The sequence below is a fragment of the Rathayibacter sp. AY2B3 genome, from assembly GCF_002931755.1.
Classification (GTDB): domain Bacteria; phylum Actinomycetota; class Actinomycetes; order Actinomycetales; family Microbacteriaceae; genus Rathayibacter.
In genome coordinates this window covers 1-57,671 of the sequence record NZ_PSUG01000003.1, presented here as the reverse complement: position 1 = coordinate 57,671, position 57,671 = coordinate 1, and the positions used below count along the sequence as shown (strand labels likewise).

Here is a 57,671-nt window from a genome sequence, read left to right as displayed (position 1 = left end):
CGGGCAGGTCGTCTTCATCGACGGCGGCATGACCGTCGTCGTCTGAGACACCCCTCGACCCACGAAGGAACCCGCATGACCGCGCTCGTCCCCGACTCCACCACCCGCGTCGTCGTCCACGCCGCCGGCGACCTCCGCGTCGAGGAGGCGCCGCTCGAGCCGCGCGGCCCCGGCGAGGCCCTCGTCGCCGTCGCGTACGGCGGGATCTGCGGCTCCGATCTGCACTACTGGACGCACGGCGCCGCGGGGGAGTCGATCCTCCGCGAGCCGCTGACGCTCGGACACGAGGTGGTCGGCACGGTCGTCGAGTCCGCGGCGGACGGCTCCGGCCCCCCGGTCGGCGCGGCCGTCGCCGTGCACCCCGCGACCGCCCGCGGCGACTGGCCCGACGGGCGCCCGAACCTCGCGACCGAGGGCACCTACCTCGGCAGTGCCGCACGGATGCCGCACACCCAGGGCGCGTTCGCCCGCCACGCGGTGCTGCCGGCGCGCATGCTCCGCGAGCTGCCGGCCGGCCTCGGGCTCCGGGAGGCGGCGCTCGCGGAGCCGGCGAGCGTCGCCTGGCACGCCGTGTCGCGCGCCGGGGCGGTGGCGGGACGGCGTGCGCTGGTCATCGGCAGCGGCCCGATCGGAGCGCTGATCGTCGCGGTGCTGAAGCGGGCGGGGGCGGCCGAGATCGTCGCGGTCGACCTGGCCGAGGAGCCGCTCGCGATCGCCCGCGCGGTCGGCGCGACCCGGACGATCCGCGCGACCGACGCCGACGCGATCGCCGAGGTCGCCGCCGACGTCGTCTTCGAGTCCTCGGGCAGCCCGCGCGGCCTCGCCTCGGCCGTCCGGGGCGCCGCTCGCGGGGGCACCGTCGTGATGGTGGGACTCCTCCCCTCGGGAGAGCAGCCGGCCCTGATCTCGCTCGCGATCACCCGGGAGCTGCACCTGATCGGCTCCTTCCGCTTCGTCGACGAGCTCGACGAGGTGCTGGCGGCGCTCGCCGACGGCAGCCTCGTGGTGGCGCCCGTGGTCACGCAGGTGCTGCCGCTGGTGCGCGCGCTCGAGGCCTTCGAACTCGCCCGCGACGCCTCCCGCTCGAGCAAGGTGCTGCTCGACTTCACTCCGTGACGGGCGCTCGAGGCGCCTCCGGAGGGTCGGGATCGCCCGAGCGTTCGGGGTTCCCTCGGACGGCGGCGCCGCCGGAGCACTACCGTTGCACCATGGCGTCCACCGATACCCCCGATTCCGCCCCCGAAGCCGACACCGCTTCCGAGAGCGCCCCCACGCTCACCTTCTCCGACCTCGGTCTCTCCGACCCGGTCCTCAAGGCCCTCAAGGAGGTCGGCTACGAGACGCCCTCGGCCATCCAGGCCGCGACGATCCCGTCCCTCCTCTCCGGCCGCGACGTCCTCGGCGTCGCCCAGACCGGCACCGGCAAGACCGCGGCGTTCGCGCTGCCGATCCTCTCGCGCCTCGACGTCTCGCAGAAGACGCCGCAGGCCCTCGTGCTGGCCCCGACCCGCGAGCTCGCCCTGCAGGTCTGCGAGGCGTTCGAGCGCTACGCGTCCGGCCTCCGCGGCGTCCACGTCCTCCCCGTCTACGGCGGCCAGGGCTACGGCACCCAGCTCTCCGCGCTCCGCCGCGGCGTCCACGTCGTCGTCGGCACGCCCGGCCGCATCATGGACCACCTCGAGAAGGGCACCCTCGACCTCTCGCAGCTGAAGTTCCTGGTGCTCGACGAGGCCGACGAGATGCTCAAGATGGGCTTCGCGGAGGACGTCGAGACGATCCTCGCGGACACCCCCGTCGAGAAGCAGATCGCGCTGTTCTCGGCGACGATGCCCGCGCAGATCCGCCGCATCTCCGGCAAGTACCTGAAGGAGCCGGAGGAGATCACGGTCAAGAACAAGACCACGACCTCCGTCAACACCACCCAGCGCTACCTGATGGTGTCGTACCCGCAGAAGGTCGACGCCCTCACCCGCATCCTCGAGGTCGAGAACTTCGAGGGCATGATCGTGTTCGTCCGCACGAAGAGCGAGACGGAGACGCTGGCCGAGAAGCTGCGCGCCCGCGGCTACACCGCGGCGGCGATCAGCGGAGACGTCGCCCAGGCCCAGCGCGAGCGCACCGTCGAGCAGCTGAAGTCGGGAAAGCTCGACATCCTCGTCGCCACCGACGTCGCCGCCCGCGGCCTCGACGTCGAGCGCATCAGCCACGTCGTCAACTACGACATCCCGATCGACACCGAGTCGTACGTGCACCGCATCGGCCGCACCGGCCGCGCGGGGCGCAGCGGAGCGGCGATCAGCTTCGTCACGCCGCGCGAGCGCCGCCTCCTCGCCGCCATCGAGAAGGCCACCCGCCAGCCGCTCACGGAGATGCGGATGCCGAGCGTCGAGGACGTCAACGTCACCCGCCTCTCGCGCTTCGACGACGCCATCACCGCGGCGCTCGCCGACACCGAGCGCCTGCAGCGCTTCCGCGACATCATCGGCCACTACGTCGAGCACCACGACGTGGTCGAGTCGGACGTCGCCGCCGCGCTGGCCATCGTCGCGCAGGGCGAGGAGCCGCTGCTGCTCTCGCCCGACGACCCCCGCTTCGCCCGTCGCGAGCGCGAGGACCGCGACTCCCGGCCCGACCGCGGCGACCGCCCCGAGCGCGGCGACCGCTTCGACCGCGGCGGCGACCGGGGCGAGCGTCCCGAGCGCCGTCAGCGCCCGGCGAACAGCAACCTCGCCTCCTACCGGATCGAGGTCGGCCGCCGCCAGCGCGTCGAGCCCCGCCAGATCGTGGGCGCGCTCGCGAACGAGGGCGGCCTCAACCGCGGCGACTTCGGGCACATCGACATCCGCCCGGACTTCTCGATCGTCGAGCTGCCGGCCGACCTGCCCCAGGACGTCCTCGACCGCCTCGCCGACACCCGCATCAGCGGCCAGCTGATCGAGCTGAAGCCCGACCGCCGTCCGAGCCGAGCGGGCGCCGACCGCGGCGCACGCCCCAGCGGCCCGAGCCGCTCGAGCGAGCGCCCGGAGCGCAAGCCGCGCTACTGACGGCTCCGTCCCAGGCGGACGGCCCCCCCTCCGCGAGATGCCACTCCGGTACAGCGACACCCGCGTGTCGCGTACCGAAGTGGCATCTCGCGTTCGTGCGGGTGCGGGGGCGGCCTCAGCGGCGCAGGACGCGCCGTGCCAGCACGTTGCCGAGCAGCTGCACCAGCTGCACGATCACGATGATCACCAGCACCGCCGCCCAGGTGACGACCGGCTCGAACTGCCGGTAGCCGTACTGGATCGCGAAGTTGCCGAGCCCGCCGGCACCGATGTAGCCGGCCACCGCCGACATGTCGATGACGGCGACGAACACGAACGTGTAGCCGAGGATCAGCGGACCGAGCGCCTCCGGCAGCAGCACCGTGCGGACGATCCGGAACCGGCTCGCTCCGACCGAGCGCGCCGCCTCGATCACGCCGGGCTGCACGGTCAGCAGGTTCTGCTCCACGATCCGCCCGATGCCGAAGGCGGCGCCGAGCGAGAGGGTGAAGACGATCGCGTCCGTGCCGATGCCGGAGCCGACCACCAGCCGGGCCAGCGGCTGGGCAGCGGCGATGAAGATGATGAACGGGATCGGCCGGAACACGTTCACGATCACGTTCAGCAGTCCGTGGACCACCCGGTTCGCGTAGAGGGCGCCGCCGCGGGTGAGCGCGAGGCCCAGGCCGATCAGGAGTCCGCCGAGCCCGCCGAAGAGGAGGCTCAGCGCGACGATGTACAGCGTCTCGCCGGTCGCCTGGACGAGCTTGGGCAGGAGCGGGATCAGCTCGTTCATCGGGGCACCTCCGTGAGGGCGACGTGTCCGCCGAGGCGGGCGAGGAGGGGGTCGACGACGTCGTCCGGAGCGTCGAGGGCGACCGTGAGGTGGCCGAAGGCCCGTCCGCGGACGTCGGTGATACCGCCGTAGACGAGCTCGAGCGGCACGCCGGCGGCCGCGACCTCGGCGAAGACGTCGCCCTGCGAGGCGGAGTCGTCCGAGAACGAGAGCGTGACCAGGCGGCCGCGGTGGCGCGCGCGCAACACGGCCGCCTCCGCGGGCGAGGGCACCGATCGGACGACGGTGGAGACGAAGCGGCGGGTGACCGGCTCGCGCGGGTCCGAGAACACGTCGAAGACGGGCCCGCGCTCGACGATGCGGCCCGACTCCATCACCGCGACCTTCGTCGCGAGCTGCTGGACCACGTCCATCTCGTGCGTGATCACGACGATCGTGACGCCCAGCTCCTCGTTGATGCGGCGGAGGAGGGCCAGCACCTCGCCGGTGGTGTCCGGGTCGAGGGCGCTGGTGGCCTCGTCCGCCAGCAGGATGCGCGGGGAGGCGGCGAGGGCGCGGGCGATGCCGACGCGCTGCTTCTGCCCGCCCGAGAGCTGCTCCGGGTGGCTGCGGGCCTTGTCGCTCAGGCCGACGAAGCGGAGCATCTCGTCGACGCGGGCGCGCTGCTCCGCCCGCGGGACGCCCGCGACCTGCAGCGGGTAGGCGACGTTCTGCTGCACGGTCTTCGAGCCGAAGAGGTTGAACTGCTGGAAGATCATCCCGATCCCCAGGCGCAGCCGGCGCAGCTCGCGCTCGGGCAGGCCGACTGTCTCGCGGCCGTCGATCTCGATGCTGCCGCTGGTCGCGGGCTCGAGGGCGTTGACGAGGCGCGCGAGCGTGCTCTTGCCGGCGCCGGAGTAGCCGATCACGCCGTAGACGTCGCCCGCCTCGATCTCGAGGCTCACGCCGTCGACGGCCGCGGTCGGGGCGGCGCCGCGCCCCGCGCCGGGGTACACCTTGCGCACGTCGGTCATGCGGATGAGCGGCACGGGGCGCCCTTTCTGTCGCGGGGGAGGCGCGGGACCGCGCCGGTGGGGAGCTCCGCGGGCGGAGGACCCGACGGGCGCGGTCCCGCAGGTGCCGGGGTCAGGAGGCGGCGGAGATGTCGGTCTCGGCCGACTCGAGCGAGGTCTCGAGCTCGGAGGCGGGTGTCTTCAGGAAGACCGCGGTGCCGCCGGACTGCTCCGAGACGCCGTCGAGCACGTCCTGGCTGTCCTGGTAGATCGAGACGAGCTTCGTGTAGGTCTCGTTCGAGGCGTCGTCGGCGCGGGCGGCGAAGACGTTCGTGTAGAGCAGGGAGGCGGGGTCGCTCGGGTCGTCCTGGGCGATCGCGTCCTCGGCGTTCAGCCCGGCGTTCTCGATGAAGTCGTTGTTGATGACCGCGGCGGCCACGTCCGGGAGCGACGTCGGGGTGAGCGAGGCCTCGAGCGCGGTGACCTGGACCTTCGAGGAGGGCTCCACGTCGTCGACGTTCGAGAGCACTCCGCCGCCGTCCTTCAGCTCCACGAGCCCGGCCGACTGCAGCACCAGCAGCGCGCGCGCCTGGTTGGTCTCGTCGTTGGGGATCGCGATGGTGGAGCCGGCCGGGATGTCGGCGACGTCGTCGTACTTCGAGGAGTAGAGGCCGAGCGGGTAGATCGCGGTCGCGCCGATCGGGACGAGGTCGGCGTCGGCCGAGGTGTTGTACTGCGCCAGGTAGGCGATGTGCTGGAACTGGTTGAGGTCGATCTCGCCCTCGGTGAGAGCCGGATTGGGCTGGTTGTAGTCGCTGAAGTCGACGATCTCGATGTCGATCCCGGCGTCGGCGGCGGCCTTCTCGTAGGTGGCCCAGTAGGGATCGCTCGCGCCGACGACGCCGATGCGGACGGTGTCGTCGCCGCCGCCCGCGCCGGAGCAGCCGGCGAGGAGGAGGGCGGCGGAGGCGGCGATCGCGGAGGTCGCGAGGAGTCGGGTGCGCAGAGTCATGGCTGTGGGGATCCTTCCGTGGAGAGGATCCGGGCACTCGGCGCCGGCCGGGCGGTGCTGGTCACCGCCGGCGCTGCGACCGGCCTTCCGGTCGCTCGGCGCCGCGACTGCGCGGATCCCGGGGATCACCTTACGAAGGTGGCCGGACCCGCGCGAAGGCCGCGCGTAACACGGCGACTCGGAGCGGCGCCGCCGCGCGCTCAGCTCGCGAGTGCGCCGTCCTCGCCCGCCGACGCCTCGTGCGTGGCGATCCGCTTCGCGATCGCGTCGCGCTCGGCCCGGAGCGACGCGATGGTCGGCTTGTCCAGGCGGGGGTCGGCCAGGTCGGCGAAGGGGCTCGCGGCGCCGGTGCGCGCGGACACGAGCGCGGCGTACGTCTTCGTCGCGGCGCGGAGCTCGGCTCCGGCCCGTTCGACCTTCCGCGGCTTCGACTCCTTGTCCGACACGAGCCGGGCGTGCTTGTCGAGGGCCTCTACCAGTGCGCGGTGCGCAGCGTCAATCTTCTTGCTCATAGGCGCATTATGGCGCAGGATCGGCGCACAGCACCGAACGCGATCCCGCACCCGCCCTCCATCACCCTTCGCGAGATGCCGCCTGTGACGACGACACGCCGTGGCGGGGCGTCACAGGTGGCATCTCGCGGGGAGAGGACGGGTCAGCGGGCGACCGGCGTGGAGACGGACGACGCGCCCGCGCTGGTGGCGACCGCGTCGAGGACCCGCTGCACGTCGAGGGCGTCCGCGAACGTGGGCGTGACGGCGGTGCCGCCGGCGATCGCCTCGACGAGGTCGACGACCTGGTGCGTGAAGAGGTGCTCGTAGCCGATGCCGTGCCCGGTCGGCCACCAGGCCGACATGTACGGGTGCGCCGGCTCGGTGACCTGGATGCGCCGGAAGCCCTGCGCCTCCTCGGGGTCGCGGGCGTCGTAGTACTCGAGCTCGTTCATCCGCTCGAAGTCGAACGCGATCGAGCCGAGCTCGCCGTTCACCTCGATGCGGTTGGCGTTGCGGCGGCCGGTCGCGACGCGGGTGGCCTCGAAGACGCCCAGAGCGCCGCCCTCGAAGGAGGCGGTGAAGGCCGCGGCGTCGTCGACGGTCACGGCGCCGCGCGGGGCGTCGGCACCGGCGCGGCCGCCGAGGCCGACCTGCTCGCTGAGCACGGGGCGCTCGGTGGTGAAGGTGCGCATCGTCGCCGAGACGGAGGTGATGCCGCGGCCGGTCAGCCACTGGGCGGTGTCGATGCTGTGCGCGCCGATGTCGCCGAGGGCGCCCGAGCCGGCCCGCTCCTTCTGCAGGCGCCAGGTCAGCGGCGCCTCGGAGTCGGACAGCCAGTCCTGCAGGTACTGGGCGCGCACGTGGCGGATATCGCCGAGGCGGCCCTCCTCGATGAAGCGCTTGGCGAGGGCGAGGGCCGGGGTGCGGCGGTAGCTGAAGCCGCACATCGCGACCTTGCCGGAGGCGGCGGCCGCGGCGACCATCCGCTCCGCCTCCTCGACCGAGTTGGCGAGGGGCTTCTCGCACAGCACGTGCTTGCCGGCCTCGAGGGCCGCGACGGCGATCTCGGCGTGCGTGTCGCCCGGGGTGCAGATGTCGACGAGGTCGATGTCGTCGCGGGCGATGACGGCCCGCCAGTCGGTGGAGGCCTCGCTCCAGCCCAGCCGCTCGGCGCGCTCGGCGGTCGAGTCGGGGTTGCTCCCCACGAGCACGGCGAGCTCGGGGCGGAGGGGGAGGGGGAAGAAGCGGGAGGCGGTGCGCCAGGCGTGCGAGTGGGTGCGGCCCATGAAGGCGGTCCCCACCATCGCGACGCGCAGGGCTCGGTCGTTCGACATCGTCGTCCTTTCGTCGGCCGTACGACCCTGCCACGGGTCGGGGCGCGGGCGCTACCGCGCTCGGCGAGGCCGCCTCCACGGCGACGCGCCCGGGCTGCACGGACAGGAGCGTGTTCATAGGGTTCGGAGAGCGCTCTATCACGGACGGAATGTCTCAACCGCCGCCGTCAGATGTCGCGTAATCCCGCGGATCCCTGCCCTGACGCGGCAGCAGGGAGCCCTCCGGGCGACTGGGCGATCACCGCAACGGCCTTCGAATCGGTTCAGAACTTTTGCTTGACCCGCGACGTAAGTGGAAGTAGCTTCATCCGCATGGTCACCGCAGACCCCCGCAGCACTGCTGCACAGCCTCTTCCCCGCACCTCCGACGAGTCTCAGCAGCTGCTTCTGCAGATGCGCGGCATCGTGAAGGTCTTCCCCGGCGCCCGTGCTCTCGACGGCGTCGACCTCGATGTCCGACCCGGTGAGGTGCACTGCCTCCTCGGCCAGAACGGCGCCGGCAAGTCCACCCTCATCAAGACCCTCGCCGGGGCCCACCAGCCCACCGAGGGCGAGATCCTCGTCGACGGGAACGTCGTCACGATCCCGTCCCCGACGGCGGCCCTCGCCCTGGGCATCGCGACGATGTACCAGGAGCTCGACGTCGTCGACGGCCTCTCCGTCGCCGAGAACATCTTCCTCGGCCACGAGCTCTCCCGCGGCGGCTTCACCGCCCGGGCGAAGGCCACGAGGATCACCCGCGAGCTGATGGAGCGCCTCGGCCACTCCGAGATCTCGCCGAACCGCGAGGTCGGCACGCTCTCCGCCGCCGGCAAGCAGATCGTGCAGATGGCCCGCGCCCTCTCGCACGACGCGCGGGTCATCATCATGGACGAGCCCTCCGCGGTGCTCGACTCCGAGGAGGTGGAGAACCTCTTCCACGTGGTGCGCCAGCTCACCGCCTCCGGTGTCGCCATCGTCTACATCTCGCACCGCCTCGACGAGATCCGCGCCATCGGCGACCGGATCACCGTGATCAAGGACGGCGCCACCGTCGCGCAGAACCTCGCGGTCGCCGACACCCCCACCTCGAAGCTCATCACCCTGATGACCGGCCGCGCGGTCGAGTACGTCTTCCCGGACCGCCAGGAGCTCGACGTCGAGGCCGAGACGCTGCTGAAGGTCGAGAAGCTGGGCCTGCAGGGCTCCTTCTCGGACGTCTCCCTCGAGATCCGCGCCGGCGAGGTCGTCGGCCTCGCGGGGCTGGTCGGCTCCGGCCGCTCCGAGATCCTCGAGACCATCTACGGGGCGCGCCGCGCCAGCACCGGGACGGTCAGCGTGGCGGGCAAGCGCCTGCGCGCCGGGTCCGTCACCTCGGCGGTCGACGCCGGCATCGGCCTCTGCCCGGAGGAGCGCAAGAGCCAGGGCCTGCTCCTGGACGAGCCGGTCTACCGCAACATCACCCTCTCGACCTTCGACCGCTTCGCCAAGCGCGGCTTCCTCGACGAGCGCTCCGAGCGCGCGGCGGCGGCCGAGCAGGCGGTCTCCCTCGACCTGCGGCCCTCCGGGGTCGACCGCGACGCCCGCACCCTCTCCGGAGGCAACCAGCAGAAGGCGCTCCTCGCCCGCTGGCTGGTGCGCGGCTGCCGCGTCCTGCTGCTCGACGAGCCGACCCGCGGGGTCGACGTCGGCGCGCGGGCCGAGATCTACACCCTGATCAGGGACCTCGCGACCAACGGCGCCGCCGTGCTCGTGGTCTCCAGCGAGATCGGCGAGGTCCTCGGACTCTCCGACCGAGTGCTCGTGATCTCCGACGGCGCCGTGGTCCACGAGGGCCCGGCCGATTCGATCGACGAGCACCGCGTGCTCGATCTCGTCATGGAAGGAAGTGCAGCGTGAGCGGACAGCTCGACACCGCGTCGCCGTCGATCGGCGGTCCGCAGGAGGACGCCGCCCGTCACGCGTCGGCCGCGACCGGAGGCGCCTCCGGGGGCGTCCCGACCAAGGACTCCCGCTCCGGGGTCGCCCGCCTCATGCAGGGCTCCCTCGGCCGCAACGTCGGGCTGCTGCTCGCGCTGGTGATCCTCTGCATCGTCGGATTCGCGACCGCGGGGGAGCGCTTCGCCAGCGTCGACAACGTGCTCACGATCCTCCGCCTCGCCGCCGTCATCGGCGTGCTGAGCATCGGCATGACCTTCGTCATCACCTCCGGCGGCATCGACCTCTCGGTCGGCTCCGTGATGGGGCTCGCGACGGTCTGGGCGAGCACGGTCTCGACCCAGTACTACGCGGCCAACACCTCCTGGCTGGTGATCGTGCTCACCGCGGTCGTCGTCGGCCTCGTCTGCGGCCTGATCAACGGCGCGCTGATCGCCTACGGCCGGGTCGTCGCCTTCATGGCCACCCTGGCGATGCTCGTCGCCGCCCGCGGCTTCGCCGAGCTGATCTCGAACCGCCAGACGCAGGTCGTCACGGTCACGCCGTTCCTCGACTTCTTCCGCGCCGACGTGCTCGGCATCCCGGTGCTCGTGCTGATCTTCGTGGTCGTCGCCGTCGCCGGCTGGATCCTGCTCAACCGCACCACCTTCGGACGCCGCACCATCGCGGTCGGCGGCAACCCGGAGGCGGCCCGTCTCGCCGGCATCAAGGTCCGCCGCCACACCATGTACGTCTACGGCCTCGCCGGGCTCACCGCCGGCATCGCCGCCGTCATGATGCTCGCCCGCACCACCGCCGGCAGCTCGACCAACGGCCTCCTCTACGAGCTCGACGCCATCGCGGCGGTCGTCGTCGGAGGCACGCTGCTGGCCGGCGGCCGCGGCACCATCGTCGGCACCGTGTTCGGCGTCCTCATCTTCACGACCCTGACCAACGTGTTCACGCAGAACAACATGTCGACCTCGACTCAGGCCGTCGCGAAGGGCGCGATCATCGTCGCCGCCGTCCTGCTGCAGCAGCGGTTCGCCGCCCGCGGCAGGAAGTCCTGACCCCGGGGCTCCGGCCCCGCTCCTCCACACACAGCAACCCACCCGACCACTCAGGTCACCTCTCCGCAGGACACGTGTGCCCTCGGACCCCTCGGATCGATCGAAGGAGATCACTTCCATGCCCGCACGCCCCTCCACCCGCAGCCGCCTCTCCCGCACCGCCCGACTCGGCTCGGCCGGCGTCGCCTTCGGCGCGGTCGCGCTGATGCTCACCGGCTGCATCTCGAACGCCCCGGTCGAGACCGGCAACGCCGCCTCCGGCGGGACCGCCGCCGCCGTGGCCGCCTCGGACAACGACGCCTCCGGCGACAACGTCGTCATCGGCTTCACCGCTCCCGCCGCCGACCACGGCTGGATGGGCGCGGTCAGCCGCGCCGCCATCGCCGAGGCCGAGAAGTACGACGACGTGGAGCTCCGCACCGCGGAGGGGACGAACGACGTCAACCTCCAGATCAGCCAGGTCGAGACCTTCATCAACGACGGAGTCGACGCGATCGTGCTGCTGCCGATCGACGGGGCCGCGCTCACGCAGGTCGCCACCCAGGCGATGGACGCGGGCATCACGGTCATCAACGTCGACCGCGAGTTCTCCAGCCCCTTCGCCGCCCGGTCGACCATCCTCGGCGACAACTACGGCATGGGCGTCAGCGCCGGCACCTACATCTGCGAGGAGCTCGGCGACAACCCCGACGCCGTCGTCGCCGAGATCGCCGGCATCGACTCCCTCCCTCTGACGCAGGAGCGCAGCCAGGGCTTCGCCGACGCGCTCGACGGCTGCGGACTCGACGTCGACAACCGCGTCGCCGCCGACTTCACCGTCCAGGGCGGAGAGCAGGCCGCGGCCAACCTCCTCCAGGCCGCGCCGAAGATCGACGCCATCTGGAACCACGACGACGACCAGGGCGTCGGCGTCCTCGCGGCGATCGACACCGCCGGTCGCGACGAGTTCCTCTTCGTCGGCGGCGCCGGCTCGGCCAACGTGATGCGCGCGATCGAGGCCGACGACTCCGTCGTCAAGGCCACGGTCGTCTACCCCTCGACCCAGGCCGCGGACGGCATCAAGCTCGCCCGCCTCGTCGAGCAGAACAAGTCGATGGCGGACACCAGCTCGCTCGGCGTCCCGCGCCAGATCCAGCTCTTCGCGCCGGTCGTCACCAAGGACAACGTCTCCGAGTACCTCCCCTCGGCCTTCGAGTCCTGATCGACCCCACCAGCCCGGGTCGGCGCGGGAACCACCCCGCGCCGGCCCCCACCTCGGCGCCGCTCCGGGATCACTGACGACCCGCAGCGCAGCGCCACCGGCATCCGCGAGAGGAGGAGGAGTGCAAGACACCGGCCCCAGGGCCGGACAGGAGGAGACCGGATCCGCTCAGTCGTGCGGACAGCGACGGACCCGGCCTCTGCGATGAACACCTCATTGAAGGAATCACATCACGCATGAATGGTAAGCGATCCTCGAGAAGAAGCATCAGGCGTCTTCTCGCACTCGGCATCGCCGGGATGGTGACGGTCTCCGGACTCACCGCCCTCGGCCTGCCCGCCTCGGCCCACGACGGAGTGGACCACGGTTCCGAGGGCGGCGCAGCCGCACTCGACTGGACCAACTACGAGAAGGTCCTGCTGACGAAGAACGTCGGCGAGCCCCTCGACCTGGCTGTCCTCCCGGACAAGTCGGTGCTCCACACCGCTCGGAACGGCGAGATCCGCCACACCGACCCCAAGACCGGCACCACGCGCGTGGTCAACACGATCCCCGTGTACCAGAACTCGGAGGACGGGCTGCAGTCCGTCGGCATCGACCCCGACTTCGCGGAGAACAACTGGGTCTACCTGGTCTACGCACCCCCCGGGAACACGCCGACCGGTGCGGCCCCGAACATGCTGCCCGAGGGCGCGACCGACAGCTACTGGGACCAGTGGAAGGGCATCAACCGCCTCTCCCGGTTCAAGTGGACCGGGTCGGGCCTCGACCTCGCGAGCGAGCAGAAGATCATCGACATCGAGACCCAGCGCGGGCAGTGCTGCCACGTGGGCGCCGACTTCGACTGGGACGCCGACGGCAACCTGTACCTCTCCACCGGTGACAACACGCCGGCGAGCGCGCCGGGTGCCGCGGGTTTCGCGCCGAACAACGACGCGCCCCGCATGAACCCGGGCTTCGACTCGCGCCGCGGCGCCGGCAACACGAACGACCTCCGCGGCAAGATCCTCCGGATCACCGTGCAGGAGGACGGCTCGTACACGATCCCCGAGGGCAACCTCTTCCCGGTGGGAACCGAGAAGACCCGCCCCGAGATCTTCGTGATGGGCGTCCGGAACCCGTTCAAGATCGACGTGGACGCCGAGACGAACACCCTCTCCTGGGGCGACTACGGCCCCGACGCCACGAAGGCCGCTGCGGCCGACGGCGTCCGCGGCCCGATGGGCTTCGTGGAGTGGAACGCGACCGGACTGGACGAGCCGCACAACTCCGGCTGGCCCTACGTCCACGGACCCAACGCGCCGTACAACGAGTGGAACTTCGAGACGGCGACGCCCCGCGGCTTCTTCGACCCGGACAACCTGAAGAACAACTCGCGCTGGAACACCGGCCTCGTCGACATCCCGGACGCCGAGGCGGCGACCCTCTACTACGGCGACAACCCCGGCGACCAGCCGTTCGACGAGCTCGTCAACTTCGGCACCAGCACCGGCCAGGGCCCCATGGGCGGACCGGTCTACCACTACGACGCGGACAACACCTCCACGTCGAAGTTCCCGGAGTACTGGGACAAGAAGACCTTCTTCGGCGAGTTCTCGCAGGACTACATCGCGGCGTTCACGCTCGATGAGCAGCGCGCGGTCACGCACATCGAGGACTTCCTCCCCAACGCGGCGCTCAGCCAGGCCGCTCAGCCGATCCACGACAACCCGATGGACATGGAGTTCGGCCCCGACGGGTCGATGTACGTGATCGAGTACGGCGACGGATTCTTCCGCGCCAACCCCGACGCGGGCCTCTACCGGATCGACTACGCCGAGGGCAACAAGGCGCCGCAGGCCCGCTTCACCGCGACCCCCCTGTCCGCCTCGCAGACCCCGCTCGAGGTCACGTTCGACGCCAAGGGATCGACCGATCCCGAGGGCGACGCGCTGACCTACGACTGGGACTTCGACGGCAACGGCACCTTCGACGCCACCGGAGTGACCGTCAAGAAGACCTACACCGAGCTCGGACAGTTCACGGCCCGTCTGCGCGTCACCGACGCCAAGGGCAAGTTCAGCCTGACCTCGCGGGTCATCTCGGTCGGCAACCAGGCACCGCAGATCCAGATCCAGACGCCCGGCAACGGCGCGTTCTTCAACTGGGGCGACGCGATCCCCTACCAGGTGACCGGCAAGGACGCTGAGGACGGCGACCAGATCGTCAGCAGCCGCGTGGGCTGGACCTACGGCCTCGGCCACGACGAGCACGCCCACCCCGAGGTCACCGGCACCGGTGCCAAGGGAGCGTTCCCGACGTCCAAGGACTCGCCCGAGCACGGCCCCGGCGCGCTGCTGTACGGCACCGTCGTCGTGACCTACACGGACGGCGGCTTCAACGGCCTGCCCCCGGCTGCGGCCGAGGCGACCCTGCGGCTGAACCCGAAGACGCAGGAGGCGGAGCACGCCGCCCGTGAGGGCGTCCTGCCCTACGCGGACACCACCGCCAGCGGCGGCAACGCCGTCAGCGGACTCGGTGCGGGATCCTTCCTGCGCTGGGACCCGGTGAACTTCGCCAACCTGACCGGCGTCGTGGTCCGCGCCACCGGTGAGGGCACCGTCGACCTCCGCTGGAACGCTGCCGACGCAGCGCCCTTCGGAACGGCGACGATCCCCGCCGGAGCCGGCTGGAAGGACGTCCTCGTCCCCTTCGGCACGAACCTGCCCCGCGGCACCGGCTCGCTCTACGTGACCTCGCCCAGCGGCCTGTCGCTCGACTCCCTCACCTTCCAGGGTGCGGGTGCCGGTGACAAGACGGCTCCGACCGTCACCGCGACCCTCGACCCGGCAGCGCCTGCGGGCGTCGGCGGCGTCTACAACAAGCCCGTCACCCTCGGCCTCGCCGCCGCGGACAACGGTGCGATCTCGACCGTGCAGTACTCCGCCGACAACGGAACGACGTGGACCACCGTCCGCGCCGTCAACGGCGCGTACTCGGTTCCGTTCACCACGAACGGCGCCCGGACGATCCAGTACCGCGCCACCGACACGGGCGGCAACGTCTCGGCGGTCGGCACGGTGACGTTCACGATCGACCTGGCCGCGGCGAACGCCCCGACCGCCGCGTCGACCACCACCGTGGCGCTCTCGGCTCCCCGCGTGACCTTCGGGGCACCGGGCGAGGCGACCGTCACGGTCACCGGTCAGGGTGGGAACCCGGGCGGAGAGGTCGTCCTCTACGAGGGCGCCACCGAGCTGGGCCGCGCGACGCTGAAGGACGGCACGGCGACCTTCGCCCTGCCGAAGACCCTCGGCGCCGGCACCCACACCTTCCGTGCGGCGTACGGCTCGGACGCCACCTTCAAGGCCTCGGAGGGCACCGCCCGCCTGATCGTCTCGAAGGCCGCCTCGGAGCTCACCGCGACCGTCTCGCCCAACCCGGTCAAGCCGGGCGCCAGCGCGCAGGTCACGGTCGACGCGAAGTCCTCGACGGGTGTCGCCGGCACCGGTCAGGTGAGCGTGATGGTGAAGAGGAACCTCTCCACCGTCGCGATGCTCACCGGGACCCTCGACGAGAACGGGCACGTCGTGGTGACGCTCCCGAAGCTCGCGGCGGGCAGCTACAAGCTGACCGTCACCCACACCGCCACGGCGGACACCAACGCCGCGTCGGCACTGCTGAACCTCACCGTCCAGCAGTAGCCCTCGCGCACAGGGGCCGGCCGGCTCGACCGGGCCGGCCGGCCCCCCACCCCCCGCACCACCTGCCATTTCGAAGGAGAAATGATGCACCACCACCACGCATCCATCACGGCCAAGCCGATGAGCCGACGCTCGCTGATGACGGCCCTGGCCGCCTCGACGGTCGCGGTCGGCGTCGGAGCGGGAGCCCTCGCGGCACCCGCCGGGGCCGCACCCGCGCCCTCGTCCGGATCCACGCGCCTGGTCCCGATCAACCGCATCGGCATCCAGCTCTTCAGCGTCCGCGACAAGGTCTCCTCGCTCGGCTTCCGGGCCGTCTTCGAGGAGCTCGGCCGCATCGGCTACAGCGAGATCGAGTTCGCCGGGTACACCCAGGGCAACGTCGGAGCGATCACGCCGCAGCAGATCCGCCAGCTGCTGGACGACAACGGCCTCCGCGCCGTCGGCTCGCACGTCGGCACCAACCTCCTCCGCTCGGAGCTGGGCAAGCAGATCGAGATCGCGCAGATCCTCGGCACGCCGCACCTCGGCACCGGCAACGCGCCCACCAACGTCAACACCAAGGCGGGCTACCTCGCCGCGGCGGAGGAGTGGAACCGCTGGGGCCAGCAGGTCTCGGCCGCGGGCATGAAGCTCTACCAGCACAACCACGCGGGCGAGTTCGGCTTCGCCACGGACGACCCGTCGTCCCGCCTGTACGACCTGTTCTACGACAACACCGACCCGCGCCACGTGTACCTCGAGATGGACGTCTACTGGGCGTACGTCGGCAAGAAGCTCTACCCGGGCTTCGAGCCGCTCGATTACATCAAGCGCAACCCGCGCCGCTACCCGATCCTGCACCTCAAGGACGGCAAGACGAACAACGCCAACACCAACGGCTACGACATCGTCGAGTTCGGTGCGGGCAACCTGCCCTACCAGGCGTTCCTCTCGGAGCTGCGCGACCGCGGCCAGCGCTTCGGCGTCTGGGAGCAGGACACCGCTCCCACGCTGGCGACGCCGCCGAGCACGGGGAACTCCCTCGAGGCCGCTTCCCGCAGCTACTCCGCGATCGCTGCGCTCCGTGGCTGAGCGCACCCCGCGCCGCGCGCGCCGCACCGACAGCACCACCACCAGCACGACGCGCACGAGCGCACCGAGGAGAACCCCCATGAAGTGGAAGACGCCCACGGCGGTCCTCGCGGCCGCCTCCCTCGCGATGGTCGCCGCGCCGTCCGCCTTCGCGGCGACGACGGACTGCACCACCGAGCTCGGCAACCAGACGATCACCGGCGACCTCAACGTCGCCGCGGGTCAGACCTGCGTGCTGGGCAACGTGACCGTCACCGGCAACGTCATCGTCGGCGACGACGCCTGGCTGGACGCCACCTCGGCGACCATCGGCGGCGACGTCATCGGCACCGACGCCTACGGCATCTCGATCGACGGCACCAGCGTCGCCGGAGACGTCGTGTCGTTCTCGGAGGGCAGCCGCAACGGCTTCCTCTACCTGCGGGACCTCACGGTCGGCGGCATGGTGGAGGCCGGCGGGATCGACGTCGAGTTCAGCGACCTCTCGGTCGAGGGCGGCGTGAGCACCGCGGCGGCGAACTACGTCGACGTGGACCGCACGAGCGTGGGCGGCGACGCCGTCTTCGCCGACAGCGACTTCGGCGTGAACGTGCAGGGCGCGATCGTCGGCGGCTCGCTCTCGGTCACCGGCTCCTCGCGCGGCGTCCTCCTGGGCGCGAACGAGGACGGCTCGGCCGCGGCCCTCGGCAACACGGTGGGCGGGGACCTCACGCTCTCGGGCAACTCCGGCAACGTCCAGCTCGCGGGCTCGACGGTCGGCGGACGCATCGCGCTCGCCGACAACGCGCCGGCGGTCAACTTCGGCGCGGGCAACACCGCCGCCGGCGTCGACGGCACCTTCACGGGAACGGCGGCGGGCGCTGCGGCGGCCGGCGACCAGGCCGTGGCGGTCATCGTCCCCGAGCCCGGCAAGGGCGAGCTGACCTGGACGCTCGAGGGCACCAGCAACCTGGTGAACCTCGGGGTCGCCGAAGAGGTCGGCGACCACTTCGAGGCCTCCGGTGAGCTCGTGCCGGTCCGCGTGACCGACACCCGCCTCAACGGCCCGGCCTGGTCGGTCACCGGCCAGCTGAGCGACTTCCGCTCCGGCGAGAAGACGTTCTCGGGCAAGCACCTCGGCTGGACCCCCGAGGTCCTGGAGAACACGGGCGGTGCCGTCGCCGGCGCGGCCGTGCCCTCCGGGTTCGACTCGGGCAACGGTCTCGCCACGCCCCGCGTCCTCGGCTCCGCCGCGGCGCAGCACCCGACCGGATCCTCGGTCCTGGGCGCCGACCTCGACCTGAAGCTCCCGCTCTCGGTCGGAACCGGCACCTACACCGCGACGCTGACGCTCACCGCGCTCGGCTAGCACCGGTGGGGCGGCCTCCGGGCCGCCCCACCCTCCCCCGTCTCCCCGCGAGACGCCGCTCCGGTCCGCCCCGCTCGTCGGGCCGCGACCGCAGTGGCGTCTCGCGGGGAGGCATCCCCCCCTTGCAACGGAAGCCTGATCGATGCCGCTCATGCCACGCACCTCCCGCACCACCGCCGCCCTGCTGCTGATGACGCTCCTCGCAGCCGGCGGCCTCTCGGCTCAGGCGGGTGCCCAGGAGGCGGACCCCGCCTCCACGCCGGTCACCTGGGGGGTGCGCCCCGCCGACACCGAGCAGGGCAGCGACCGGCCGAACTACGCGTACGCCCTCGATCCCGGCGGCCGCCTCAGCGACGCCCTGATCGTCTCCAACTACGACGACGAGGAGCAGACCTTCCGCGTCTACGGCTCCGACGGCTTCATCACCGAGGCCGGCCAGCTCGACCTGCTCCCCGCCGCGGAGCCCTCGACGCAGCTCGGCAGCTGGATCGCGTTCCCCGAGCCCGAGGTCACCGTGCCCGCCGGCGAGAGCGTGCAGGTCCCGTTCGACGTCGTCGTCCCCGACGACGTGACCCCGGGCGACTACGCCGCGGGCGTCGTCTCCTCGATCCTGGTGCAGGGCGAGACCGGAGTCTCGGTCGACCGGCGCCTGGGCTCGCGCATGTACCTCCGCGTCGGCGGCGAGCTCGCCCCGCGCCTGTCGATCGACGGCCTCGCCGTCTCGTACGACGGCGGCTGGAACCCCTTCGCCCCCGGCTCCGCGACCGTCGACTACACCGTCACCAACGCGGGCAACACCCGCATCGCGCCGGGCGCCGAGATCAGCGTCGCCGGCCTCTTCGGCCTCGCGCCGGTGTCCGCCACCGACCCGGAGCCGCTGCCCGAGCTCCTCCCCGGCACCTCCGTCTCGCGCACCGTGACCGTCGCCGGCGTCTGGCCGCTCTTCGTCGCGACCGCCCGCGCCGCGCTCTCGGGCACCGTGGTCACCGCCGACCAGGCCGCCCAGGCCGACTCCGCCGTCGTCGTCCCCGACGTGCCGGTCGCCACCGCCGAGACCTCCGCCGCGGCCGTGCCGTGGAGCGCCGTGCTCCTCCTGGCCCTGCTCATCGGGCTCATCGTGCTGACCGTCGTCCGCCGCCGCCGCCGGGCCGCGGGGGAGCAGGCGCGCATCGACGCCGCCGTCGCCGCCGCTCTCGGCGCCCAGCCGGAGGACGCCGACCGCGCGGAGGTCCGCTCCTGACCGGGTGCGGCCGGTGCGCTCTGCAGGGGATCGCGCCGTCGTGGCCCTCTCCCGCCCGCCGCGCGCCCGCCGCACGCCGGATCCCCTGCGGATCGCACACCACTCCCGCTCGTCCAGCGCTAGCGGACCACCCGTCCCTCGGCGCGCAGCTGCTCGAGGAAGCCGTCCACCACGGCGGGACTGAGCAGGTGCCCGCGGAGCATCAGCGCCGCACCGCGCACGCCTCCGCTGCCGCCCAGCTCGGCGGTCACCACGTCGAGCCGCTGCGTCGCCAGAGGGAGGGAGCGCTCGTCGATCACCGAGCGCACGGCCGTCAGGATCTCCGGACTGGCGAGGGCGACCGCGCCGCCCAGCACGATGACGGACGGATTCAGCAGGCTCACGCAGGTGGCCAGCACCTCGCCGAGCTGGAGGCCCGCGATCCGCGCCGCCTCGACGGCCTCGGGATCGCGCGCCTTCAGCAGGTCGATCAGCTCGCGCACGGACTGCACGTCGCGGCCCGCCCGGGCCAGCCCGGCGGCCAGAGCGGAGCCGCCCGCGACCGCCTCGAGGTCCCCCTCCTGACCGCCCGCCGCGGCCGGGGCCGTCCGCGGCACCTGGACGTGGCCGAGGTCGCCGGCGGAGCCGAGGGCTCCGCGCTGGAGCAGCCCGGACGAGACGATGCCCGCGCCGATGCCGGTGCCGACCTTCACGAACAGCAGGTCGAGGGCGTGCGGGAAGCGCGAGGCCCGCTCGCCGAGCGCCAGCAGGTTCACGTCGTTGTCGACGAGCACCGTGGTGTCGTAGCGCCGGCGAACGAAGGCGGGGATGTCGAAGCCGTCCCAGCCGGGCATGATCGGCGGGCGCACCGGGCGGCCGCTCGCGTGCTCCACCGGGCCGGGCACGCCGACCCCGATGCCTGCGAGCGCGGAGCTGTCGACTCCGGCCGCGGCGAGGATCCCGTCGCAGACGTCGAGCGCGTGGCCGAGCACCGCCACGGGCCCCTGCGCGATGTCGAGCTCCTCGCGGCGCTCCGCGATGATGCGGCCGTCGAAGTCGGTCAGCGCGATGGTCGAGTGCGCCGCACCCAGGTCGATGGCCAGGAGCGAGCGGACGGCCGGGTCGAAGACGAGGCGGGCGGAGGGGCGTCCGCCGGTCGAGGGCGCGCGGTCGAGGTGCGCGATCAGGCCGAGCTCGAAGAAGAGGTCCAGTCGCGTCATCACCGCGGTCCGCGCGAGGCCGGTCTCCTCCACCAGCTCGGCGCGGGTGCGCGGTCGACCGTCGGCGAACAGCCTCAGCATGTCGCCGGTCGCGGTACCCGCGCGCTCGGCCACGCTCAGCTCCTTCTCTCGGCCCGGAAGACGGGTTCGGGGGACAGCACACCTGAGGAAACCAGGCGTCGCACGGTCGCGCAATCTCAGCGGGCCCCCCTTGCGGGTCGTGCGCAAGACGGCCATCCGGCGGCGCGCCCCGTGCCCCGCCGAGGCCCCTCCCCACTCCGATCGCCCGGGTGCGCCCCCGCGATCGCCGCCCAGCAAGCCCTTCCAGACAGGAGAGAACGATGACCTCGTCCGACACCACCACCATAGGCGCCCCCCGATCGAGCGGGCGCATCGGCCTCTGGCTGATCGGAGCCCGGGGCAGCGTCGCCACCACGGCCGCCGTGGGCCTGCACGCCATCGCCGCCGGAGCCGCGCCCAGCTCGGGCTGCGCCACCGCGACCCCCGCCTTCGAGGACGTCCCGCTCGCCGGGTTCGCCGACATCGTCGTCGGCGGCCACGACGTCTCGCCGACTCCGCTGCTCGAGAAGGCCACGGGCCTCGCGGCCGGCGGCATGTTCCCGACCTCGGTCGTCGCCGAGGTGGCCGACCGGATCGACGCGACCGACGCCGAGATCCGCCTCGCCCCCGCCGACGCCGCGTCGCAGCAGGAGGAGATCGACCGCAGGGCCGCCGACATCGTCGCCTTCCGCGAGCGCCACGGCCTGGCCCGGGTCGTCGTGATCGACGTCGCCTCGACCGAGGTGCTGCCGGCCGACCGACCGGAGTTCCACGACCTCGCCGCCCTGCGGGCCGCCCTCGCGCGCCCGGGCGAGCGCCTCCTGCCGCCGAGCTCGATCGCCGCCCTCTCGGCCGTCGTCGCGGGCGCGGCCTACGCCTGCTTCACCCCGTCGACCGCGCTGGCTCTGCCGGCCCTGGAGGAGTGGGCGGCCGAGGCCGGGATCCCGATCGCCGGCCAGGACGGCAAGACGGGGGAGACCCTGCTCCGCAGCGTGCTCGCTCCGATGTTCACGGCGCGCGGGATGCGCGTGCTCTCGTGGGCGGGAGCGAACCTCCTCGGCGGCGGCGACGGGCAGACCCTCGCCGACCCGGAGGCGGTGCGCTCGAAGCTCGTCTCGAAGAACCGCGGTCTCCGCAGCCTCCTCGGCGACGAGGTCGTCACTCCGCTGCACATCGACAACGTGCCGGACCTCGGCGACGTCAAGACGGCGTGGGACCACGTGCACGCCGAGGGCTTCCTCGGCTCGCGGATCACGGTGCAGACGATCTGGTCGGCGTACGACTCGGCCCTCGCGGCGCCGCTGATCCTCGACCTCGCCCGCCTGCTGGCGCTCGCGGACGAGGCCGGCGTCTCGGGCCCCGTCGGCGAGCTCGGCTTCTTCTTCAAGGACCCGTGGGGCAGCGACGTGCACGGCTTCGCCGAGCAGACCGCGGAGCTGGTGGCCTGGTCCGCCCGCACCGGCGTCCTCGTCGCCGAGCGCCGCACCCCGGTGACGAGCGGGACGCGGAGCGATGGCTGAGCTGCGCGACTACCTCGAGCTCGTCCGCGCGAAGGCCGCGCTGACCGTGATCGGCGACACCGTCGCGGGCGGAGCCTGGGCGGACCGCGGAGTCGGGGTGCGCACTCTCGCGCTCCCGCTGTCCTCGGCGCTGCTCTACTCGGCGGGCATGGCGCTCAACGACTACGCGGACGCCGAGCTCGACGCCCGGGAGCGGCCCGAGCGGCCCATCCCCTCGGGGCGCATCCGGCGCTCGGCAGCGCTGGGCACGGCGGCCGCGCTGACCGCGGCGGGGATCGCCGTCGCGGCCGTCGTGGACGGGCGGCGCTCGCTCGCGCTCTCGCTGCCGCTCGCGGCCGGGATCTGGTCGTACGATCTGCTCGCGAAGCCGACTCCGCTGGGCCCGGTCGTGATGGCGGCCTGCCGCGGTCTCGACGTGCTGCTCGGCGCGGGCGTCGACGGCGTGCGCGCGGCGGGCCCCGCCTCCGCCGCCGTGGCCGCGCACACGCTCGGCGTCACCGTGCTCTCGCGCGGCGAGGTGCACGGCACCACTCCGGTCGCGGCGGGAGCGGTCTCGACCGGCACCGCGGCGATCGCGCTGTCCACCGCGGCCGGCGCCCTGGCCGAGCGCCGGGCCGCCCCGGCCGCGGTCGTCGCTGCCGGCCTCGGGCGCTGGCTCCTGCTCGTGCTCACCGCGCAGCTGCAGGCCGTGCGGACGCCGACGGCAGCGGCCGCGCGGACGGCCACCCGCGCGGGCATCACGGGGATGATCCCGCTGCAGGCCGCGCTCGCCGGCCTGAAGCGGCCGGAGCTGGGGGCGGCGCTGCTCGCGCTCGACGCGCTCGGCTCCCTCCTGCTCCGCCGCCCGCGGACGGCGGACATCACATGAGCGCCACCGGACCCGTCCTCGGCTACGGCACCAACGGCTTCGCCGACCACGCGCTCGACGACGCGCTCACGGTGATCCACGCCGCGGGCTACCGCGCCGTCGCGCTCACCCTCGGGCACCCGCACCTGGATCCCTTCGCAGCCGACTGGCGCGAGCGGACGCTGGCGCTCCGGTCGCGGCTCGACGAGCTGGGCCTGCGCGTGGTCGTCGAGACGGGCGCGCGCTACCTGCTCGACCCGTTCGCGAAGCACCGCCCCACGCTGGTCGACGAGGAGGCGGGCCCCCGGGTCCGCTTCCTCGAGCGGGCGATCGAGATCGCCGCCCTGCTGGGCGCCGACGCCGTCTCCCTCTGGTCGGGGGTCGTCCCGGCGGGCGCCGATGCGGCGGCGGCCTGGAGGCTGCTCGTGGAGCGGATGCGCGGCGTCGTCGCGACGGCCGAGCGCCACGGCGTGCGCCTGGCCGTCGAGCCCGAGCCGGGGATGCTGGTGGAGACGGTGGCCGACGCGCTGCTGCTGCGCCGCGAGCTCGGCGATCCGGAGTCGGTCGGGCTGACGGTCGACCTCGGCCACTGCGTCGTGGTCGAGCCGGACGGCGTGGTCGGAGCCCTCCGCAGCGCCGGGGACCTGCTGCTGAACGTGCAGGTCGACGACATGCTCCCGGAGCGGCACGAGCACCTCGAGCTCGGCACCGGATCGCTCGACCTCGCGGCCGCCTTCGCGACCCTCGCCGAGATCGGCTACCGCGGGATCGCCGCCGTCGAGCTGCCCCGGCACTCGCACGACGCGCCCCGCCTGGCCGTGGCGAGCCTCGCGGCGATGGAGGAGGCGCTCGGCGGCGCCTCGACGCACGCCGAGCATCCGTGGACCGCGGCCGCCCGCACCGCCGTCCTCGAGCGCCCGTCGCGGATCGAGCGCTTCTTCCCCGCGGCGGGCCGCGAGGCCGGGCGCGAGCCGCTCCGGCCCGCCGAGGACCCGCACGGCCTCGTCCACGGCACGCACGACGACGCGGCCCGCGCCTCCCTGGTGCAGGCCGCCGCGCAGGCGCTCGGCGACGACGACCTGGCCGCTCTCCTCCTCCGCCTCTACCGGGGCGGGGACGGCGCCGAGCGCCGCGGAGTGCTGGCCGGGCTGAACGCCCTCGGCGACCCGGGACCGGCGACGACCCTCGCCGGCCTCGAGCTGACCGCCGACGCCCTGCGCGCCAACGACACCCGGCTCGTCGCCGTGGCGATGGGGTCCTTCGCCCGCCGCCACCTCGACGCGCACGCCTGGCGGCACGGGGTGCTCAAGCTCGTCTTCCTCGGCATCCCGCTCGCGGCGGTCGCCGGGCTGGAGGAGCGCAGCGACGCCGAGCTGCGCGCGATGGCCGGCCGCTTCGCCGACGAGCGCCGCGCGGCCGGGCGCCCGCTCCCGGACGATCTGGCGGTGCTCCTGCCGAGCTGACCGCCCCCGAACGCCGCCCCGACCGCGGGGCACCACCACCGATGAGAAAGGCGCGACGATGCGCATCTTCGACCCGCACATCCACATGACCTCCCGCACCACCGACGACTACCAGGCGATGTTCGACGCCGGCGTCCGCGCGGTCGTCGAACCCTCCTTCTGGCTCGGCCAGCCGCGCACGAACGTCGGCTCGTTCACCGACTACTTCGACGCCCTGATCGGCTGGGAGCGCTTCCGCGCCGCGCAGTTCGGCATCCGCCACCACTGCACCATCGGGCTCAACCCGAAGGAGGCGAACGACCCGCGCTGCCGGGCCGTCCTCCCCGAGCTCGACCGCTACCTCGCCAAGGACGGCGTCGTCGCGGTCGGCGAGACCGGCTACGACTCGCTCACCCCGGAGGAGGACCAGGTCTTCCGCCAGCAGCTCGAGCTCGCCGGCGAGCACGGCCTCCCCGCGATGGTGCACACCCCGCACCGCGACAAGGAGTCGGGCACCCGCCGGACCCTCGAAGTCGTCGCGGACTCGGGGCTCGAGCCCGGGCAGGTCCTCGTCGACCACCTCAACGAGGTCACCGTCGACGCGGTCCGCGACTCCGGCTGCTGGATGGGCTTCTCCATCTACCCCGACACCAAGATGGACGAGACCCGCCTGGTGACGCTGGTCGAGCGGATCGGGCTGGACCGCGTGCTGGTCAACTCCGCCGCCGACTGGGGCCGCTCCGATCCGCTCACGACCGCGAAGACCGGCCGCCTCCTCCTCGTCGCCGGCTTCAGCGCGGGCGACGTGGACCGGCTGCTGTGGCAGAACCCGGTCGAGTTCTACGGGCAGAGCGGACGCCTGGACCTCTCGCCCGTCGCGGGCTTCGACGTGCAGGAGTCGGCCGGCCGCACCTTCGAGGGCAACTCCGTGCTCCGGGGCGCGCCGCGCGTGGCGGAGGTCGTGTGATGCATCTCTCCTACTGCACCAACGTCCATCCCGCCGAGGACCTGGCCGGAGTCGTCCGCCAGCTCGACGTGTACGCCGGACCCGCGCGCGTGGCCGCCGGGCTCGCCCTGGTCGGAGTCGGCCTGTGGATCCCGCGCGACCTCGCGGCCCGCCTGGTCGCCAGCGCCGAGGACCGCGCCGTCCTCCGCGCGGCCCTGCAGCGCAACGGCCTGGAGGTGCGCACGCTCAACGCCTTCCCGTACGCGGCGTTCCACGCCGAGGTCGTGAAGCTCGACGTCTACCGCCCCGACTGGACCACCCCGGAGCGCCTGCAGTACACGATCGACTGCGCGAGGATCCTGGCCGACCTGCTGCCCGCGGGCGCCGACGGCAGCATCTCGACGCTGCCGCTGGGCTGGCGCGAGGGCTGGGGACGGGAGCAGGACGAGGCGGCCTGCCGCAACCTCGCCCGGCTCGTCGAGGAGCTGCGCGACCTGCGCCGCTCCACGGGCCACGCGATCCGCCTGGCGATCGAGCCCGAGCCCGGCTGCATCCTCGACACCGTGGACGACGTCGTCGACTGGCTGCACCCGCGGATCGGAGTGGTCGACCCGGCCTACGTGGGCGTCTGCCTGGACACCTGCCACCTCGCCGTCTCCTTCGCCGACCCGGCCTCGGCCGTGCGCCGCATCCGCGACGCGGGCCTGCGCGTGGTCAAGGTGCAGGCCTCCGCCGCGCTCCACCTGGAGGACCCCTCGGGCCGCGCCGCGCTCACCCCGTTCGTCGAGAAGCGCTACCTGCACCAGACCCGCGAGAACGGGATCCACGGAGTGCTCCGCGTCGACGACCTGCCCGAGGCGCTGGACACGCTCCCCGGCACCGGTCCCTGGCGCGTGCACTTCCACGTGCCGCTGCACCACCGGCCGGAGGCGCCGCTCTCGGCGACCACGGCCGTCCTGGCGGAGGCCGTCTCGGCGGTCGACGCCGCCTGGCCCTACGACGAGATCCACCTCGACGTCGAGACCTACACCTGGTCGGTGCTCGCCGACGCCCCGAGCGACCTCTCGACGGGCATCGGCGCCGAGCTCGCCTGGGCGGCCGCGCACCTGCTCACGCCCGCCTCCCGAGAGGCGCTGCTGGCGCCCCTGATCCCGCAGGCGGCGGCGCTGTGAGGCCGGTGCTGCTGCTCGACGTGGTCGGGCTGACCTCGACGGCGCTCGCCGACATGCCCCGCCTCTCGCGCCTGGCCCGCGGGGGCGGGCGCCTGCCGCTGGACACGGTCCTGCCCGCGGTCACCTGCAGCGTGCAGTCGACCATGCTCACCGGCTCGATGCCCGCGCAGCACGGGATCGTCGGCAACGGCTGGTACTTCCGCGACCTCGGCGAGGTGCACCTGTGGCGCCAGCACAACCGCCTGGTCGCGGGGGAGAAGGTCTGGGAGACCGCGCGCCGCCTGAGCGGGGAGCCGTACCGCGCGGCCAACATCGGCTGGTGGTACGCGATGGGGGCGACGACCGACGTGACCGTCACTCCGCGCCCGATCTACCACGCCGACGGCCGCAAGTCGCCGGACGCGTACGTGCGTCCGCCGGCGCTGCACGACGAGCTGGTCTCGCGCTTCGGCGCGTTCCCGCTGTTCCAGTACTGGGGGCCGACCGCGTCGCTCCGCTCGACCCAGTGGATGGTCGACGCCACCCGGCACGTGCTGGCGGGCGACGGCTCCGGACCGCCCGAGCTGACCACGGCGTACCTGCCGCACCTCGACTACGACCTCCAGCGCTTCGGACCGGACTCGCCCGAGGCGCGCCGGGCCGCCTCGGAGCTCGACGTGGTGCTCGCTCCGCTGCTCGACGACGCGGAGGCGCTGGGCGCCTCGGTGATCGTGGTCGCCGAGTACGGGATCGCCGACGCGGACACCCCGGTCGACGTCAACCGGGCGCTCCGGCGCGAGGGCCTGCTCGAGGTCTACGTGCAGGACGGCCGGGAGCAGCTGGACCCGTGGACGTCGCGCGCGTTCGCCGTCGCCGACCACCAGGTCGCCCACGTCTACGTGCAGGACGCGGCGGACCTGCCGCGGGTGCGCTCGATCCTCGAGGGGCTCGACGGGGTCGACGAGGTGCTCGACCGGGAGGCGCAGGCCCGCTACGGACTCGACCACGAGCGCTCGGGCGAGTTCGTCGTGGTCGCACGGCCGGGGGCGTGGTTCACCTACTACTACTGGCTCGACGACGACCGCGCGCCCGACTTCGCCCGCGGCGTCGACATCCACCGCAAGCCCGGCTACGACCCGGCCGAGCTCTTCTTCGATCCGGCCGACCCGCTGGTGAAGGCGAAGGCGGCGGGCAACCTGGCCAAGAAGGCGCTGGGGCTGCGCTACGCGATGAATCTGGTGCCGCTGGACGCGTCGCTGGTGCGCGGCACGCACGGGAGACTGCCGTCCTCGTCGGCCGACACTCCGCTCGTGCTGGCCTCGGACGCGGACCTGCTGCCGGCCGGAGCCGCGTCGCTCCCGGCCACCGCGGTGCGCGACCTGGTGCTCGCGGCGCACGGCCCGGCCCTCGCGAAGGAGGCGTCGGCGCTCGCGCGCTGAGGGAGGGGACGTCCGGCGGCCTGCGCTCGCGCGCGGGCCGTCGGGCGCTGCGGGGTCGCTGCGGGCGGTCCCGGACTCCGGTCCTCGCCGCGGGCCCACCCGGGCGGCCGGCGGCTCAGCGCGGCACGAGCCCGGTGAGCCGCGCGGTCAGCTGCTCGACGGGGCCGGCGCCGAGGAACCGCCACCACAGCACGGCGGCCGCGCACAGCCCGAGCACCAGGGCGAGAGCGGCGAGCGGGGTGTCGGCGGAGTAGCCGAGGCCCGCCCGGGCGAGTGCCGCGACGAGCGCCACCTGCAGCACGTAGACCGAGAGCGCGAGCGTGCCGATCGCCCGGAGCGGCACCAGCAGCCGTCGGACCGCGGTGGAGCGCGACGTGGTCAGCAGCACCACCGCGACGTAGGCCAGGAGCACGAGCCCGAGGTCGTGGAGGGTGTCCGGGAGGCTGCCGGAGGGCGACTCGAGGCCGAGCAGGAGCTCGATCAGCGGCCGTAGCGGGTAGACGACGACGGCGACCGTCGCGAGCACCGGCAGCAGCCGGTCGCGCCGGGCACCGTGGCGCAGCAGCAGGGCGCCGAGGAGGAAGAAGGGGAGCAGGTTCGTCACCCGGTAGCTCGGGCCCGTGAACAGCCAGAGCGTGAGCGGCGAGCCGGGTGCCGCGGCGGCCACGGCGGCGTTCAGAGGTCCGGCGACGAGCGCCAGCAGGGCGGCCACGGCGGCGACGACCCGCGAGCGGAGCAGGAGCAGCGGCGTGCCGAGCACGAGCACGACGCCGAGGTACTGCAGCACGATCGCGATCCAGCTGCCCCAGGTCTCGAGCCAGACGCCGAGCGCCACGAGCACGGCCCCGCGGATCGCGTTCCGCAGCAGCACCCGCCCGGGCGAGGCGCCGGGCCGCGCGAGCACGAGGGCCGCCGACATCCCCATCACCAGCGCGAACAGCGGCGACGCGAGGTCGTTCACGTTCCAGGCCAGGAACCCGACGGGTCCCGTCCGCGCGCTCGGCACGAGGGGCATCGCGTGGGCGACGAGCATGGCCGCCACCGCCACTCCGCGCAGCACGTCGGGGGCGACCAGGCGGTCGTGCCGGAGTCGCGGAGCCGTCGCAGTCATCCCGCGAGAGTAGGCGCGCGCCGGCCGCCGCGCCCCGCGCGAGCGCACCTCGCGCCACCGGCCGCCCGGCCGGGCCGCCCGCCGCCCGGCCTCGTCGCCGGTCGCGCGCTGCCGCCCGCTCCGCTCTGTCGGCCAGGATCTCGGGCCGCCCCGCGGCGATCCGTCGGGAACGGCCCGTCCCGCCTTCCTGCACGGGCCGCTCGCGACGGATCAGCGCACGCCCGCGCCGCCGACGCCCGCTCCGCGCCGCCGCCGCCCGCTCTGCGCCGCCGCCGCCTCGCGCTCGGCACCGCCGCGACGTCCCGGCCGTGCCCCGGCCTGCTCCGATGCGTCACGAACGGTCCCTTCCGCCCTGCCGAAGCGACCGTTCGCGACCCCTCGGCGCCTCCCTCCCGCCCGCGCGCGCGAGCGCCCCGCACTCGGCCCGCACCGAGCCCGACCCGGCATGCTGGACGGATGACCGACGCCGCCCCGTCCCCCGACCGCCCGCGCCGGGCCCGCAGCCAGCACGTCCTCACCGTGCTCCGGACCGAGCGCCTCACCGGCCACCTGGTCCGCGTGCACCTCGGCGGCGACGGGCTCGACGCGTTCCTCGCCGAGTCCGACCCCGAGCGACTCGCTGCGACCGACCGCTACGTGAAGCTCCTGCTCCCGCCGCGCGGCTCCGACCTCCAGCCGCCCTTCGACCTCGACGCGCTCCGGGCGACCGTCGCCCCCGAGCAGCTGCCCGTGCGCCGCACCTACACCGTCCGCTCGGTCGACCTCGAGGAGCGCTCGGTCGCCGTCGACTTCGTCGTGCACGGCGACGAGGGAGTGGCGGGGCCGTGGGCGCTCGCCGCGGCTCCCGGCGACCGGATCGCCCTCTCCGCGCCCGGCGGCGCCTGGTCCCCGAGCGCCGACCCCGAGGCCGCGCACCTGCTGCTCGGCGACGACTCCGCTCTGCCGGCGATCGCCTCCGCCCTCGAGGGGATGCCCGCGCACGCCCGCGGCCTGGTCCTGATCGAGGTGGACTCGGCCGCCGACGAGCTCGATCTTCCCGCTCCGGCCGGAGTGGAGGTGCGCTGGCTGCACCGCGGCGGTCTCGAGGCCGGCCGGTCGCTCGTCGCCGCCGTGCGGGCCGAGCCGAGGCCCGCAGGCGTGCTCGAGGTCTTCGCGCACGGCGAGCGCACCGCGATGAAGCAGCTGCGCGCCCTCCTGCAGGACGAGTGGGGCGTGGAGCGCCGGGCGCTCTCGCTCTCGGCCTACTGGGCTCTCGGCCGCGCCGAGGACCGCTTCCAGGCCGAGAAGCGCGAGCCGGTCGGCGCGATCTTCGCCGACTGACGGGGGAGCGCACTCCGTCCGCGGATCGCCGGGAAGGGACTAGCCTCGGACCCACCTCTACTCCGGTCCCCACGACCGGTCCGCCCGATGGCGTTCCGGCCCTGCGAGCCTCGTGCCCGCCGCCCCCGCCGTCCCGCGGGCTGCTCGACCGAGAAGATGAGGAGGGCCCCCGTGGGAGTGCTGATCTTCGGTGCCTGGCGGCGCCGGATCGAGTTCGAGGACCGGACGCTCGCGCACGTGCGGATCGCGGTGCGCGCGCGGATGGAGCAGGGACAGCCGTTCCGCCTGACCTGGAGGACGCTGCAGGAGTCGGAGCCGCCCTCGCACGCGATCCTCGTGCAGCCGAACGCGGTGCTGGAGTACCGATTCGATCATCCCCGGCTGAACGCCGTGAACCGCCTCTGGCTGCGCGAGCTCCTCACCCCCGCGTCCGGGCGCGACATGGTCGTCGCCGCCGAGCCCGAGCAGGCGCCGCTCCTCGGTGACGACCGTCCGTCCCCGATCCCCGAGGGAGGGGTCGCGGCCTAGTCGGAGCGGAGCCGTTCAGCGCCGGGCGAGGCCGACCGGGAGCCCGCCCGCGAGGGCGGCGGCGGATCCGAAGAGCAGTGCCCCCACCCCGCCGAGGGCGGTGGCGACGACGGTGTTCTGCACCGCGCCGACGAGCGCGACGCCCAGCACGTCCGACAGCCCGCGGTCCGCCGAGGGCCCGTCCCCTCCGGCGGGCGGTCGACGCGGATCGCCGCCTGCTGCGTGCAGGACCTCCCTCGCGCAGTGGATCCTGCCCGGACACGGAGCGCCGCGCAGGACGCCGCGGCCACCGCGCCTGCAGGACTCCCGCCGCGGATGTCGCATCGCCGTGGCAGCCGGACATGTACCTGTGACTCCGCGAAAGGGGAACCATGAGCATCCGCTCCCGAGACGACTTCTCCGAGCTGTACCGCGCCCACTACGACGACCTGCTCCGTATCGTCCGCCGCCGCGCTCCCGCCGCGACGGTCGACGACATCGTCGGCGAGACCTTCCTCGCCGCCTGGCGTCGCCGGCAGGACCTGCCGGAGAACGTGCGGCCCTGGCTGTTCGGCACGGCACGGCCCGGCACGCGATCCTCAACGCCGCCCGCGGCGAGAACCGCCGGCAGGCGTTGGCCGTGCGGATCGGGACCCTCGCCCCGGAGGAGCAGGCGGATCCGTCGGTCGGCGACCGCCTCGACCTGGAGAGCGCGTGGAAGCGGCTCCCCCTCGCCGAGCAGGAGGCTCTGGCCCTCCACGTCTGGGAGGACCTCCCGCAGGCCGAGGCCGCGCAGGTGCTCGGCTGCTCCCGGGCCGCCTACGCGATGCGGCTCACCCGCGCGAAGCGGCGTCGGCCACTTCGTGCAGCGGGAGGCCCCCGGGGCGGTCGCGGCCGCGATCCTCCGGCACCTCCGACCGCTCGACTCGCACCCGCGCCTCCGGTGACGCGCGGGAGCGACGGGGCCCGGAGTCGTCCTCCGGGCCCCGTCGCTCACACCTGGGCGGTGCCGCTGTCCTCGACCGGGCCGGTCGCGTCCGACTCCTCGGCGATCTCGGTGCCGGTCTCGTCCGCGCGGGCGCGGAGTGCGTCGGCCATCGCGCCGGCGCCCTCGGCTCCGTGGTCGTGCTCGACCTGGTCGATCAGGCCGCCGAGCTTCTCGTCGCTGCCGGCGTCCTCGGCTCCGTCCATCACGGGGCTGTTCTGCTCGTTGTCGCTCATGGCGCTCCTCCTGGGTCGACCGGCCTCTGCGCCGGTGGTCCGACGCTACGCGCGCGGCCCGTGCGGTGCAGGTGATCGACGGGAATCGGCCAGTCCGCTATCGGGGTGCCGACCGACGTTCCCGAGTTCCCCCGAATCGAGCGGATATCGCTTCCGCCCCGCTGGAGAAGTGAGCGGATATCGTCTGCCGAATGAGCCCCTATCGCTTTCCGGCGAGATGAACTGTTCTCTCAGACAAGGACCCCTCAGGTGCCCTCCCTGCTATGATCGGGCGACTTCTGCACCAGGGACCGGGGGTCGTTCTCGGCGGACGATCGATCATCCACACGCCTGTTATCTCGATCATCACCAGTGAAGGCGCGTATGGCTTCGTATCTCTTCGTCTGCTCCGGCGGCGGGCATCTCAAGGAGATGTTCGCCCTGTCGGGGCTCCTCGGAGTCGACCCGGAGGAGCAGCACTGGGCGACCGTCGACAGCGCCCTCAGCCGCACCCTCCTCGCCGACCGGCGCGTGACCCACCTCGCCGATCCGCCGCCCCGCGCCGTGGTGCCGGTGCTCCGCAACGCGATGATCGCCCGCTCCCTGCTGGCCCGCGGCTCCTTCGACGCCGTCTTCAGCACCGGCGCCAGCCCCGCCCTCTCCTTCCTCCCGCTCGCGGCCTCGCGCGGCATCCCCGCGCACTACATCGAGAGCGCCGCCCGCGTGCTCGGCCCGTCGATGACCGGTCGGATCCTCGCCCGGGTCCCCGCCGTCTCGACCTACACGCAGTACCGCTCCTGGGCCGACGACCGCTGGAGCTTCGGCGGCTCGATCTTCGACACCTACCGCGTCGAGGACGTCGTCCCGCAGCCGATCCGCCGCGCCGTGGTCTCGGTCGGCACGCAGGACGGCTACCCGTTCCCCCGCTTCTTCGCCGCGCTCGCGCCGCTGCTCGAGGGCGTGGAGGTGCTCTGGCAGACCGGAGCGAACGACGTCTCCGGACTCGGGATCGACGGCCGCCACTCCGTGCCGCACGACGAGCTCAACGCCGCGATGAAGGCGGCCGACGTCGTCATCGCGCACGGGGGAGTGGGCACCGCGCTCAGCGCCATCGAGCAGGGCCGGGTGCCGATCCTGGTTCCGCGCCGCGCCTCGTTCGGCGAGCACGTCGACGACCACCAGGTGCAGATCGCCACACGCCTGGCCGACTCCGGCCTCGCGGTCACCGTCGACATCGAGGGCCTCTCCCGCGAGACGCTCGAACTCGCCGCGGCGAGGCGGGTCGTCTCCGCCGATTCCGCCGTGCCCTTCGTGGTGCACGAGACGGCCGAGAAGTCCTCGGGCCTCTCCCGCCGACTCTTCCCCTCCTCCCGCTGATCCCCGCCCGAGCGACCAGACGTGATGAGAACGACATCCGCGCGTCATCCGCGGCCCGTACACTCTCGAATGGGTTGGGGGGCCGGACGTCACTTCATGTGCGTCGAATTCGGAATGGTCGGCCGACTCGACACTGATGGCGAAAGCTCCGAAGGATTCTCGATATGACTGACACCCCGCGCGGCCTCTCGCGCCGCCTCCTGCTCGCCGCCTCCGCTGTCGGAGCCGCCGCGACCGCCTCCGCTCTCGTGGCGACCCCCGCGCTCGCCGCGCCGAACTACAGCGTCATCCCGAGGCTCCCGGGCGAGGTCTCGCGCCTCGACACCGCGATCTCGAGGAACGGCAGGAAGCCGTACGAGATCATCGACGTGAAGATCGGCAACGACTCCACGCGTCTCTTCGTCCCGCACTCGGCGAAGCCGGGATCCGGCTCCCCGGTGCCGGTGGCCTGGTTTTACCACGCCAGCGGCAGCAGCTACAAAGCGCTCGACAACGCGTACAGCTACTCGGCCGACCCGCTCGTCGACCTCGGCTTCGTCAGCATCAGCCCCGACTTCGGCGGCCCGAGCAACTACACCAACCCCACCGCGCTCGCCGTGCAGACGGCCGCCACGGCCTGGGTGCAGAACCTCTGGAACGTCCGCGGGAGCTTCCTCCGCTCGAACTCCGGCGGCGGAGCGATGATGTGCTGGGCCTACGCGAAGAAGATGGTGCCGAACATCTACGGGGCGTACCACGCCAGCAGCGTCTTCGACGTCGAGGACCTCGCGGCGCGCGACGACAGCCAGCCGAACCGCGTCCTCGCCGTCTACGGGGGAGACCGGGCGCTGATGCGCGCGACCAACCCCGCCCGTCTGCCGCAGTCCGCCTGGCAGGGCGTTCGTCTGCGCGTCAGCGCCGGCACGGCCGACGAGCTCGCTCCCGCCGAGCTCCACGGCGGACGCCTGCGCCGCCTGGCGCTTCCCGTCGCCAAGGAGGCGACGATCGCGTATCACAGCAGCGCCGGCTACCAGGGCGGCCACATCGTCCCGACCGCCACCAACAGGGACTCGGTCGAGACCTTCCGCCGCTGGCTCCAGGAGGGCCCCGCCTGATCCGCGTCAGGACCGACGCGACCCCTCCTCCCCGGGGGTCGGCGCCAGGGTCGAGCAGTGGAGGAGGAGGAGGGCACGGCATCGCAGGCGTCCCAGCCGCCGAGAGGCGGCTCGCGAGGGCATCGCGATCCTCATCGAGGCCGACGGGACCACTCCCGTGAGCGCCGCACCGCCCGCCCCCTCCTCCACCACTCCGCTCCGACGCCAGAAGGACTCCCTGACGTGATCGACATCCTCCCGCGACGGCTCCTCGTCGGCGCGCTCTTCTCGGTCGCCCTGGTGATCGTCCTCGGGATGGGGTACATCTTCTCGACCCGGGAGCCGGCCACCGGCCTCCTGGTGATCGCCGCCGGAATCGGCGGGATCATCGGCGCCTTCGTGCTGCTGCGGGTCCCCGCGCACTGGCTGCCGGCGATGGCGCTCGCGTTCTTCGCGCTCGTCCCGACGCCGCTGACCCCCTCGACCCTGACCTTCCGCATGACGCTCTGGGCGGTCATCCTCGTGATCTGGGCGATCCGGCGCGGGCTCGCTCCCGAGCTGTGGCGCGCCCCCGTCAAGGCGTGGACCCGCGAGCTCGTGCTCTCCCCGTGGCGGGCCGTGGTGATCCTCGCGTTCATCGCCCTCATGCTCTGGTCCGCCGTGGCGACGGTGCGCAGCTCCTTCGCGAGCGAGGGCGTCTCGTGGCTCTTCAGCTTCGCCATCTGCGTGGGCGTGCCGATGCTCGTCTTCGACGCCCAGCGCGAGGCCGTGCTGCTGCGCAAGACGTGGGTGATCCTCTCGGGGCTGCTCGCCCTCTACGCCGCCCTCGAGCTGGTCGCGCAGAGCTCCCCGATCCTCGGGGCCGTCTACGGCGCCCTCGGCTACGAGCAGGACCAGCACTGGTCGCTCTACCGCGCCGAGATCACCTTCGGCCACCCGCTGCTCGCCGGCACCTTCCTCACCGTGGGCGCCGGGCTCGCCTTCGGCTCCTGGCTCCAGGGCTCCCGCAAGTCGGACCTGCTGCTGGGCATCCTGGCCTCGGGCGGTGTCGTCGCGACCGTCTCGCGCGGACCGATGGCGGCCATCGCCGTCGCCGTCGTCGTCGCGCTCGTCGCCGTCGGCTTCCTCAACCCGGACCGCTCGCTGCTCCGGCCCGGCTCGATCCTGATCGCCGGCCTCATCGCGGGCGTCGGAGTCCTCAACTTCGAGCCCGTCACCGCCCGCAACAACAACCTCGACGCCTCCATCTCGGCCGGTGCCCGCGACCTCGCGGTGACCGTGTCGCTCAAGGCGGCGGAGCTCACGCACTGGCTCGGCTCCGGAGCGGCGACGTCCGGCATCAGCGGCAGGCGGTTCTCGGACGTGGTCATCGAGAACTCGTTCCTGCAGCTGCTGATCAGCGTCGGCATCCCCGGCCTGCTGTTCTTCGTGATCATGGTGGCCGCGATGTTCGGCGCCGCGCTCAGCCGTCGGGACGTCGGCCCTGCGGCCGGCCTGCTCGGCTTCATGGTCTGCCTCGCCGGCTACAACGCCATCGACGCGGTCCGCCCCAGCCACCTGCTCCTGGGCTTCCTCGTCATCATCTGCCTGAACCCGGTGCACGTCCCCGACTTCTCCAAGGGCATCCGGATGCGCCAGCCGCTCGGGGCGCGGATCTTCGACGCGCCGATGGCCGTCGGGATGCGGGGCGAGCGGTGAGCCGCCGCTCGCGCAGGAACGACTCGTCGCCGGCCGCGCTCGTCGTCCAGCAGTCGCTCGCTCCGCCGGACTCGACCACGCAGTACGTCGACTCGATCGTCGACGGCCTGGCGCCCGGCGTCGAGCTGCTGTTCTTCTCCTGGCGCAGCGCCCTGCTCGCCGACTACGACGTGCTGCACGTGCACTGGCCCGAGCTGATGATCCGCGGCCGCAGCCCGGTGCACCGCTTCCTGCGCCGCCGCGCTCTCGACGTGCTGCTGGTGCGCCTCGCGCTCCAGCGCATCCCGCTCGTGCGCACGGTGCACAACCTGCACCCGCACGAGCTCGGTCCCGCCGCCGAGCGCCGCTCGCTCGCCCGGATCGACCGAGCGACCGACCTGTTCGTCCGCCTGAACCCCACGACCGTCACTCCCGGCCGGGCGCCCGCCGTCACCGTGCTGCACGGCCACTACCGCGACCAGTTCGCCCAGCACCCGCTGCCCGAGCGCGAGCACGGCCGCGTGCTCTACTTCGGCATCATCCGCCCGTACAAGGGCGTCGTCGAGCTGATGGACGTGTTCCACGGCGTGGAGGACGACTCCCTGTCCCTGCACGTGGTCGGCAGCCCCAGCACCGGCCAGCGCGAGCTGGTCGAGGAGCGGGCCGCCCGCGACACCCGGGTGCGCACCACGCTCCGCCGGGTCGACGACGCCGAGATGGTCGACGAGATCGGCCGGGCCGAGCTGATCGTCCTGCCCTACCGCGAGATGCACAACTCCGGGTCGATCCTGGTCGCCCTCTCGCTCGGCCGGCCGATCCTGGTGCCCCGCACGCCCACCAACACGGCCCTGGCCGAGGAGGTCGGCAGCGACTGGGTGATCGAGTACGACGGCGATCTCACTCCCGAGCTGATCACCTCCGCGCTCGAGCGCACGCGCACCCGCCCGCCGGAGGGGCTCCCCGCGCTCTCCGGTCGCGACTGGGACGTGCTCGGACTCCAGCTCAAGAAGGCCTACGAGGGCGCGATCGCCACCAAGAAGGGCTCGACCCGATGAGCGAGACCATCCGGAAGCCGTCCCCGAGCCTCGGCCGCTCCGCGAGCCGCGGCGCCGCCGTCACCATCGGCGGGCAGGCGATCCGCATCGCCGTCCAGCTGGGCAGCATCGTCGTCCTCGCGCGCCTGCTCGCGCCGGCCGACTACGGCCTGCTCGCGATGGTCACGGCGATCATCGGCATCGGCGAGATCTTCCGCGACTTCGGCCTCTCCTCCGCCGCCATCCAGGCGAAGGAGATCACGCCGGGCCAGAAGAGCAACCTGTTCTGGATGAACGCGGGCATCGGCCTCACCCTCACCCTGCTGGTCATCGCGGCCTCGTGGCCGATCGCCGCGCTCTACGGCGACGACCGGCTCCAGCTGCTGACCGTCGTGCTCTCCTCGACGTTCCTGCTCAACGGGATCTCGACGCAGTTCCGCGCCGACCTCGCCCGGCACCTCCGCTTCGTGAAGCTCACCCTGGTCGACATCGTCGGCCAGGTGCTGGGCCTCGTGGTCGGTGTGCTGATGGCGCTCGGCGGCGCCGGCTACTGGGCGCTGGCCGCGAGCCAGGTCGTGCAGCCGCTCATCGGCGTGCTGATGCTGGTCTTCATCACCGGCTGGCGGCCCGGCCGCTACCGCCGCGGAGAGGCGATGGGCCACTTCCTCCGCTACGGAGGCGGCGTCTTCGCGACCCAGGCGCTGACCTACGCGAGCAAGAACGTCGACTCCGTCATCATCGGCGCGCGCTTCGGCCCGGTCGACCTGGGCCTCTACAACCGCGCGTTCCAGCTGATGATGCTGCCGCTGCAGCAGCTCAACGCCCCGGCGCAGCGCGTGGCCCTGCCCGTGCTCTCCAAGCTGCAGGACGAGCGCGAGCGGTTCCGCACGTTCATCCTCTTCGGCCAGTCGGCGATGCTGACGGTGATGGGCCTCGTGCTCGCCGTCCTCGGCTCCCAGTCCGACTCGGTCATCCGGATCCTGCTGGGGGAGCGCTGGCTCGCCTCGGTCCCGATCTTCCAGATCCTGCTCGTGGCCGGGTTCTTCCAGGCCACGGCGTACTGCTCCTGGTGGGTGTTCCTCTCCAAGGGCCTGGTGCGCCAGAGCGTCTGGTACAGCCTGGCGACCCGCCCGCTGATGGTCGTCCTGATCCTGCTCGGCTCCAACTGGGGAGTGACGGGCGTCGCGATCGCGTACGCCGGCTCGCTCGCCCTCACCTGGCCGATCGCGCTGATCTGGATCGGCCGCACCTCCGACGCCCCCGCCCGCGAGATGTTCACCAACGGCCTCCGCAGCGGCATCGCGTTCGGATCGATAACGGTCGGCTCCTTCTTCTCCACCGTCTGGATCCCCGCCGACCAGCCCGTCCTCCGCCTCCTCGTGGGCGGCGCCGCCGTCCTGGTCGGGGTGGGGCTCTGGATGCTGATCCTCCCCGCGTTCCGCCGCCAGATCCTCGGCCTCGCCGACCTGCGCCGCCACTTCCGACGCAGCCGCCCGGCCGCCGCTCCCGCCCCGGCCACGGTCGACGCCACCAGCCCCACCGGTGACAGCGCGCTGGTCGACGGGGCCGTCACGGCCGGCACTCCCGACTCCGAGCGGCCTCCCGCCGCCGTCCCCCCCACCGAAAGAGATCGATGAAACTCAAGCTCGGCGTCGTCAAGTCCTGGAAGAAGGACTTCGTCACGACGACCCGCCTGCCCGCCCGCCGCGACGCGGCGGTGCTCCGCGCCGCCCTCGCGGACCTCCGCCCCGAGCCCGAGTCGCACCTCGTGATCGCCGCTCCCGGCAGCGGCAACATCGGCGACCAGGCGATGCTGGAGGCGTTCCTCGAGAACACCACCGGACCCGTCGTGGTGATCCAGCGCTACGCCGGCGACGTCGTGATCCCCGAGGAGCAGGCCGACCGCGTCGAGGTCGTCGAGCTCCCGCACCTGGTCTACGGAGTGGGCGACGCGCACGCCGCCGACCTCCGCGCCTACGCCGCGCTGATCCGCCGCGCCCGCTCGGTCTCGGTCGTCGGCGCCGACATGATGGACGGCAAGTACAGCCTCCGCGGCTCGGTCCGCCGCTCCCTGCTCGCGCAGGCGGCCGCCGAGGCCGGGGTGCCCACGCGCATCCTCGGCTTCTCCTGGAACGCCGCGGCCCGCCTCGCCGCCCGCCGCTCCCTGATCGCCGCCTCCCGCGCCGGCGTCGTCCCGATGCTCCGAGACCCGCTCTCGGCGGAGCGCGCCCGGAGCATCGGCGTGCAGCGCGTCGAGGAGGTCACGGACATCGTCTTCTCGGCGCGCACCCGCGACCGCAGCTTCCGCGAGGGGCTGGGACTGCCGGAGGGCGTCCCCTTCGCTCTCGTGAACGCGAGCGCCCTCGTCGCCGGCATGGTCGACCAGGTGCCGGAGTACGAGCGCATCGTCGACCGCCTCCGCGCCGCCGGCGTGCACGTCGTGCTCCTCCCGCACGTCTCCCGCCCCATCGGCGACGACAAGGTGGCCGTCCGCGCGGTCGCCGAGCGCGTGGGATCCGAGGGCGTCACCGTCGTCGACCGCGTGCTCATGCCCGCCGAGATCCGCGGCCTCGCCGAGGACGCCCTGCTGACCGTCACCGGCCGCATGCACCTCGCGATCATGTCGCTCTCGCTCGGCGTCCCCGCGATCACTCTCGCCACCCAGGGCAAGGTCGAGGGCATCATGCGCCTCATCGGCCTGCCGCAGCTGTGCGTCGAGCCGGTCCCCGGCTTCGCCGACCGCGTCCTCCCGGTGATCGACCGCATCCTCGCGGAGCCGGGCGACGGCGGCGTGCGCGCCACCATCGACGCGGCCATGCCCGAGGTGCGCCGCCTCTCGGCGCTCAACACCCGCGGCCTCGGCGCGGAGGTCGTGCGATGAGCGCGGCGCAGGAGAAGGGACCGCGCATGCGGATCATGTTCGTCGTCACGTCGCTGCACGGCGGCGGGGCCGAGTTCGTCGCCCGCACCTGGATGGGCTGGCTCCTCGAGCAGGGCCACCACGTCGACGTCGTCACCACCTCGGTGAAGGGCACCGACGAGTACCTCCCCGAGGGCGCGGTGCTGCACCGCATCGGCGAGGGCAAGGGCCACGTCGGCAAGGCGCGGATGCTCAAGGAGCTGTTCCGCCGCCGCACCCCCGACGTCGCGGTCGCCCTGCAGGGCTACCCGAACATCGTGCTCCTGGCCTCGGCCGAGATGACCGCGAAGGCGGACCGTCCGAAGACCATCGTGAGCGAGCGCAACCTCGTCTCGCTCGGCATCCCGGGCTTCTCGAAGACCCAGAAGGTGCAGCTCGGGCTCGCCAAGACGCTCTACCGCCGCGCCGACCACGTCATCGCGATCTCGCACCCCGTCGCAGGCGAGCTCGTCGCCGGCTTCGGCGTCTCGGGCGAGCGCTGCACCGTCGTGCCGAACCCGGCGACCGCCAAGGTCGACCGCTCACGCCAGGTCTCGCGCACCCCGGGCACCGCGGCGGGCCTGCAGATCGTGCTGCCCTGCCGCCTCGTCGTCCAGAAGCGCCCCGAGCTCGCGATCCTCGCGGCCGAGGAGCTGGAGCGCCGCGGCATCCCCGCGAAGGTCGTCTCCTTCGGCGGCGGCCCGCTGCTCGGGAGCATGAAGGCGGAGGCGACCGCGCGCGGCGTGGACTTCCAGGACATGGGCTGGGTCGAGGACTGGTTCCACCACTTCGACGAGAACGCCGTCGTGCTCCTCCCGTCGCTGCGCGAGGGCTTCGGCAACGTGCTGGTCGAGGCGGCCGCCGCCGGCGTCCCCTCGGTCGCCGTGTCCGGGGCGCTCGGAGTCGCGGACGCGATCGTCCCCGGCCTCACCGGCGAGCTCGCGCTCACCCCGTCCGCCTCCGACCTCGCCGATGCGCTGATCCGCGCGAGCGAGCTCGAGATCACCGGCATCGACCGCTGGCTCGACCGCTTCTCGCTGGAGTCGAGCGGCCGCGACCTCGAGACGGTGCTCCGCCGGGTCGTGGGGCAGAAGTGACCCTCGTCTCGGTCGTCGTCCCGGCGCACCAGGAGGAGGCGCACCTCGCCTCCGCTCTGGAGCGCCTGCTGCGGCAGACCCACGCCGAGCTCGAGATCCTCGTGGTCGACGACGCCTCGACGGACGGGACCGAGGCGATCGGCCGCGCGTTCGCCGACGAGCACGAGCGGATCCGCTACCTCCGCCAGGACGAGAACCAGGGCGTCGCCGCCGCTCGCGAGCGCGCCGTCGGCGAGGCCGCCGGCGAGTGGGTCTGGCTGGTCGACGCCGATGACGAGTGGCCGGAGACCGCGGTCGAGGCCATGCTCACCGCGGGGGAGGCGGGCCGCGCCGACGTGGTGGTCGCCCAGGCGGTCACGGTCGACTCGACCGGATCCACGCCCGTCGGCTCCCTGCGCGGCCCGCTCGCGCTCTCGGGCCGGGGCGCCTTCACCGCGCTCCTGGTCGGCGAGCTGACCGGGCACCTCTGGAACAAGCTGTTCCGCCGCGAGCTGTTCGACGGCATCGACTTCACGCGGATCCGCCAGCACTCGGACCAGGCGCAGGTCGCGCAGCTGCTCGCCGCGGCCGACGAGGTCGTCGTCGTCCCCGACTCCGTCTACGAGTACCGCCTCCGGTCCGGCTCGATCATCCGGTCGGGCGCGAAGCGCGCCGACTCGCTCGCCGGGCTCGCCGCGGTGATCGAGCGGACGGCCCGCGGGCTCGACCCGCGCATCCTCGACTCGCAGGACTACTCCTACTACCGCGCGCGCTTCTCCCTGCTCTCCCGCTTCAAGGACGCCACCTCGGGCGCGCACAGCCCCGAGGAGGCCGACCGGCTCTGGCGGGCCGCGCACGACGAGGCGGGCGTCCGGCACCTGGTCGCGCTCGTGCGCCGGCGCGACCTCAAGCGCTCCGTCCTCTTCGGGCTCGCCGCCGCGGCGCCCGCGCTCTACCGTGCGGCGATGAGCGCCGGGAACGGACGCCGGTGACCGTCGTCTCCCCGGTGAGCGGAAAGGCCGGAGTGCACGTCCCGGCACTCGAGTCCTCGTCACTATTCCGCCGAATGTGCGGCGCGGACGACACACCCTTAGTCTTGATCGTCGGTCGCGTTGTGCGACCGAGCCTGCGTGCTTCTCTGAGCCTTGTTCACCTCGGGTGGAATTCACGAGCGGTCCGGCCGGGCACAAGGGGGAGAGAATGAAGCTGCTGAAGCCTGCGGGCGGAGCCCGACGCGAATGGGTGGATTTCGCCAAGGGCGCCGCCATCCTGATGGTCGTCTACTACCACACGTCGCTGTACCTCGGTGACATCGGGGTCGAGAACACTCTCGGCCGCATCAAGGTCGTGTTCGAGCTGTTCCCGATGCCCCTCTTCTTCCTGGTGTCCGGCCTCTTCGGCTCGCGCATCCGCACCTGGAGCTTCCGCGACCTCTGGCGCCGCAGGCTGTACCCGCTGCTCTGGCTCTACGTGGTCTGGTCCGTGATCCGCATGGCCTTCTACCTGGTCGTGCCGCTCGCGAACGGCGGCCTCGGCGAGCTCCCCGCGACCGACCCGCTCAACCTGCTCCTGCTGTTCTTCTGGCCCAGCAGCAGCTACTGGTTCATCTACGGCCTCGTCCTCTTCACGCTCGGTGCGTGGCTCCTGCGGAAGGTCGACCACCGCGTGCAGGTCGCTCTCGCCGCGGTGATGGGGACGATGTTCACCACCGGTCTCCTCAACACGACCAATGTGGGCTGGAACCGCATCGGCGCCCTGTTCGTCTTCTTCCTCGTGGGCTCGCTCTACTCGAAGAGGATCATCGACTTCGTCGAGCAGAAGGGGAGCCGCGCGTTCCTCTACGTCACTCCGGTCTTCGTCGTGCTGAGCGCGGTGCTCTTCCTCTTCCCGATCCGCTGGGTGCCGTTCCTCGCCCTCGCCGGCCAGATGGCCGCCGTCGCGATGGGCATCCTCGTGTCGCGGGCCCTCTCCCGGGTGCGCTTCCTGAACTTCTTCACGATCTGCGGCGAGCGCAGCCTGCACATCTACCTGCTGCACCTCTACTTCATCGTGATCGCCATCACGGTCCTGCGGGTGATCCTCCCCGAGGACCGCTCCGAGCTCGGCGGCTTCGAGGTGCCGCTGCTGCTGGTCGTCATGGTGCTGGCGGTCGTCCTCTCGCTCTTCGTGACCCGCTACCTCTCGAAGGTCAAGTGGATCTACGTCCCCCCGGCCGCCCTCGGCGGCCCCGGCAAGCGGCGCACGCCCGTGCCCGTCCCTGCGCGCGGCCCCGGAGCCGTCTCCGATCCCGCCGCGGTCCCGGCCGATGAGCCCGGTACCTCCCCCAGTTACGAGAAGAAGAGAGCGGAGTCCCACGAGTGAAGACGACACGAGCACGCAGCGCCGGAGTCCTGGCGGCCGTCGTGGCCGTCGCCCTCGGGCTCGCCGGCTGCTCCTCGCAGCCCGAGCCCGTCCGCACGCCCGACGGCTTCACGACGGAGAAGGCGATCGAGTACCGCTCGGTCGACGGCGTCTCGCTGAAGGCCGACGCCTGCCTCCCCACCGAGGGCGGCACCGACCGGCCCGCGCTGCTGATGCTGCACGGCGGAGGATTCGTCGACGGCGCCCGCGACGAGGGCGGGATGACCGAGCTGTGCGAGTACTACGCCGAGCGCGGCTTCGTCTCGGTCTCCGTCGACTACCGCCTCCTCCAGGACAGCCGGTACCCCGGCCAGATCGAGGACGCGCAGGCCGCCGTCGAGTGGCTGCGCGACCCCGCGCAGGTCACGCGCTTCGGCCTCGACCCCGCCCGCATCGGCGTGATGGGCAGCTCCGCCGGAGCGATCATCGGAGCGACCCTGGGCACGCTCGGCGAGGGGTCCCTCACCGAGGGCTCGCGGGTCAAGACGGTCGTCGCCTTCTCGGCGGTCGCCGACATGACCGAGACCGGGATGTCGCTGGGCTCGCCGGTGCCCGAGGCGAAGGAGCAGATCCTCGCCTACCTGGACTGCGACGAGATCGACTCGACGAGCTGCCCGCAGAGCATCCCCGCGTCGCCGATCACCTCGGTCGACTCCACGGACGCCCCGCAGATCTGGCTCACCTCCGAGGACGAGCTCGTCCCGGTCGAGCAGGCCGACGCGATGCAGGTCGCCCTGCAGGACGCCGGAGTGGCGTCCGAGGTCGGCGTGGACGGCTCCGGCCACCACGGGCTCCAGAACAACACCCCGAACAACAAGAAGGCGATCCTCGCCTTCCTGCAGGCCCACCTCTGATCCACCGCTTCCGCGCGAAACCTCGCGGCCGGTTCCGCGCAACGCGGACGACACATCACGACGCTACAGTCAGACCCCCTGCACTCCGGTGCAGTCGACGAAAGGGACACCACACACCATGACCTTGAACGGACTGTTCGCCGGCATCGGCCGGAGGTGGGTCTACATCGTCGCCTTCGCTCTGCTCGGCGCCGTGGCGGCCCTGGTACTCAACGCCGTCCTCCTCCCGCAGTACAAGGCGGACGCGCGCGTGTACGTCGCGGTCTCCTCCACCGGGGTCCTCTCGACCGCGGACCGGGTCGCGGCCAACAGCGCCGCCGCCCAGGCCACGGTCACCTCCGTCGCCCTCGGCACCTCGGACACCGTCCTGCAGGGCGTCATCGACGGCCTCGGCATCGACGAGCCCATCGAGGACTTCGCCAAGCGCGTGACCGTCCTCGCCGAGCCGGAGTCCGTGGTCATCACGATCTCGGCCACCGACCCCTCGCCCGAGCAGGCCGCGGTCATCGCCAACGCGGTCGCCGCCCAGCTCGACGCGGCCGTGAAGGGCTCCGACCCGGCGACGACCACCACGAACGGCGTCGCCGTCCCGCAGATCCAGCTCCAGGTGCTCAGCCAGGCGCTCCCGCCGGAGCTGCCGGTCACCGGAGGCATCCTCGTCCTGCTCGCGCTCGGCATCCTCGGCGGCGCCGTGGTCGGCGTGGGAGTGGCGATCGTGATGACCGCCCTCGACCGCCGCCTCCGCAGCGGCGACGACGTCCGCTCCGCGATCGACCGGCCGCTGCTGGGCATCGTCCCGGTCAAGGCCACCAAGCTCGACGAGATGCTGAACTCGACCGAGATCCCGGCCCGCTACTCGGCCGTGGCGTTCGAGCTCTCCGCCATCGCGCGCACCCGCTCGTACTCCTCCTTCGCGATCGCTCCGGCGTCCGAGAAGACCCCGCACACCGCCACCGCGGTGCTGCTCGCCAAGGCGCTGGCCGTGCTCGGCTCGTCCGTCGTGATCGTGGACGGCACCGCCGAGGGCTCGGCTCTCGCCTCGGCCTCGGGCGGACGCCCGGGTCTGCGCGAGGTGCTCGCCGGATCCGCCTCGCTCGACGACGCGATCATCAAGCGCTCGACCGACCGCCTCGACCTGCTCCCCGCGGGCGGCGCCCAGGCGGGCACGCCGATGCCGACCGACGCCCTCCGTGCGCTGGTCGAGGAGCTCGAGAAGGTCTACGACATCGTCCTGATCGTCACCGGCACCCTCGGCGCGACCGAGCAGTCGCCGACCTTCCGCGGCGTGGCCGACGGCGCCGTCCTCGTGCTGATCGAGGGCAAGGTCGACTCGCCCCAGGCCGCCGCCGACGTGCACTGGATCGAGACCGCCGGCACCCCTGTGGTCGGCGCGGTCGTCCTGGCCCGCCACAAGCTGCAGAAGGCCCCCGCGATCGTCTGATCGCGTCCTCGCACGCTGCGGAGAGCGCACCCCGGCCCCGGCCGCGGTGCGCTCTTCCGTGTCCGGGGCGCGCGCGGTGCCCGCCGGGGCCCGCCCGCCCCGACGTCGGTGCCCAGACGGCGGACAGCCCACTCCGGCGGCTGGGCGGCCCCTCCGGCGCCCACGCGGCTCCTCCGGCGCTCAGACGGCTCCTCCGGCGCCCGGACGGCTCCTCCGGCGCCCGGACGGCCCCTCCGGCGCTCAGACGGCCCCTCCGGCCCCTCTCCGTCCCCCGCTCGCCGCGCAGGCCCGCAGAGGTCGCGCGGTACTCGCGGGCGACCCCGCCGACTCCTGCGTGCTCGAGAGGAGCGGGCGCGTCGGTCGGCTCCCGTCCCGTCCCCGTCCGCCCGCCCCGTCCCGCGGTCCCGGAGGCGTTGAGCGCCCGCCCACGCCCTCGCCGACTCCGCAGAAGTCGCGGAAGCCGCGGCAGTCGCGCTGGGCCCCGACCGACCGTGCGCGGTCGACGGGAGCAGAGCACACGCAGAACCGCCGCCGTCGAGGGGACGACGGCGGCGGTTCTGCGCGCGGGGAGCGGATCAGGTCACGGCGTGCAGGCCACGTTCCCGATCAGGTCCTTCCCGGAGTTGGAGCAGCTCAGCGAGTTGCCGCTGGTGGACCAGTTGGACGGCTGGTGGAGGTACACCACGGCGTCCCGGGTCTTCAGCGCGAGGTTGCCGCTGATGGTGTTGTCGTTGCCCGAGCCGTCGGCGCGGGTGATCACCTGGTAGCCGTAGGTGGTGGTGCCCGCGGCGGAGTTGCCCGCGGCCAGCCAGCCGTTGCCCGAGACCAGGATCAGCGAGACGACGTCCGAGGCGAGGCGGGATCCTCCGACCACGGTGTTCCCGAGGATGTCCCCGTCGAGGGTCCCCTCCTTGGCCTCGATCGGCTCGGCGCCGGTGTCGCTGATCGTGTTGTCCACGACGGCGATGCGGGCCGTGCGGTCCGGGTCGCAGTCGTTGAACTCGCACCAGTTGCGGTCCGAGGTGCCCACGTAGACGCCCTCGCCGTACTTGGCGGCGACGAGACCGGTGCGGCGGATGGTGCTGCCGACGATCAGCGAGTCGGTGGTCTGGTTGCGGAAGTGGACCGCCTCGTAGCCGATCTCGCTCACCGTCAGGCCGGCCATCTGGACGCCCGTGCTGGCGAGCACCTGGATGCCCTGGAAGGAGCTGCGGACCGAGAAGCCCACGAGGTGGACGTCGCTCACCGTGTTCAGGATGAGCGCGGTGCCGCTCGAGGTGGATCCGGAGGTCAGGACCGCGTTGGGCGAGCCGCAGATCCAGATCGAGCCGGGCTGGGCGGCGGTGCCGCGGAGGGCGAACTTGCCGGTGTAGACGCCGTCGGCCAGGCGGATGACGTCACCCGAGCGCGGGTTGGCCAGGGCGGTGACGAGCTGCGCCGAGTTCGTCACCGTCTTGGTGGCGGCAGGGCAGTCGAACGCGGCGAGCAGCGAGTCGCGGGAGTCGAGGAGGTCGGCCGTGGTGGTGGCCGACTCCGTCAACCGGGAGTCGCGGCCCGCGTCGTCGGTGGCCGAGACGGTGTACGTGTAGGCGCGTCCCGCCTCGGCGGTCTCGTCGCGGTACTGGCGGATCGGGTCGGCGACCGTGCCGACGACGGTGTCGCCGGAGCCGTCCTCGTTCGAGCGGTGCACGTCGTACGAGACGACCCGCGAGCTGAACGGCGCGTCCCAGGCGACGGTGTAGCCGTCGGTCAGGGGGGAGAGCTCGACGGCGTCGGTCGCGAGGCCGTCCTCGGCGAGCACGAACGCGTCGATGATCAGGTTCTTGTCGGTCGAACTGGAGTTCTTCGTCCCGGTGTAGGAGATGGTCACGGTGTGCGTGCCCTCGGCGAGGCCGGTCGTCTCGTAGACCGGCACCTGGTACTGCGCGGTCGAGCTGTAGCGGTCGACCTTGGTGACGGGCCCGCCGTCGACCGAGACCGCGGCGATGCCGGAGGAGGAGGTCTTCCGGCTGATCCAGCGCCACGACGTGCCGACGAAGGTGAACTGCACCGATCCGGCGGAGGTCAGGTACTTCATCCCGCCGCCGCTGTCGCCGCCCGCCATCGACCTCCACGAGCCGGTGTACTGCAGCGCGGGGTCGGTCTCCTGCACGAGGAGGCTGGTCGCTCCGGAGGGGTCGAGCACGGGTCCGTCGTCGCCGCCGCCGGTCTCGTCGGTCGGCTCCTCGGTGGCGGGAGTCGCGCGGGTGATGTCGAACGCGTCGATGACGAGGTTCTTGTCGCTCGCAGAGCTGTTGGCCCTGCCGCTCCAGGCGATCTTGACGGTGTGGACGGTGTCGGCGAGGTCCTTCTTCGTGAACACCGGGACCTGGTACGCCGTGGTCTTCGTGTACCGGTCGACCGAGGTGCTCGCGCCGTCGACCGTGACGGTGGCGATGCCGGCGGAGGCGGTGGTGCGGCTGATCCAGCTGAAGCCGGTGCCGCGGAAGCTGAACGAGACGGAGCCGGTGCTGTTGAGGAACTTGATCCCGCCGCCGCTGTCGCCGCCCGTCATCGTGCGCCACGAGCCGCTGTAGGTCAGCGAGGAGTTCGTCTCCTGGATCCGCGTGCTCTGCCCGGCGCCCGGGTCGAGGGTGGCCGCGGAGGCGGCCGGGGCCGTGAGGGGGGCGACCAGGATGCCGAGAGCGGCGATCAGAGCGGTCGTGAGGGAGAGGCGTGCGCGTCGTCGGCGGGGGCGGGACGGGTCTGGCGTCGTCTGAGGATTCACGATCGGCTCCGGGTCTTCGAGGGGGCGTCGGGGGCGGTTCGAGGGGGGCTGCTCAAGGGGGTGGTGCTGGTCCTCCCGACGCTATAGACGGGCCGTGCGACTGACGGCTGGATGAGACGGATTCAGGTTGTAGTACCCCGTTCGGGCGTGGTGGTCGGGCTCGTACCAGCGACACGGCTGAAGGACTGGCGAACCGCCGAGGCCGCGTGTACGCGGGACGGTCACATTCGGTGTCGACGACGGATCGGAGGGCGGAGGTCGGATCGGGAGGGGACTCCGGGAACGCCCGTCCGCGGTGTGGATGAGGGGAGCGCTGCTCGGTCGAGGAACGGCGACCCTATCCGGCCACTCTGGACACGGCCCCGGTCCGGGCCGCCGGCCGAGAGAATTGACCGGGCGTTCACCGGGCCGACCCCGCGCCGAAACACTGCGATGATGGGCTGTCCACTGGTGATCGCCGTCGCACCCGCGTCGCGGATCACCCGCCGCGGTCGAGCGGCGGTCCCGACGAGAGGGAGGACGCGATGGACACGGCCACGACCGCGACCGGCGACCGTCCGTCCACCCCGCCCGCCCGGGAGCGCCCGCGACGCCGCCGGATCCGCGCGCGCACCGTGATCGGACGGCTCCTACTCGTCCCCCTCGTCGTGCTCGCCCTCTTCGGCGCCGGGATCCCCCTCTACGTCACGCCCCCGATCGATCCGATCCCCGAGCAGGCGGACGCGGTCTTCGTGCTGGGCCCGTCCACGAGGGCGCGCGTCGAGTTCGCCCGCCGGATCATCACCTCCGGAGCGACGGACACGATGGTGCTCTCGGTCGGCCCCGGCGAGATGAACGCGCCCCACGACGACAAGAAGTACAAGAAGTGCAACGAGCCCGGCGGCGACGTCCTCTGCTACTCCGCCGACCCGCTCACCACGCAGGGAGAGGCCCGGCAGCTGCGCGACATGGCCGAGCAGAACGGCTGGGACCACGTCATCGTGATCACCAGCGCCCCCCACCTCGTGCGCGCCGAGATGATCATCGGGCGCTGCTACTCCGGCGAGCTCTCGATGGTGCCCTCGGGGGAGCCCATGGGCCTGGACTACCTGGTGAACCAGTACGTCTACCAGACGGGCGCGTTCCTCAAGGCCTTCCTGGTCACCAACGGCTGTTGACGCGAGCACTCCTCCTCGATCCGCCGAGCCGGCCTGCGCTAGTCTGCCCGGGGCGCCATCGGCCCCGAGCCCGCTCCTGCGGAGCCCGGCCGGCCCGGCCCACGACGGCAGCGCGGCAGGAGGATCGGCCGGGGAGACCCGCGACGCTCCCCGCTCCGCACCGGTCACCCCCACGCGACCCCCTCCGAAAGGCCCGCCCGTGACACCTGCCCGATCGATCTTCGCCGTCGGCCGCGGCCAGTACGAGAACATCGGCGACATCATCCTGCGCCGCCAGCTCCTCGACTGGCTCCGCGAGTCGGGTCCGCTCCACGTCTACGTCGGCCACTCGCCGTGGGGCTACGACGACGGCCTGCGCCTGGGCCCGGACGACACGGTGTACCGCTCGCTCCTGCGCTGGTACGCGGCGCTCGCCCGCGAGGCCCTCGCCGGCCGGGCGAACTCGGTGTTCAAGCCGGGCGAGATCCAGCTGACCCTGATCGGGATGAAGGAGCACCTCGTGATGCTCCCGGGCATCGCCCTCGTGCGCCTCGGCGGCGGCCGCGTGATCCGCGCCGGCGTGGGCACCCGCAACTTCGCTCCGTTGCCCCGCGCGATCATGTGGCCCTCGATGGCGCTCTCGAGCTACACCCGCTGGCGCGACGACAAGACCGCCGGCTACATGCGCGTCGGCGCCGCCATGCCCGACCTCGGCTACGGCGAGGGCTCGAGCGACGCGGAGCTGACCGCGTTCGCCGCGCAGCCCGACGAGGAGCGGCGCGTGCTCGTCCTCTCCCTCCGCGAGGACCACGAGGTGGACGCCCGCCCCTACCCCGAGCAGGAGTGGCTGGCCGCGATCAAGGGCTTCGCCGAGCGCGAGGACCTCGACATCGTCGTGGTCACGCAGGTCGCCGTCGACGCCGAGCGCTCCCGCCGTCTCGCCGCCGACCTGGACGCGGACATCCTCGACTGGGATCCGGCGCACACCCACGACGAGCACGAGATCCTGCTGCGCGAGCTCTACCGCACCGCCCGAGTCGCGATGAGCGACCGGCTGCACGTGATCATCATGGCGTTCACCGAGGGCGCGGCTCCGGTGAGCCTGCAGATGGACGGATCGACGAAGGCCTCGCGCCACTTCGAGACCATCGGGATCCACGACGTCACGGTCGACATGTCCCGGACGACGCCGGCCGCGGGCGTCGAGACCTTCTCCGCCGTGGTCGCGCGGCGCAGCGAGCTGCTCGAGAAGCTGCTCGTCGCCCGCGGACGCCTCCGCGGCGTCCGCGACGACATCCAGGCGCTGCTCGCCGTGCCGCCCCGCAGCCGCCCGGCCGCTGCGGGTGCCCCTGCCGCCCCTGCCGGCCCGAAGACGCGGGTGTACCACGTCGGCCGCAGCGGAGAGGTCCCCGGAGGCATGACGCAGGTCGTCAACGGGTACCTGCGCTGGCCGTTCGAGCGCTCCGACGTCCGGGTGATCTCCTCCCGCACCGCTCCGGGCGAGCACGTCGCCGCGGCCCGCCTGGCCGCGGGCGCCGCAGCCCGCATCGTCGCGATCGCGCGCCGCGAGCCCGGCAGCGTGATCGTCGTCCACCTCTCGGAGCGCGGCTCGTTCCTCCGCGAGGGATCGCTCCTCCGCCTCGCGCACCGCCTGGGCCTGCGGACGGTCGCCCACCTGCACGGCAGCGAGTTCGCCGCTTTCACCGCCGCGCACCCGCGCCTGGTGAAGGACGTGCTGCGCAGCGCGGACGAGATCATCTCGCTCTCGGAGGAGACCTCGGCGATCTGCCGCCGCTACGTCCCCGCCGACCGCGTGCACCTCGTGCCGAACGCGCTCGAGCAGGGCACCCCGCGCGAGAAGACCCGCACCGTCGTCTTCGGCGGCGTCGTCAGCCACCGCAAGGGCGTCGACGTGCTGCAGAAGGCGTGGGCGAAGGTCGAGGGCAAGGAGGGCTGGCGCCTGCTGGTCGCCGGTCCGATCCGCGAGCCGGAGGTCGTCGACCGCGGCGTCCCGGGGATCGAGTTCCTGGGCTCGCTCGAGAACGCCCGCCTGCTCGCTCTGCTCGACGAGGCGTCCCTCGCCGTCCTGCCCTCGCGTGACGAGGCGATGCCGATCTTCATCCTCGAGGCCCTCGCCCGCGACGCGGCCGTCGTCTCGACCGCGGTCGGCGGCATCCCCGAGGTCCTCGGCGACGGCTGCGGCCGGGTGGTCGCGCCCGGAGACGTGGACGGCCTCGCCGCCGCGCTGACCGAGCTCATCACCGACGAGGACGCGCGGGCCGAGGTCGTCGAGAAGGCCGGGGCGCGCTTCCGCGAGCGCTTCTCCGCCGACGCCGTGTTCCCGCGGGTCGAGGAGGTCTGGCTCGGCTGAGCCGCCTGCGACTTCGCCCCGGATCGCGCCCCGGGCCGCGCTCCGGGCCTGGGCGGAGCCGCGGGAGCGTAAAATCGCTGGAGTCCGCGGCGCCGAGCCGCCGCGCCCCCGGCCGTCCGCTCCCGGACGCCTTCTCCCTCCACCCCAGAGAGGCTCGACCGTGGCCATCGCCGCCGACTCCGACCGCCGCCTGTGGACCCTGCCCCTCGCGCGCGCCGTGATCGCGGCGGTCGCCGGCTGCGTCGTCACCTTCTCGCCCGACCACGGGCCCGCGTTCGGCCTCGCCGTCTTCGGGGGCTTCGCGATCGCGACCGGCGCCGTCTCGCTCGCTCTCGGGCTCCGCGCCTGGAGCGGCCGGGCCCGCCCGCTCGCCCTCGGCTCCGCGGTGCTCACCCTGGTCGCCGGCGTCGCGGCGCTCGTCGCGCTCCCCGTGGCCAACCTGCTCTCCTTCGTGGCCCTCGTCGCCGGCTGGGCGCTGCTCTCCGGCTTCCTGGAGTTCTCGAGCGGTCGCCGCGGTCAGGGCCTCGCCGCCCGCGACTCCGTGATCGTGGGCATCGGCACGATGCTCCTCGGCGCCGCCTTCGGACTCCTCCCGCCCCACCCCGTCGTCACCGTCGGCCTCCTCGGCGCCTACGCCGTGATGGTCGCCGTCTTCCTCGCCATCGCGGCGTTCTCGCTCAAATGGGCCGCCGGCGCCGACGCAGCCACCGGACACGATCCCGTCGCCCCCACGACACCGACCTCCGGAGGAGACCGATGACCGCCGAAGGCCAGCAGCCCGACCCCGCCTCTCCCGCCGACCGCGCCTCGGCGGCCGACTCCGCCCCGCCGCGCGACCCGAGCGAGTTCACGCCCCGCACGTTCCAGCCGACCCGCAAGGACCGCCTGCGCCCGCTCGAGCTCATCGGCTTCTCCGCGGTGATGGCGGCCTTCGTCGGCCTCGTCGTCATGCTCTCGACCCGCGAGCCGGTCGTCGCGCTCATCTCGTTCGGCGTCGCCTTCATCGTCGTGCTCGTCGCGATCGCCATGTTCTCGCTGACCTTCAAGCCCGACGAGGCCGAGATCGCGGACATCGACGAGCAGGACTCCGCTCACTAGGTGGGGGACGGCTCCGCCGTCCCCCACCGCAGTCGGCCGGGAGCGTGGCTGAGCGGGTGGAGCGTCCCGCGTCCGCTCCGCGGAATCGCTTGGCACGCGATTCCGCGATGCGCTCGCGCCGCACGGCACGACACGGGAGCGCCCGCCCCCGCTTTGCTGATCGAGCAGCCCGCAGGGCGTATCGAGATCCCCCTGCGGTCGCGAGCGCCGCGGCTCCGCGTCGGTGGTCGCGCGTAGCGTGCGGAGGGTGGCGGAGTCGATCGGGCGGTGGTGGCAGCGGCGGCGGTTCTCGCGCGGCGCCGACGTCCCCTACGCGGTCGGCACCTACCGGGAGGCCTGGGCGTCCTACCCCGTCCTGGTGCGGCAGTACCGGCCCGAGTACAACGAGGGCATCGTGCTCAGCCAGATCCCGCCCGCGGCCGACGTGTACCTGTGCTGGCTCTGCGACGCCGGTCACGTCTTCGTCGCCACTCCCGAGGAGCAGCGCCACCGTCCCGGCCGGGAGCGGCGCCGCTCCTCCTGGTGCCCCGACTGCGCGGAGCTCGCCTCGCCGCGCGTGCCCCGGGCCGCGCCGATGATCGGCGGTCGGCTCGCCGAGGTGCTGGCGCCGACGTCCGCCCCCGGTCCCGATCCGGATCCCGAGGCAGGCTCCTTCGCTCTCGTCGCTCCGCCCGCTGTGATCGCCCGGAGGCTCGCGTCGACCGCGCCGCCCGCCGCTCGACCGGCACGGGCCCGCTCCCGTCCCGCGCGCGTCTGCCCGAAGACCCCGGATCTCCCCGTCGGGGAGCCCTTCGCCAGCCGGTGCGCGCCGCCGCCGGCCTCCGCGGTCGAGGCCCGACTCCGCGCGCTGCTCGCCGAGCGGCTCGTCTTCGACCCGGCGCACACGGCGGTCCGTCTCGCGCGGCCGTTCTTCGAGCACTGCGAGGCGTGGCCCGACCTGGTGCTCGGGGAGCTGCGCGTCGCGATCGAGTACGACTCGACCGGTCGGCACGGCCTCGAGCACGTCGGGCACCGCGAGGAGGCGGACCGGCGGAAGGACCGCGCGCTCCGCTCGGCCGGGTGGGAGGTGGTGCGCATCCGAACGGGGAAGCTGCTGCCCCTCGGCCCCTACGACCTGGTCGCGACGGGTGTCACGGCCGCACTGGCGGACCGCCTGGTCGACCGGCTCCGCGACGTCCGCGGGCCGCTGCTCGTCGATGCCTGGGGCCGTTGACCGGCCGCGCGGGTCAGATCCGGAGGGCGAGGGCCTCGCTGCGCCAGCGGCGGTGGAGGGCCCAGGGGTCCGGCTCTCCGGCGCGGACGGTCTCGATGTGGGCGTCGAGCGCGGGGCTGCGGGTGAACCACTCGGTGCGCTCCAGGCGCTCGTCGGCGAACTGGGCGTGCCGGTGCTGCTCGAGCGCCCGCCCGCCGCGCTCGAACGCGAGGAGCTCCTCGTGCCGGAGCCGGTGGAGGCGCTGCCTCGGGTTGCCGCTGGTGCCGATCTTGATCCGCTCGCCGAAGCGGATGTAGTAGACGACGTCGACCCGGGGAGGGGGCAGCTCGCCGTCGGGAGCGTCGCCGAGCCGCCACTCGCAGGCGGCGCAGAGCCACGCGGAGGGAAACCGGACGCCCAGGCGCGACCCGCACGCCGCGCACGGCGACGGCAGCGCGTCGACCACGCCGTCCTCCCGGGCGACCCAGTCGTGTGCCAGCCCGAGGTGCGCGGCGCACAGCGCGAGCGGGGCGCCCCGTTCGACGGCAGAGGCGCACCCTCCGATCGCGCACGCTCCCATGCCGCCGACGCTAGGTGCGACCCCCGACATCCGCACCCGTCCGTCCGGGCGCCGCGCCGGCTCCGCTACGCCACCGCGAGTCCGCGGAACTCGCCGTGCTCGCGCGCGAGTACCGCGACATCCGCGTGGTCGCGGGGCCGGGCGTCAGCTCAGGCGGTCGACCAGCGCCGAGGCGAGGCCCGTGTAGCCGCCCGGCGTCAGCGCCAGCAGGCGCTCCTTCGCCGCGTCGCCGATGTCGAGGCCCTGCACGAAGACCGCGAGGTCGTCGGCGCCGAGGCGCTTGCCGCGGGTCAGGTCCTTCAGCAGCGCGTACGGGTCGGTGATCGAGGACCGGCCGGCCGCCACCTCCGCGCGGATCACCGTCTGGATCGCCTCGGCCAGCACCTCCCAGTTGCCGTCGAGGTCGGCGGCGAGGGCGGTCGGGTCGAGGTCGATCTCGAGCAGGCCGCGCGCGATGTTGTCGAGGGCGAGGAGGGAGTGGCCGAACGCGACGCCGATGTTGCGCTGCGTGGTCGAGTCGGTGAGGTCGCGCTGGAGGCGCGAGGTGACCAGGGTCTGCGCGAGCGAGTCGAGCAGGGCGCTGGAGAGCTCGAGGTTCGCCTCGGCGTTCTCGAAGCGGATCGGGTTGATCTTGTGCGGCATCGTGGACGAGCCGGTCGCCCCGGCCTGGGGGATCTGCCGGAAGTAGCCGAGCGAGATGTAGGTCCAGACGTCGGTGCAGACGTTGTGCAGGATGCGGTTCGCGTGCGCGGCCCTGCCGTAGAGCTCGGCCTGCCAGTCGTGCGACTCGATCTGGGTGGTCAGCGGGTTGAAGACGAGGCCGAGGGAGGTGACGAACTCCTCCGCGAGGGCGGGCCAGTCGGTGCCGGGGTCGGCGGCGAGGTGCGCGGCGAACGTGCCCGTCGCTCCGCTGAACTTGCCCAGGTACTCCGTCGCCTCGATCTGCGCGACGACCCGCTCGAGCCGGTACGCGTAGACGGCGAACTCCTTGCCCATCGTGGTCGGCGTCGCGGGCTGGCCGTGGGTGCGGCTGAGCATCGACTCGTCGCGGTAGCGGACGGCCAGCTCCCGGAGCGACGCGACGACCGAGCGCAGCTTCGGCAGCCAGATCTCGTCGACGGCCCGGCGGACCACGATCGCGTAGGAGAGGTTGTTGATGTCCTCGCTGGTGGCGGCGAAGTGGGTGAGCTCGGCGATCCGCTGCAGGCCCAGTTCCTCGAGCCACTGGCGGACGAGGTACTCCACGGCCTTCACGTCGTGGCGGGTGCGGGCCTCGAGGGTCGCCAGCTCGTCGATCTCGGGCTGTCCGAAGTCACGGGCGCGGCGGCGCAGCTCCTCGGCGGTCGCGGCGTCGACGGGCTCGGAGCCGAAGAGGCGGCGGTCGGTCAGCGCCAGCAGCCACTCGACCTCGACGTGCACCCGCGCGCGGTTCAGCCCCGCCTCCGAGAGGTACTCGCCGAGCGACGAGACGGCACCGCTGTAGCGGCCGTCGAGGGGGCTCAGCGGCTGGGTGGGGAGCGAGGTCATGCGGTGGTGCCTTCCGGTTCTCAGGTGTCCTGCGCGAGGGCGGCGCGCGCGTCGGTGGAGTCGGGGCGGACCGAGCGGTTGCCGCGCAGTCCTGGTTCGATCTGGGCGAAGAGGGCCCGGCAGGCGCGCTCGATGAGCGCGAGCACCGAGTCGAACGCCGCCGCATCGGAATAGTAGGGGTCGGGGACGTCGCCCTGCGGGGAGAGGCCGGGCTCGAAGTCGAGCAGGCGGCGGACCTTCTGCCGGTCGACGTCGGTGCGCGCCCAGGAGCGCAGCGCCCGCTCGTGCCCGTGGTCGAGCGCGACGACCAGGTCGAACTCGGCGAAGCGGGACGGGTCGAAGAGCTGGGCGCGGTGACGGCCCCCGTCGAAGCCGTGCCGCTCCAGCGCCGCGAGGGCGCGGCTGTCGGCGTGCTCGCCGAGGTGCCACTCGCCGGTGCCGGCCGAGCTGATCTCGATCGCGGAGCCGAGCCCCGCCTGCTCCGCCAGGGAGCGCAGCACCACCTCGGCCATCGGCGACCGGCAGATGTTGCCGGTGCAGACGAAGCACACGGCGAAGGCCGAGGGCGCGGGGGAGTCGGGGGTCACCCGCCCATCATGGCGCACCGCGGCTCCTCCACAGCAGGCCGATCCCGGCATCGTCCACCGATGGCGCGCGTCGCCTCCCGGGGGGCGGCGACGGGGCCGATGCCGGGTGCCGACGCCGCGGTGTCAGTCCTGACGGCGGCGGAGGAAGGGGCGCAGGAGGAGGCCGATGAACCAGTTCACCAGGGCGAGAACGAGGGCGCCGAGCACGCCCCACCAGAATCCGTCCACGACGAGGCCGAAGCCGAAGAGGCCGCTGATCCAGGCGGTCAGGAGCAGCAGGAGGCCGTTGACGAGGAACGAGACCAGGCCGAGAGTCAGCAGGTACAGGGGGAACGCGACCACCCGCACCACTCCGCCGACGACGGCGTTGACGACGCCGAAGATCACCGCCACCAGCAGGTACGTGAGGACCGCCGCGGCGGGGCCCTCCTCGTACGGGTCCACGCGCACGCCCGCCACGACCAGGGTCGTGAGCCAGATCGCGACGGCGTTGGTCAGGAGGCCGAGGAGGAGTCTGCTCATGCCTCCACTATCCCCGCAGGCGGGGCGGGCCGCGAGCCGGGGCTCAGGTGAGGGGCCCGCCGATGGTCGGCTCCGGGGCGGGTGCGCTCCGTGACGGCCTGCGCCATGGCGTCGAGGTCGTGGGTGTCGTCGGCGCGCAGCGGCACGCGCACGCT

48 protein-coding genes and 2 pseudogenes (1 of these 50 running past the window's edge) are annotated in these 57,671 nt (G+C 73.0%); 36 read left to right on the top strand and 14 right to left on the bottom strand.

Translation table 11 applies throughout. From position 1 onward, the window contains the following. The 3 genes from C5C24_RS02245 to C5C24_RS02235 all read left to right on the top strand — a co-directional run. Nucleotides 1-46: the end of an SDR family oxidoreductase gene (locus tag C5C24_RS02245; RefSeq protein ID WP_104304190.1), read on the top strand. It extends 731 nt beyond the left edge of the window; the window shows 46 of its 777 coding nt (coding positions 732-777); its start codon lies beyond the left edge, outside the window; its stop codon occupies nt 44-46. Between the two features lie 29 nt (nt 47-75). Further along, nucleotides 76-1,116, top strand: coding sequence for an L-idonate 5-dehydrogenase (locus tag C5C24_RS02240; protein ID WP_104304189.1), 1,041 nt, complete (start codon nt 76-78; stop codon nt 1,114-1,116). Between the two features lie 92 nt (nt 1,117-1,208). Continuing rightward, nucleotides 1,209-3,044 carry a DEAD/DEAH box helicase gene (locus C5C24_RS02235; RefSeq protein ID WP_104237941.1) on the top strand — a complete coding sequence of 612 codons (1,836 nt, stop codon included), beginning with the start codon at nt 1,209-1,211 and terminating at the stop codon, nt 3,042-3,044. Nucleotides 3,045-3,159: 115 nt separating this feature from the next. Here the strand turns inward: C5C24_RS02235 and C5C24_RS02230 are convergent, their stop codons facing one another. The 5 genes from C5C24_RS02230 to C5C24_RS02210 all read right to left on the bottom strand — a co-directional run bounded on the left by C5C24_RS02230 (nt 3,160) and on the right by C5C24_RS02210 (nt 7,651). After that, nucleotides 3,160-3,819 carry a methionine ABC transporter permease gene (locus C5C24_RS02230; RefSeq protein WP_104233527.1) on the bottom strand — a complete coding sequence of 220 codons (660 nt, stop codon included), beginning with the start codon at nt 3,817-3,819 and terminating at the stop codon, nt 3,160-3,162. Then, the gene (locus tag C5C24_RS02225) at nt 3,816-4,847 is read right to left on the bottom strand and encodes a methionine ABC transporter ATP-binding protein (RefSeq protein WP_258065013.1); all 1,032 of its coding nucleotides are present in this window, start codon (nt 4,845-4,847) and stop codon (nt 3,816-3,818) included. The genes C5C24_RS02230 and C5C24_RS02225 overlap by 4 nt, the downstream gene beginning before the upstream one ends. 97 nt (nt 4,848-4,944) lie before the next feature. Next, nucleotides 4,945-5,823, bottom strand: coding sequence for a MetQ/NlpA family ABC transporter substrate-binding protein (locus tag C5C24_RS02220; protein ID WP_104275887.1), 879 nt, complete (start codon nt 5,821-5,823; stop codon nt 4,945-4,947). A gap of 200 nt (nt 5,824-6,023) precedes the next feature. After that, entirely contained in the window at nt 6,024-6,335 is a 312-nt protein-coding gene (locus C5C24_RS02215; protein ID WP_104275886.1) for a hypothetical protein, read from the bottom strand. A gap of 143 nt (nt 6,336-6,478) precedes the next feature. Next, complete coding sequence (locus C5C24_RS02210; protein WP_104275885.1) at nt 6,479-7,651, bottom strand: Gfo/Idh/MocA family protein; 1,173 nt, start codon at nt 7,649-7,651, stop codon at nt 6,479-6,481. A 393-nt stretch (nt 7,652-8,044) separates the two neighbouring features. On the opposite strand from C5C24_RS02210, the gene C5C24_RS02205 reads away from it, so the two are divergent. From C5C24_RS02205 to C5C24_RS02175, 7 genes are all read left to right on the top strand, one after another. Further along, nucleotides 8,045-9,529: a sugar ABC transporter ATP-binding protein gene (locus tag C5C24_RS02205; RefSeq protein WP_208543410.1), complete on the top strand. Its 1,485-nt coding sequence runs from the start codon at nt 8,045-8,047 to the stop codon at nt 9,527-9,529. Nucleotides 9,530-9,663: 134 nt separating this feature from the next. Further along, nucleotides 9,664-10,617: an ABC transporter permease gene (locus C5C24_RS02200; RefSeq protein WP_068256795.1), complete on the top strand. Its 954-nt coding sequence runs from the start codon at nt 9,664-9,666 to the stop codon at nt 10,615-10,617. 118 nt (nt 10,618-10,735) lie between these two features. Continuing rightward, nucleotides 10,736-11,818: a substrate-binding domain-containing protein gene (locus tag C5C24_RS02195; protein WP_104275884.1), complete on the top strand. Its 1,083-nt coding sequence runs from the start codon at nt 10,736-10,738 to the stop codon at nt 11,816-11,818. 236 nt (nt 11,819-12,054) lie between these two features. After that, nucleotides 12,055-15,501 (top strand): PQQ-dependent sugar dehydrogenase, encoded by a 3,447-nt coding sequence (locus C5C24_RS02190; RefSeq protein ID WP_146082500.1) that lies wholly within the window; start codon nt 12,055-12,057, stop codon nt 15,499-15,501. Between the two features lie 81 nt (nt 15,502-15,582). Then, nucleotides 15,583-16,575 (top strand): sugar phosphate isomerase/epimerase, encoded by a 993-nt coding sequence (locus C5C24_RS02185; RefSeq protein WP_258065012.1) that lies wholly within the window; start codon nt 15,583-15,585, stop codon nt 16,573-16,575. Between the two features lie 79 nt (nt 16,576-16,654). After that, the gene (locus tag C5C24_RS02180) at nt 16,655-17,923 is read left to right on the top strand and encodes a hypothetical protein (protein ID WP_104275882.1); all 1,269 of its coding nucleotides are present in this window, start codon (nt 16,655-16,657) and stop codon (nt 17,921-17,923) included. A gap of 151 nt (nt 17,924-18,074) precedes the next feature. Continuing rightward, a complete protein-coding gene (locus C5C24_RS02175) occupies nt 18,075-19,163 on the top strand; it encodes a hypothetical protein (protein WP_146082499.1) in 1,089 nt (362 codons plus the stop codon). A gap of 119 nt (nt 19,164-19,282) precedes the next feature. Here C5C24_RS02175 and C5C24_RS02170 read toward each other — a convergent pair whose 3' ends face one another. Continuing rightward, nucleotides 19,283-20,476, bottom strand: a complete 1,194-nt coding sequence (locus C5C24_RS02170; RefSeq protein ID WP_258065011.1) for an ROK family protein — start codon at nt 20,474-20,476, stop codon at nt 19,283-19,285. 227 nt (nt 20,477-20,703) lie between these two features. Here C5C24_RS02170 and C5C24_RS02165 point away from each other — a divergent pair, with 227 nt between their 5' ends. The 6 genes from C5C24_RS02165 to C5C24_RS02140 are packed head-to-tail and all read left to right on the top strand — an operon-like array spanning nt 20,704 to nt 27,767. Then, entirely contained in the window at nt 20,704-21,942 is a 1,239-nt protein-coding gene (locus tag C5C24_RS02165) for an inositol-3-phosphate synthase (RefSeq protein WP_104304186.1), read from the top strand. Further along, nucleotides 21,935-22,810: an SCO3242 family prenyltransferase gene (locus C5C24_RS02160; RefSeq protein WP_219812813.1), complete on the top strand. Its 876-nt coding sequence runs from the start codon at nt 21,935-21,937 to the stop codon at nt 22,808-22,810. Before C5C24_RS02165 ends, C5C24_RS02160 begins: the two co-directional genes overlap by 8 nt. Further along, nucleotides 22,807-24,252, top strand: a complete 1,446-nt coding sequence (locus tag C5C24_RS18290) for an EboA domain-containing protein (RefSeq protein WP_104304185.1) — start codon at nt 22,807-22,809, stop codon at nt 24,250-24,252. Before C5C24_RS02160 ends, C5C24_RS18290 begins: the two co-directional genes overlap by 4 nt. Nucleotides 24,253-24,310: 58 nt before the next feature. Beyond that, a complete protein-coding gene (locus tag C5C24_RS02150) occupies nt 24,311-25,198 on the top strand; it encodes a TatD family hydrolase (protein ID WP_104304184.1) in 888 nt (295 codons plus the stop codon). Next, nucleotides 25,198-26,349 (top strand): metabolite traffic protein EboE, encoded by a 1,152-nt coding sequence (gene eboE, locus C5C24_RS02145; protein ID WP_104304214.1) that lies wholly within the window; start codon nt 25,198-25,200, stop codon nt 26,347-26,349. Before C5C24_RS02150 ends, eboE begins: the two co-directional genes overlap by 1 nt. After that, on the top strand, nt 26,346-27,767 hold the full coding sequence (locus C5C24_RS02140) for an alkaline phosphatase family protein (protein ID WP_104304183.1): 1,422 nt from the start codon (nt 26,346-26,348) through the stop codon (nt 27,765-27,767). The genes eboE and C5C24_RS02140 overlap by 4 nt, the downstream gene beginning before the upstream one ends. A 115-nt stretch (nt 27,768-27,882) precedes the next feature. Here the strand turns inward: C5C24_RS02140 and C5C24_RS02135 are convergent, their stop codons facing one another. Next, the gene (locus C5C24_RS02135; RefSeq protein ID WP_104304182.1) at nt 27,883-28,878 is read right to left on the bottom strand and encodes a DUF418 domain-containing protein; all 996 of its coding nucleotides are present in this window, start codon (nt 28,876-28,878) and stop codon (nt 27,883-27,885) included. Between the two features lie 456 nt (nt 28,879-29,334). Here C5C24_RS02135 and C5C24_RS02130 point away from each other — a divergent pair, with 456 nt between their 5' ends. Beyond that, a complete protein-coding gene (locus C5C24_RS02130; RefSeq protein ID WP_104281025.1) occupies nt 29,335-30,198 on the top strand; it encodes a siderophore-interacting protein in 864 nt (287 codons plus the stop codon). A gap of 171 nt (nt 30,199-30,369) precedes the next feature. Further along, a complete protein-coding gene (locus C5C24_RS02125) occupies nt 30,370-30,726 on the top strand; it encodes a hypothetical protein (RefSeq protein WP_104304181.1) in 357 nt (118 codons plus the stop codon). A gap of 15 nt (nt 30,727-30,741) precedes the next feature. On the opposite strand, the gene C5C24_RS17785 is transcribed toward C5C24_RS02125, so the two are convergent. Continuing rightward, on the bottom strand, nt 30,742-30,876 hold the full coding sequence (locus C5C24_RS17785; protein ID WP_181135456.1) for a DUF3566 domain-containing protein: 135 nt from the start codon (nt 30,874-30,876) through the stop codon (nt 30,742-30,744). A 221-nt stretch (nt 30,877-31,097) separates the two neighbouring features. On the opposite strand from C5C24_RS17785, the pseudogene C5C24_RS18615 reads away from it, so the two are divergent. Continuing rightward, a pseudogene (locus C5C24_RS18615) lies at nt 31,098-31,277 on the top strand (RNA polymerase sigma factor); the annotation flags it as partial. Between the two features lie 68 nt (nt 31,278-31,345). Next, nucleotides 31,346-31,546: pseudogene (locus C5C24_RS18610) on the top strand (sigma factor-like helix-turn-helix DNA-binding protein); the annotation flags it as partial. Between the two features lie 152 nt (nt 31,547-31,698). Here the strand turns inward: C5C24_RS18610 and C5C24_RS18160 are convergent. Continuing rightward, a complete protein-coding gene (locus C5C24_RS18160; RefSeq protein ID WP_219812811.1) occupies nt 31,699-31,926 on the bottom strand; it encodes a hypothetical protein in 228 nt (75 codons plus the stop codon). Nucleotides 31,927-32,289: 363 nt separating this feature from the next. Here C5C24_RS18160 and C5C24_RS02115 point away from each other — a divergent pair, with 363 nt between their 5' ends. The 11 genes from C5C24_RS02115 (at nt 32,290) to C5C24_RS02065 (ending at nt 45,736) form a co-directional block, all read left to right on the top strand. Next, entirely contained in the window at nt 32,290-33,282 is a 993-nt protein-coding gene (locus tag C5C24_RS02115; RefSeq protein WP_104275869.1) for a glycosyltransferase, read from the top strand. A 164-nt stretch (nt 33,283-33,446) separates the two neighbouring features. After that, complete coding sequence (locus C5C24_RS02110) at nt 33,447-34,376, top strand: S9 family peptidase (protein ID WP_104281023.1); 930 nt, start codon at nt 33,447-33,449, stop codon at nt 34,374-34,376. 222 nt (nt 34,377-34,598) lie between these two features. Beyond that, the gene (locus tag C5C24_RS02105) at nt 34,599-36,053 is read left to right on the top strand and encodes an O-antigen ligase (protein WP_104275867.1); all 1,455 of its coding nucleotides are present in this window, start codon (nt 34,599-34,601) and stop codon (nt 36,051-36,053) included. Further along, complete coding sequence (locus tag C5C24_RS02100) at nt 36,050-37,087, top strand: glycosyltransferase (protein WP_104275866.1); 1,038 nt, start codon at nt 36,050-36,052, stop codon at nt 37,085-37,087. The genes C5C24_RS02105 and C5C24_RS02100 overlap by 4 nt, the downstream gene beginning before the upstream one ends. Continuing rightward, the gene (locus tag C5C24_RS02095) at nt 37,084-38,703 is read left to right on the top strand and encodes a lipopolysaccharide biosynthesis protein (protein WP_104304180.1); all 1,620 of its coding nucleotides are present in this window, start codon (nt 37,084-37,086) and stop codon (nt 38,701-38,703) included. Before C5C24_RS02100 ends, C5C24_RS02095 begins: the two co-directional genes overlap by 4 nt. Further along, entirely contained in the window at nt 38,700-39,947 is a 1,248-nt protein-coding gene (locus C5C24_RS02090; RefSeq protein ID WP_104275865.1) for a polysaccharide pyruvyl transferase family protein, read from the top strand. Before C5C24_RS02095 ends, C5C24_RS02090 begins: the two co-directional genes overlap by 4 nt. Next, nucleotides 39,944-41,062, top strand: a complete 1,119-nt coding sequence (locus C5C24_RS02085; RefSeq protein WP_104226619.1) for a glycosyltransferase — start codon at nt 39,944-39,946, stop codon at nt 41,060-41,062. The genes C5C24_RS02090 and C5C24_RS02085 overlap by 4 nt, the downstream gene beginning before the upstream one ends. Next, nucleotides 41,059-42,033 carry a glycosyltransferase family 2 protein gene (locus C5C24_RS02080; protein ID WP_104281021.1) on the top strand — a complete coding sequence of 325 codons (975 nt, stop codon included), beginning with the start codon at nt 41,059-41,061 and terminating at the stop codon, nt 42,031-42,033. Before C5C24_RS02085 ends, C5C24_RS02080 begins: the two co-directional genes overlap by 4 nt. A gap of 208 nt (nt 42,034-42,241) precedes the next feature. Beyond that, nucleotides 42,242-43,402 (top strand): acyltransferase family protein, encoded by a 1,161-nt coding sequence (locus C5C24_RS02075; RefSeq protein ID WP_104304179.1) that lies wholly within the window; start codon nt 42,242-42,244, stop codon nt 43,400-43,402. After that, nucleotides 43,399-44,295, top strand: coding sequence for an alpha/beta hydrolase (locus C5C24_RS02070; RefSeq protein ID WP_104304178.1), 897 nt, complete (start codon nt 43,399-43,401; stop codon nt 44,293-44,295). The genes C5C24_RS02075 and C5C24_RS02070 overlap by 4 nt, the downstream gene beginning before the upstream one ends. Before the next feature lie 118 nt (nt 44,296-44,413). Continuing rightward, nucleotides 44,414-45,736, top strand: coding sequence for a Wzz/FepE/Etk N-terminal domain-containing protein (locus C5C24_RS02065; protein WP_104275860.1), 1,323 nt, complete (start codon nt 44,414-44,416; stop codon nt 45,734-45,736). A 580-nt stretch (nt 45,737-46,316) separates the two neighbouring features. Here C5C24_RS02065 and C5C24_RS02060 read toward each other — a convergent pair. Continuing rightward, nucleotides 46,317-48,503, bottom strand: coding sequence for a hypothetical protein (locus C5C24_RS02060; RefSeq protein WP_104304177.1), 2,187 nt, complete (start codon nt 48,501-48,503; stop codon nt 46,317-46,319). 524 nt (nt 48,504-49,027) lie between these two features. Here C5C24_RS02060 and C5C24_RS02055 point away from each other — a divergent pair. The 5 genes from C5C24_RS02055 (at nt 49,028) to C5C24_RS02035 (ending at nt 54,321) form a co-directional block, all read left to right on the top strand. Continuing rightward, nucleotides 49,028-49,660, top strand: coding sequence for a YdcF family protein (locus tag C5C24_RS02055; protein WP_104275858.1), 633 nt, complete (start codon nt 49,028-49,030; stop codon nt 49,658-49,660). 199 nt (nt 49,661-49,859) lie between these two features. Further along, complete coding sequence (locus C5C24_RS02050) at nt 49,860-52,010, top strand: glycosyltransferase family 4 protein (RefSeq protein WP_104304176.1); 2,151 nt, start codon at nt 49,860-49,862, stop codon at nt 52,008-52,010. A 160-nt stretch (nt 52,011-52,170) separates the two neighbouring features. Next, the gene (locus C5C24_RS02045) at nt 52,171-52,770 is read left to right on the top strand and encodes a DUF308 domain-containing protein (RefSeq protein WP_104275856.1); all 600 of its coding nucleotides are present in this window, start codon (nt 52,171-52,173) and stop codon (nt 52,768-52,770) included. Next, nucleotides 52,767-53,108: a hypothetical protein gene (locus C5C24_RS18285; RefSeq protein WP_258065010.1), complete on the top strand. Its 342-nt coding sequence runs from the start codon at nt 52,767-52,769 to the stop codon at nt 53,106-53,108. The genes C5C24_RS02045 and C5C24_RS18285 overlap by 4 nt, the downstream gene beginning before the upstream one ends. A gap of 247 nt (nt 53,109-53,355) precedes the next feature. Then, the gene (locus tag C5C24_RS02035) at nt 53,356-54,321 is read left to right on the top strand and encodes a hypothetical protein (protein WP_104304175.1); all 966 of its coding nucleotides are present in this window, start codon (nt 53,356-53,358) and stop codon (nt 54,319-54,321) included. A gap of 13 nt (nt 54,322-54,334) precedes the next feature. Here the strand turns inward: C5C24_RS02035 and C5C24_RS02030 are convergent, their stop codons facing one another. From C5C24_RS02030 to C5C24_RS02015, 4 genes are all read right to left on the bottom strand, one after another. After that, nucleotides 54,335-54,880, bottom strand: coding sequence for a GIY-YIG nuclease family protein (locus C5C24_RS02030; RefSeq protein ID WP_104282362.1), 546 nt, complete (start codon nt 54,878-54,880; stop codon nt 54,335-54,337). Between the two features lie 144 nt (nt 54,881-55,024). Next, nucleotides 55,025-56,407, bottom strand: a complete 1,383-nt coding sequence (gene purB / locus C5C24_RS02025) for an adenylosuccinate lyase (protein ID WP_104304174.1) — start codon at nt 56,405-56,407, stop codon at nt 55,025-55,027. 20 nt (nt 56,408-56,427) lie between these two features. Continuing rightward, a complete protein-coding gene (locus C5C24_RS02020) occupies nt 56,428-56,994 on the bottom strand; it encodes a low molecular weight protein-tyrosine-phosphatase (RefSeq protein ID WP_258065009.1) in 567 nt (188 codons plus the stop codon). Between the two features lie 123 nt (nt 56,995-57,117). Continuing rightward, nucleotides 57,118-57,516, bottom strand: a complete 399-nt coding sequence (locus C5C24_RS02015) for a phage holin family protein (protein WP_104275851.1) — start codon at nt 57,514-57,516, stop codon at nt 57,118-57,120. Nucleotides 57,517-57,671 lie beyond the last annotated feature (155 nt).

Excerpts from the sequence above, each read along its gene's own strand:
- C5C24_RS02240 (WP_104304189.1), top strand. The coding sequence starts at position 76 with ATGACCGCGCTCGTCCCCGACTCCACCACCCGCGTCGTCGTCCACGCC.
- C5C24_RS02235 (WP_104237941.1), top strand. The coding sequence starts at position 1,209 with ATGGCGTCCACCGATACCCCCGATTCCGCCCCCGAAGCCGACACCGCT.
- C5C24_RS02230 (WP_104233527.1), bottom strand. The coding sequence starts at position 3,819 with ATGAACGAGCTGATCCCGCTCCTGCCCAAGCTCGTCCAGGCGACCGGC.
- C5C24_RS02220 (WP_104275887.1), bottom strand. The coding sequence starts at position 5,823 with ATGACTCTGCGCACCCGACTCCTCGCGACCTCCGCGATCGCCGCCTCC.
- C5C24_RS02215 (WP_104275886.1), bottom strand. The coding sequence starts at position 6,335 with ATGAGCAAGAAGATTGACGCTGCGCACCGCGCACTGGTAGAGGCCCTC.
- C5C24_RS02210 (WP_104275885.1), bottom strand. The coding sequence starts at position 7,651 with ATGTCGAACGACCGAGCCCTGCGCGTCGCGATGGTGGGGACCGCCTTC.
- C5C24_RS02205 (WP_208543410.1), top strand. The coding sequence starts at position 8,045 with ATGCGCGGCATCGTGAAGGTCTTCCCCGGCGCCCGTGCTCTCGACGGC.
- C5C24_RS02200 (WP_068256795.1), top strand. The coding sequence starts at position 9,664 with ATGCAGGGCTCCCTCGGCCGCAACGTCGGGCTGCTGCTCGCGCTGGTG.
- C5C24_RS02195 (WP_104275884.1), top strand. The coding sequence starts at position 10,736 with ATGCCCGCACGCCCCTCCACCCGCAGCCGCCTCTCCCGCACCGCCCGA.
- C5C24_RS02190 (WP_146082500.1), top strand. The coding sequence starts at position 12,055 with ATGAATGGTAAGCGATCCTCGAGAAGAAGCATCAGGCGTCTTCTCGCA.
- C5C24_RS02185 (WP_258065012.1), top strand. The coding sequence starts at position 15,583 with ATGATGCACCACCACCACGCATCCATCACGGCCAAGCCGATGAGCCGA.
- C5C24_RS02180 (WP_104275882.1), top strand. The coding sequence starts at position 16,655 with ATGAAGTGGAAGACGCCCACGGCGGTCCTCGCGGCCGCCTCCCTCGCG.
- C5C24_RS02175 (WP_146082499.1), top strand. The coding sequence starts at position 18,075 with ATGCCACGCACCTCCCGCACCACCGCCGCCCTGCTGCTGATGACGCTC.
- C5C24_RS02165 (WP_104304186.1), top strand. The coding sequence starts at position 20,704 with ATGACCTCGTCCGACACCACCACCATAGGCGCCCCCCGATCGAGCGGG.
- C5C24_RS02160 (WP_219812813.1), top strand. The coding sequence starts at position 21,935 with ATGGCTGAGCTGCGCGACTACCTCGAGCTCGTCCGCGCGAAGGCCGCG.
- C5C24_RS18290 (WP_104304185.1), top strand. The coding sequence starts at position 22,807 with ATGAGCGCCACCGGACCCGTCCTCGGCTACGGCACCAACGGCTTCGCC.
- C5C24_RS02150 (WP_104304184.1), top strand. The coding sequence starts at position 24,311 with ATGCGCATCTTCGACCCGCACATCCACATGACCTCCCGCACCACCGAC.
- eboE (WP_104304214.1), top strand. The coding sequence starts at position 25,198 with ATGCATCTCTCCTACTGCACCAACGTCCATCCCGCCGAGGACCTGGCC.
- C5C24_RS02135 (WP_104304182.1), bottom strand. The coding sequence starts at position 28,878 with ATGACTGCGACGGCTCCGCGACTCCGGCACGACCGCCTGGTCGCCCCC.
- C5C24_RS02130 (WP_104281025.1), top strand. The coding sequence starts at position 29,335 with ATGACCGACGCCGCCCCGTCCCCCGACCGCCCGCGCCGGGCCCGCAGC.
- C5C24_RS18160 (WP_219812811.1), bottom strand. The coding sequence starts at position 31,926 with ATGAGCGACAACGAGCAGAACAGCCCCGTGATGGACGGAGCCGAGGAC.
- C5C24_RS02115 (WP_104275869.1), top strand. The coding sequence starts at position 32,290 with ATGGCTTCGTATCTCTTCGTCTGCTCCGGCGGCGGGCATCTCAAGGAG.
- C5C24_RS02110 (WP_104281023.1), top strand. The coding sequence starts at position 33,447 with ATGACTGACACCCCGCGCGGCCTCTCGCGCCGCCTCCTGCTCGCCGCC.
- C5C24_RS02095 (WP_104304180.1), top strand. The coding sequence starts at position 37,084 with ATGAGCGAGACCATCCGGAAGCCGTCCCCGAGCCTCGGCCGCTCCGCG.
- C5C24_RS02090 (WP_104275865.1), top strand. The coding sequence starts at position 38,700 with ATGAAACTCAAGCTCGGCGTCGTCAAGTCCTGGAAGAAGGACTTCGTC.
- C5C24_RS02085 (WP_104226619.1), top strand. The coding sequence starts at position 39,944 with ATGAGCGCGGCGCAGGAGAAGGGACCGCGCATGCGGATCATGTTCGTC.
- C5C24_RS02075 (WP_104304179.1), top strand. The coding sequence starts at position 42,242 with ATGAAGCTGCTGAAGCCTGCGGGCGGAGCCCGACGCGAATGGGTGGAT.
- C5C24_RS02065 (WP_104275860.1), top strand. The coding sequence starts at position 44,414 with ATGACCTTGAACGGACTGTTCGCCGGCATCGGCCGGAGGTGGGTCTAC.
- C5C24_RS02055 (WP_104275858.1), top strand. The coding sequence starts at position 49,028 with ATGGACACGGCCACGACCGCGACCGGCGACCGTCCGTCCACCCCGCCC.
- C5C24_RS18285 (WP_258065010.1), top strand. The coding sequence starts at position 52,767 with ATGACCGCCGAAGGCCAGCAGCCCGACCCCGCCTCTCCCGCCGACCGC.
- C5C24_RS02030 (WP_104282362.1), bottom strand. The coding sequence starts at position 54,880 with ATGGGAGCGTGCGCGATCGGAGGGTGCGCCTCTGCCGTCGAACGGGGC.
- purB (WP_104304174.1), bottom strand. The coding sequence starts at position 56,407 with ATGACCTCGCTCCCCACCCAGCCGCTGAGCCCCCTCGACGGCCGCTAC.
- C5C24_RS02015 (WP_104275851.1), bottom strand. The coding sequence starts at position 57,516 with ATGAGCAGACTCCTCCTCGGCCTCCTGACCAACGCCGTCGCGATCTGG.